Raw genomic sequence first — 57,096 nt, 5'->3', positions numbered from 1 at the left:
CAGCCGAGATACATCAACGGCAGCACAAGGATGGCGAGCATCGCCATCTTGACCTCGCGCGCCTCGATCTTCTTGCCGACATATTCCGGCGTGCGGCCGACCATCAGCCCGGCGACGAAGATCGCCAGCACGACGAACAGCAGCATGCCGTAGAGGCCGGCGCCGACGCCGCCGACGATGATCTCGCCGAGCTGCATGTTGATCAGCGGGATCATGCCGCCAAGCGCGGTGAATGAGTCATGCATGGCGTTGACCGCGCCGCAGGAGGCCGCCGTGGTGACCACGGCGAACAGTGAGGATGCAACGATGCCGAAACGGACTTCCTTGCCTTCCATGTTGCCGCCGGTGAGCCCGAGCGCGTTTAGCGTGGATGTGCCGTTGGCCTCGGCCCAATAGGTGATGGCGACGCCCGCGAGAAACAGCACGCCCATGACGCCGAGGATCGCCCAGCCCTGGCGCTGGTCGCCGACCATGCGGCCGAACACGTTGGTCATGGCGGCGCCGATCACGAAGATCGAAAGCATCTGCACGAAGTTCGACAGCGCGGTGGGATTCTCGAACGGATGCGCGGCGTTGGCGTTGAAGAAGCCGCCGCCATTGGTGCCCAGCATCTTGATCGCGACCTGCGAGGCGACCGGGCCGACCGCAATGGTCTGCTTGGCGCCCTCCAGCGTGGTGGCGTCGACATAGGCGCCCAGCGTCTGCGGCATGCCCTGCCAGACCAGGAACAGCGTGTAGACCATGCAGATCGGCAGCAGCACATAAAGCGTGCAGCGCGTCACGTCGACCCAGAAATTGCCGATGGTCCGCATCGATGAACGCGAAAAACCGCGGATCAGCGCCACCGCCAGCGCGATGCCGGTCGCCGCCGACAGAAAGTTCTGGTGCGTCAGGCCCAGCATCTGCACCAGATAGGACAGCGTGCTTTCGCCGCCGTAGTTCTGCCAGTTGGTGTTGGTGATGAAGGAGATCGCGGTGTTGAACGACAGATCCGGCGCGACCGCGGACTGATCCTGCGGATTGAACGGCAACAGCGCCTGCAGCCGCATCAGGCCATAGATGACGAGGAAGCCGCCGACATGGAACAGCAGCATCGCGACCGTATAGGTCAGCCAATGCTGCTCGCGCTTCGCATCCACGCCGCCGATCCGGTAAAGCCCGGCTTCGACCGGCCGCAGCACGGGCGACAGAAACGTGGACTCGCCGTTGAAGACGCGGGTCATGTACCAGCCGAGCGGTTTGACCAGCGCGACCACGATGGCGCAGTACAGGAAAATTTGAATCCAGCCGATGACGGTCATGGTCAAAACCCTTCAGAATCTCTTTGCGGGCAGCAGCATGTGAATGAGCGCGATCAGCAGCGCCGAGGTAACGACGAACGCCAGGACGACTTGGACCAGCGTGATCATGGCGTCCTCAGAAGCGTTCGGGCCGCAGCAGCGCGTAGGTCAGGTAGAACAAGAGACCCAGCGATACGAGCCCAGCGAGCGAATAATCGAACATCATGGCCTTACCCTCACAACCGTTCGCAGGCGTAGGCGTAGCCGATGCCCGCCAGAAAGAAGCCTACGCCTAGCGCCAGCACGATAATGTCCAGCATGGGATGTTCCTGTGCGACATGAGCCGCGGGCCGAACGGACGGCCTCGCTTTGATTGGTGGTGAAGTGCCACCGCGCGCATAGGTTTTCGAGATGGGGGCAATGGCGACGTTATAGGAATTCCATAAGTGCCCGTGGTCCCGGGCCACACCAGTCACCTTCCGCCAAATGGGTGACGGTGGCTATGGGTCCCGGCTCAAGGCCGGGACGACGTGGGGAGAGAGCGTGCCCACATCACCCACTTATGAAATCCCTATTTCTCCGCCCTTCGCCGCATCTCGTTTTCAAATGGCGTTTTGACCACCTTGGACCCACGGCTGCGGTTTCAGCCGCCCCACAAGTGAGATCACGCCATGTTTATTCTCGCAGAATCCCAAACCTCCGCTGAACTCGGTGACCGGCTGCGCAACGCCTATGCCGTAACCGCTGAATTCCTGTCCGACATCGTCAGCCAGACCTGCCGGCGCTTTCCGTCCGTGGGCCAGAGCGGCAAGACCGCCCGCATCGAGCGTCTGATTCAATCCGGCGCCTGGACCGATGCCGCGCTGGCACTGATCGATCTGGAATTGCCGCAATGGCAGCTCCGCCGCATCGCCTATGACGAAGGCGAATGGCATTGCGCGCTGTCGCGCGAACGCGAACTGCCGGACTGGCTCGATCAATCCGTCGAGGGCCGTCACGCCGATCTGGCGCTGGCTATCCTGAGTGCGTTCGTCGAGGCGCAGCGCCTCAGCGCGCGGGCAGACCGGACCAGCGTCCCGATGGTGCCGCAAAAGACAGACGTATTTTACCAGCCGGTCCTGACCGAGAACTTCGCCTAAAGCCGCGAGCAAGCCTTGGCGCAGCTCCCGAACATTGAAGCGCCCGACGCGCGATCCTATGCGGCTCCTATGCGATCGGCATCTCGCCACTCTCGAATTCATATCCGGCCGGGAAGATATTGGCGGCATGAGCCATGCGGTCTCGAATCGCGCGGCTCACCACTGGAAGGAATACCAACGTGAAGCTCGTCGAACCTCCATCGTGTAGCTCTGCCTCTGCAATCGTCTTCATCGGCAGGAACCGGCGCGGCCAATGGGTCGCCCAGGAACAGAACGGTCTTTATGGCGGCCTGTTCGTCAGCCGCGCGCAAGCCGTCAAATATGCGCTGTTCGAGAACGGCCATCATCCCGAAAGCATCGTCGAACTGGCGCGCGAGATCGAACTCGGCATGGGCGAGGCGCCCACGATCTCCAGCACTGTTCGGCGCGTCGCATAGCCGGTCGGTCAAATGTCCGTCCTCATGACGTCACTTTCAACTCCCGCCACCTGGCTGGCGGGCTACATACCGGACATTCCCACCCCGTTCGACGAACACGACGCCGTGGATCTGGCAGCCCTTGCGATGCTGTGCGAGCGTCAGATTGAGGCCGGCGTCACCGCCATCCTGGTCAGCGAAACCACTGGCGAAGCCCCGACGCTGACACCTGCGGAACAGGAAGGCATCGTTCGCACCGCCGTCAGAGCGGCGCGGGGCCGCGTCCGTGTCGTAGCCGGCGCCGGATCCAATTCGACCAGTCACGCGATCGAGCTGGCGCAGCGCGCTGAAGCGGCCGGCGCCGATGCGGTGCTTTCGGTGGTGCCTTACTACAACAAGCCGATGCAGGCCGGCATCCAGGCCCATTTCAGGGCGATCGCGATCTCCACCGCGCTGCCGATCATCCTGCACGACGTTCCATCGCGGACCATGCGCGAACTGTCCGACGACACGCTGTTGCGGCTCGCCAATTCAAAACACTTCATCGGGTTGAGGGATGCGACCGGCGACATCGCCCGGCTATGCCGCTTGCGGCAGCTTCTGCCCGCAGGCTTTCGACTGTTGTCCGGCGACGACACGACGGCGCTGCCGTTCATCGCCAACGGCGGGGACGGCTGTATTTCCGTTGTAACGTCGCGCCGGAATTGTGCCAGGCGGTATTCTCCAATTGCCGGCTGGCACGGCCTCAGACCGCGCGATACCTGTACAACCGCCTGTTACCACTGACCGCCTGCCTTGCCAATGAAAGCCCGGCGGCGCTGAAATACGCACTTTTCCTGCTCGGCTTCATGTCCCCGGCCGCTCGCCTGCCCATCGTCGAACTCACCAACGACGCGAAAGCGGAAGTCGCGAGCGCGATCGCAGCAATCGGCGATGAGGATATCGCCTGCCCGATCGAGCACTGGCACGGGCCTCGGCTTCACGAGGATGCCGTGACGGCGTCCCAGGCACGGCGCGGATGACGTCCGAGTTTCATGGCACGGATTGGTTTGCCGCCACGCTGCGCGCCTGGCAACTGGCGATGCTGCGCTATGCCGTGACGCTTGACAACGCCGACCGGCTGGCCGTGCTCCGGATCGCCCGTGAAATCGACGGGCTCCATCCGCGGCAGGACGGCAGCTCCGAGTTCGAATTTTTTCGCCGCACCAGCGCAGAGCTTTGCGCGGCGATCCTGCAACCGAATGAGCGCGCGCCCGCGGTACTGCAACAGTATCTGGTGCGGCTTGACGATGATCGTCTCAAACGGGCCTTTGCAGCGGCGATCGATGCCAGTCCGCAGCTGGTCGTCTCTCCGATCAGCCGGGCCGCTCGACAGCGCAACGAGCTGTGGAGGGGGCTTTCCTCCCGCAGCAATCATTGAGCGCGGGAGTCATCAAGCCTGCAGTGAATGGCTATATCTAAGCCTCGCGTTCAACCGGGCGACGCGCGCCCAGGACTGCCCTTTAGAGGGATTGCTCTTTAGGGAGACTGCGCTTCAAAGGCCGTGCTTCTCCCGCCATTTCGGTCCGGGGCCGCGCACATAGTGGTCCTCCGGTCGATATCTTGCGACCGGGCCGTCCCAGGACGGACCCAGCAACGTAACCACCACGCCGATGACGTGGCGCAGTTGAGAAACAAGAACCGATGCCCGGAAGGGAAGCTGCCGCATGTAGTCCTCCACGCGAACGATTAACATGGAAGCGACAAAGCCGATGCTTTCAGCCCTTGTTGGACCGATCGTAGCCATAACCCCGGAGCTCGATCTCGCGCTCGATACGGCGCATCTTCGAATCGGCGATCGCCTCGATCATGCTTTTCAGGAAACCGTTGACGCGTCCCAACGCGCCGCGCGTGCGTACGCTCTTGTTCTGGATGCGGCCAAACCGGTAATCGCTGGTGGCCAAGTGAGCCATCTCGTATCTCCACGGTCGGCTCGCTGTGCGAGCGTCAGACGCTGAAGATGCGCAGGCCGGCATAGGAAATCGAGGCAGACGTCAGCCCCTTCGCATAGCCGCGGCATAAGCGGCGGCCGGGATCGCGGCGGGCACCTTCCCTTCTCCAGAATTTGCTGCTTTCCGCCTGGAAAAGGCGCACCTAACGATCGCGGTCCAAGAGGCCGAGCATACATTTGACCACAAATTCCCCGGTGCTAGCCTTGCCGAGAACACGGCGTCGGCGCAGGTTTCAGCCGCGATCATTGAGGAATGGAAGCCATGAACGTAGCGCCGCAAGCGGACATGCCGAGCGATCCGGTTGCTTCCGAAGGTGTGGTCGCGGCGGGGGCCTATGTCGACGGCCGGCGGGTCGCCAATATCGCCATCGAGGAAGCTTCGAGTTGGCGCAGCAAGCCCGGCCATGTGGTCTGGATCGGGCTGCACGAACCGGACATGACGCTCCTGACGAGCGTGCAGCAGCAGTTCCAGCTGCATGATCTTGCCATTGAAGATGCGAACAACGCCCATCAGCGGCCGAAGATCGAGCAATATGGCGACGGCCTGTTCATTGTGGCACGCACCGCGCAGCTCGTCGGCGACAGCATCGCATTCGGCGAAACCCATCTGTTCGTCGGCGAAGGATATCTCGTCTCCGTTCGCCACGGCGCCTCGACATCCTATGCGCCGGTGCGCGCGCGCTGCGAAAGCTGCCCGCGGGCGCTGGCCCGCGGCGAGGATTATATCCTCTACGCCATTCTCGATTTTATCGTCGATAACTACTCGCCGGTGCTCGAGACCATCCAGGAGGAGGTCGAAGCGATGGAGGAGCAGGTGCTCGCGAGCGCGATGACACGGGCGCAGATCGAGCGGCTGTATCTGTTGCGGCGCGATCTGTTGCGCCTGCGGAACGCGGTGGGACCCCTGGTGGAGGTCTGCCGCCGGCTCGAACATGACAATCTGCCGATGATCCGCCCCACCATGCAGCCGCTGTTCCGCGACGTCACGGACCACGTCCGCACCGTCCAGGAGCAGATCGACTCGCTTCGCGAGGTTCTCGCTTTTGCCTTCGAGGCGAGCCTTTTGGTGGGCCAGGCCCAGGAGACCGCGGTCTCCAAGAAACTCGCCTCATGGCTTGCCATCATCGCGGTCCCGACCGCGATCGCCGGCATCTACGGCATGAACTTCAAGCACATGCCGGAACTGGAGTGGGAGTATGGTTACTTCGCCATTATCGGCACGATCCTGACCGTTTGCGCGGGTCTGTTCTGGCGCTTCCGGCGTGCCGGATGGCTATAAGCTGACCGGCCTACCCCGTTTTCGCAACGCAAACGAGTACCAACTTTGCCCAAGACGCTATAGAATGCCGTCGAGCCAGTGATTTGGCCGATGGATGAGCATCATGATTGCGACATCGATGAGTCGAATAATCGTACCGTCCATGGTTGCGGCATGTAGCGTGGCGGCCATATTCGCCGTCTATTACGTCCGCCACGAGCCGCGGGTCGATACCAGGGCCGCAACCGCCGCGCCGACGATCTCGAAGCCGGCATTGGACGCCCCAAAGCAGGGTGCGCTCGCAGCGGCGCAAGCGGCGGCAAACGCCGTGACGGCCACGCTGGGCGGACCACCTCCACCGCCGGACAGCGTGCCGTCATTCGACATCGCCCGCATCGAGCCGACGGGCGAAGCTGTCATCGCCGGCCGCGCCATGCCGGGCGCAGCGGTGGAACTGCTGCGCAACGGCGAGATACATGATCGCGTGGTGGCGGATCAATCGGGACAATTCGTCATGGTTCCGCCCCGGCTTCCCTCAGGGACGTATGACCTGACGCTGCGGGCCAAGGAGCCGGACGGCAAGCAGACCTCGTCCAAACAGAGCGTGACGGTGGCGCTTGAGCCGAAATCAACCGACCGGCCGGTCGTAGCGTTGATGGCGCCGGACAAACCCACTGTCGTGCTGTCGCAGCCGGCTGCGCCTAAGCCGATGGCCGGTGCGGTGGTTGCGGAGACGGTTGAGATCGAGCCGGGCGGCAAGCTCCATGTCAGCGGCCGCGCCCGCCCCGGCGCCGCGGTGAAGCTTTATCTCAACGACAGCTTTATTGCGTCGGCAACCGCTGCCGCAGACGGACGTTTTGCGGTCACGATCAAGGAGGGGGTCGCCTCCGGCAGCTACCGCGTGAGGCTGGACGAGTTGGAGCAGAATTCCGGCGCGGTGCGCGCCCGCGCCGAGGTGCCGTTCAACGTTCCCGACACGATGGTCACGGCCTCCGTGCCGGCCACCGCGGCCAAACGGCTGGACGTTGCCTCTGCACAGCAGCCGGAGCTGGCTGGCGCCATGGCCGCCGTTCTGCCAGACAAGGGTTCGCCGCCAGACAAGGGCTCGCCCTCCACCGTGGTCGTGCCGAAGATCGCCACCACCACCGTCTCGCGCGGCGACAGCCTCTGGCGTATCAGCCAACTCTCCTATGGAGCGGGCACGCGCTACGCCGTCATTTACAAGGCGAATCGGGAACAGATCCGCAATCCCAACCTGATTTATCCCGGCCAGGTTTTTGTCGTTCCGATGCCTGAAGCGCGGCCATAGCGTCTGCGCGAGAGATTGCGCGGCTTTTTAGCTCGCGCTCGATTATGTGCGGCGGTTCTGCTGGACGCGCATGACGACCGTCACGTCTCGGGTGAACGACTAGCTCGCTTCACTCCGCCGCGGTCCACAGCCTGGCCTTGGCCCGCACGGCGCGTCGCAGACCTTTCGGCTTTTAATCATTTGTGCCCAGGCGCCTTCGCCTTGGCACGCTTCCCTGCGGGGCTTTGAGGCGGTACAACCCGCCTGTATTCTCGTGTGTAGCGGCTAAATGAAGTGTAGCGGTGCAGACCAGTGACAATACTTGATCGAATTCTCGACGCGGCCGCGGATAATCTCAGGATAGCGAAAATCCTGGTCCAGCTGGGCCTCGACCCCAACAACATCACCTACGACGCGCTGTTCAATCGCCTGCTGGAGATTTTTCTCCACAATATCACGCTGGCCAACATGTTCGCCCTGGTCGGCGCCATCTTCTTTGTCGCCACCTTGCTGACGCAGACCATGGTGCCGCTGCGCGTCGCGAACATGATCGGTTGCGCATTCTTCGCCCTGTTCGGCGCGCTCACGGCATCCGTCACGACCTTCCTGTTGTATCTCCTGATGGTCCCCATCAATGCGTATCGCCTCCGACAGATGCTCGTTCTGGTGAAGAAGGCCCGCAGCGCAACGAAGGGCGATACGTCGCTGGAATGGCTCAAGCCGTTCATGACCGAGCGCAAATATCGCAAGGGCGATATTCTGTTCAAAAAAGACGATGCCGCCCATGAGATGCTGCTGACCGTCACCGGAAAATTCCTGGTCAAGGAAATCAGCGTCGAACTTCCGCCGGGGCGTTTGATGGGCGAATTTGGTTTCCTCACGCCCGATAACCGGCGCACGGCGACGATCGAATGCATCGAGGATGGTCATGTGCTGACCATCACTTATGACAAGCTGCTCGAGATCTACTTTCAGAACCCGCAGTTCGGCTATTACTTCCTGGTCCTGACCAGCCAGCGCCTGCTGGAGAACATTGCGCGACTCGAAGGGATTGTCGCGCAACACAAGTCCTTGCAGCAGGCTGCGGCTGCGAACGGCCCCAACTAGAGCAGCGGCATACGCGCGCCGGGTGCTGGCTAGAGCGAGATGCAGTTGGGTTGAATTGGTCGGGCGGCAGACTCGCTGCACCTCTCCCGCTTGCGGGGTCGAGACGAGCGAAGCTCGCTCTTAGGTCGACGCGCTCAGAGAGCGCGGCGGGTGGGGCTCTCTCCACAATATGACTCGCGGATAGACCCCCACCCATAGCCGATGCTGCTCATCGGCGTTCTTCAACAAGGACGGCGGCCACAGGCCGCCTACGCCTCCCCCAAGCGGGAGAGGGAGTACACCGTCTTCGTGGTAACCAGCGCGGCGTCACCTCTTCAGGCTTAGGCCTACTCCGCCGCGGTCCGCAGCTCGGCCCTTTCGGCGCGCACCGCGCAGAACTTGAACTCGGGGATCTTGCCGAACGGATCGAGCGCCGGGTTGGTCAAGAGGTTCGCCGCCGCCTCGGCGTAGCAGAACGGCATGAACACCATGTTCTCAGGCACGTCGCGGTCCGATCGCACCTTGACCTCGACTGCACCGCGGCGGGTTTCCAGTCTGATGAAATCGCCGGGCCATACGCTGAGGCGCCGCATATCCTTCGGCGACATGAACGCGACCGCCTCCGGCTCGATCTGGTCGAGCACGCTGGAGCGTCGGGTCATCGAGCCGGTGTGCCAATGTTCGAGCACGCGGCCGGTCGACAGCACCATCGGATACTCGTCGTCGGGCACCTCGTCGGGCGCGATCACGTGCGCCGGCACGATCTTGCCGCGACCGCTCTCGGTCGGGAAGCCGGTGGTGAAGATGATCTCGTTGCCGGGCTTGTTCGGGTCATCCGCCGGATAGGTGACGGCGCCTTCACGGACCAGCCGCTCCCAGCTGATGTTCTTGAGCGAGGGCATCAGCTGCGCCATCTCGGTGTAGACGTCGCCGGGGCCCGAATAATTCCACGGCAGCCCCATACGCTTGCCGATCTCCTGGATGATCCAGAGATCCTGTCGCGCCTCGCCCGGCGGCTTGATCACCTGGCGCGCAAGCTGCACGCGGCGGTCGGTGTTGGTGAAGGAGCCGTCCTTTTCGGCAAAGGCCGAGGCCGGCAGGATGACGTCGGCGTGGAATGCGGTCTCGGTGACGAAGAGGTCCTGCACCACGAGATGATCGAGCATGGCGAGCGCTCCGCGCGCATGCTGAAGATCGGGATCGGACATCGCGGGGTTTTCGCCCTCGATATACATGCCGTTGATCTCACCGGCGTGGATCGCGTTCATGATCTCGACCACGGTCAGGCCGCGTACCGGATCGAGCTCCTGGCTCCACAACTTCTCGAAATTTCCGCGCATGTCGTCGCGGGAAACCGGCTGGTAGTCCGGCAGGAACATCGGGATCAGGCCGGCGTCGGACGCGCCCTGCACGTTGTTCTGGCCACGCAGCGGATGCAGGCCGGTGCCGGGACGGCCGACCTGTCCGGTGATCAGCGCCAGCGCGATCAGACAACGCGCATTGTCGGTGCCGTGGACATGCTGGCTGATGCCCATGCCCCAGAAGATGATCGACGATTTGGCGCGCGCATAGGTCCGCGCCACCTCGCGCAGGGTTTCTGCCGGGACGCCGCAGATCGGCTCCATCTTCTCCGGCGTGAACTCCTTGATCTTTTCCTCCAGATCCTGAAAGCCCTCGGTGTAGCCCGCGATGTACTGATCGTCGGTCAGGCCTTCGGTGATGATCGTGTTGATCATCGCATTCAGCATCGCGACGTCGGAACCGGGCTTGAACTGCAGATGCTTGGTGGCGTGGCGTGACAAAGACTGCCGACGCGGATCCAGGACGAACAGCTTTGCGCCCTTCTTCGCCGCGTTCTTGATGTAGGTTGCAGCGACCGGGTGGTTGACGGTCGGATTTGCGCCGATCACGATGATGACTTCGGCATCCATCGCCGCCGCGAACGGGGCCGACACCGCGCCGGAGCTCAAGCCTTCGAACAGCGCCGCCACCGACGAGGCGTGGCACAGCCGCGTGCAGTGATCAACATTGTTGGAGCCGAAGCCGGTGCGCACCAGCTTCTGGAACAGATAGGCCTCTTCGTTGGAGCCTTTGGCGGAGCCGAAACCGGCCAGCGCCTTGACGCCCTTCTCATCACGGATCTTCACGAGGCCGTTGGCGGCGATATCGAGCGCCTCTTCCCACGACGCTTCGCGGAAATGCGTGAACGGATTGGCCGGATCGACCTGGTCGTTGGCATCCTTCTTCGCATTCGGCAGCCGCACCAGCGGCTTGGTCAGTCGATGCGGGTGATGGATGTAGTCAAATCCAAAGCGGCCCTTGACGCAGAGCCGGTTGTGGTTGGCCGGGCCGTCGCGGCCCTCGGCGTAAATGATTTTCTCGTCCTTGACCTGGTAGGTGACCTGGCATCCGACGCCGCAGAACGGACACAGCGAGTCGACTTCCTTGTCCGCATAGGTCACGCGGGTCTGGTTCTCGTCCAGCATCACCGACGGCATCAAGGCACCGGTCGGGCAGGCCTGCACGCATTCGCCGCAGGCCACGCAGGTCGATTCCCCCATGGGATCGTCGAAGTCGAACACGATTTTCGATCCATGGCTGCGGTAGGCCATGCCGATGACGTCGTTGACCTGCACTTCGCGGCAGGCGCGTACGCACAGGCCGCACTGGATGCAGGCATCGAGATTGACGCTCATCGCGGGATGGCTGACGTCGCTTTCCCAGCGCTCGGCGGCCGGGAAGCGGCTCTCGGTGACCTCGACCTTTTCGGCCCAGTGCCAGAATTTTGAGTCAGGATCGTGCGAGGTCTCGCGCGCCGGCTGGTCGGCGACCAGCAGCTCCATCACCATCTTCTGCGCCGCGACAGCGCGCGCGCTTTCGGATTTCACCTTCATGCCGACGGTGGGGGTACGCTTGCAGGACGCCGCCAGCACGCGCTCACCCTCGATCTCCACCATGCAGGCGCGGCAATTGCCGTCGGGCCGATAGTCCGGCGCGGGCGAATAGCACAAATGCGGGATTTCCTGGCCCTGGCGTTTTGCCACCTGCCAGATGGTTTCGCCTGCGTTGGCCTCAACCTGCTTGCCGTCGAGTTCGAACTTGATCCTGGTCATTCCGCGGCTTCTTTCGGCACGAATTCTTCCGGAAAATACTTAATCACTGACGTCAGGGGATTCGAGGCTGCCTGCCCGAGCCCGCAGATCGAGGCATCGCGCATCGCCTGGCTCAACTGGTCGAGCAATTCGCGGTTCCAGACCGGGCGCTCCATCAGGATCGCCGCCTTCTGGGTGCCGACCCGGCACGGCGTGCACTGGCCGCAGCTCTCATCCTCGAAGAAGCGCATCAGGTTCAGCGCCGCCCCCCGCACGCTGTCGTGTTCGGACAGGATCACGACCGCGGCCGAGCCGATGAAGCAGCCGTATTTTTCCAGCGTTCCGAAATCGAGCGGGATGTTGTCCATCGACGCCGGCAGGATGCCGCCGGACGCGCCGCCCGGCAGATAGGCATGGAACGTATGTCCGTCGGCCATGCCGCCGCAGAACTCGTCGATCAGTTCGCGCACGGTGACACCCGCAGGCGCCAGCTTCATGCCGGGATTCTTGACGCGGCCCGATACCGAATAGCTGCGCAGGCCGTGACGGTCGTTGCGGCCGTGGCCCTTCCACCAGTCGGCGCCCTTTTCGACGATGTCGCGCACCCACCACAGCGTCTCGATGTTGTTGATCAGCGTCGGCAGGCCGAACAGGCCGACCTGGAACGGATATGGCGGCTTGTGGCGGGGCAGACCGCGCTTGCCTTCGATGCTTTCGAGCAGCGAGGATTCCTCGCCGCAGATATAGGCGCCGGCGCCGCGGCGCATATGCAGCACCGGTCCGCCCGCCGGCAGTTTTGCGATCTCGCGCTCCAGAATTTCGCGCGAGGCCGGATATTCGTCGCGCAGGTAGATGTAGACGTCGGTCGCCTCGACCACGTGGGCGCCGATCAGCATGCCCTCGAGGAAGCGATGCGGGTCGGTCTCGAGGTAAAAGCGATCCTTAAACGTGCCGGGCTCACCCTCGTCGCCATTGATCGCCATCAGCCGCGGGCCGGGCTCGCCGAGCACCGCACGCCATTTCCGCCCGGTCGGGAAGCCGGCGCCGCCGAGGCCGCGCAGCGAGGCGTCGTCGAGCGATTTGAGCAGGTCTTCCTTGGAAAGCGCACCGGAGCGCAAGCGATTGAGCAGCGCGTAACCGCCGCCGGCGACATAGGCGTCGTAACCAACATACTCAGGCAAATGCGCATGCGTCTCGCCGCCCTTCGCGGCAGCCAGCACGCTTGCAGTGGTTGCATGGTCGACAAAGTGATGGCCGACTTCGGCTGCTGGCGCGGTATCGCAGCGGCCGACGCAGGGCGCGCGCACCACGCGAATGCCGGGGCCGGCTTTGTCCTGCAATTCATGCAACAGTTTTTCCGCGCCCAGCATCGCGCAGGTCAGCGAATCACAGACGCGAATGGTCAGCGGCGCAATATCCGGCTCGCCTTCCTTCACGATGTCGAAATGTGCGTAAAAGGTTGCGGTCTCGAACACTTCGGCAAACGACAGCTTCATCTCGTCGGCGAGTGCGGCGAGATGGCCTGCGGAAATCTGGTGATACGTGTCCTGGATCAGATGCAGATGTTCGATCAAGAGATCGCGCTGCCGCGACCGGTCGCCGAGCAGCTGTTCAATCTCGTACGCGGCGGTCGGATCGACCTGGCGGCCCTTCGGCGTCGCCTTGGCCCGCTTCCGCCCGGCGCCGGGGTGCTCGAACGAGCGCACTTTCTGCACGTCTTGAACCATGGAAAACGTCTCGTTCCTGCCTGTATGTTTCCGCGATCATAAATCGTGGCATGCCAGATGCCAAGAGAATTGTCGCGTTTTGATAAGCATTTAAGGCGACACGCCCGGCGCGGTCATGCCGCTCGCCGCCCGGACGAGGCTTCGCGTCGGAAGCCATTTTTTCGATCAGCGAATGAGAACTGGAATCGATCCAAAGATCAATAAAGCCGTCTCATGTTGCGATAGCGAAAGCGTATCGATCTGGCTTTGCGATCGGTCGATACGAATTCAAAATGGATCCGTCTCTCAGTTTCCGCCGTTCGCCTTCTCGATCAGGAACACGATTCGGGCTTCCGCGCGTTCCGTAATCTCGACCTTGTCGCCGGTTTCGCGGATCAGATTCGGAATATCGATCACCGACAGCGGATCGGTGCAGTGGACTTCAAGCCGCTCGCCGGGCTTGACCGATTTGAGCGCCTTGCGCGTCTTCAGCGCCGGCAGCGGACATTTGAGTCCGGTGAGATCGAGCCTTGTCGTGGTCATCAAGGGAACATGGCGAAGCGGATGCGCATCGTCAATGAGCCTTCAGATCAAGCTTGCATAGGACAGAAAGCCGACGGACTGGCCAGGCTCGACAAGCGTGATCTCTTCGCCGAGTTCGACAAGCCCGTCGGTGTCGACCAGCGAGGACAACAGCCCCGCACCCTCGCGCGGAAACTTCACCGCTTCGAGCACGCCATCGCCGGCCTTGCGCAGGGTGACGCGGACATATTCGCGGCGCGCGATTTTCTTCTTGTAGGCGAAGGCGGCGCGAACCGGCATCGGCACCAGCTTCTGTTGCCGCGCGCCCGACAGGGCAAGAATGGTCGGCCGCACCACGTGGGCGAAGGTGACAAAACTCGCCACCGGGTTGCCCGGCAGGCCGATGAACGGTGTGCCGCCGATGATCCCCATCGCCACGGGACGTCCCGGCTTGATCGCCATTCGCCACAGCACGAGCGAGCCCACGCTTTCGACACTGGCCTTGACGTGATCCTCTTCGCCGGTCGATACACCGCCGGTGGTGAGGATCAGATCATGGGCGCCGGCGACTTTCTTTAGTGCGGCAGCGAGCGCGGTGGGCTCGTCCCTGATAATGCCGAGGTCGCTGACCTCGCAGCCGAGCCGCGCCAGCATCGCCATCAGCATGAAACGGTTTGAATCGAACAGCTGCGCCGCCCCGCGTGGCTCGCCCGGCGAGACCAGCTCATTGCCGGTGGAGAACACCGCAACGCGGATGCGCCTGACGACGCCAAGTTCGGTCAGGCCGAACGCCGCTGCCAGCGCGACATCCTGCGGCCGCAGCCTTTGTCCGGCCGTCAATGCCGCGTGGCCCAACGGGATATCCTCGCCCGCCGGACGCACATTGGCGCCGGGCTTCAGCCCCGCCGGAAGCATGACCTTGCCATCGTCGAGGCGGACGTCTTCCTGCATGAAAACGGTATCGGCGCCGCCAGGCATCGGCGCACCCGTGAAGATGCGCACCGCCTCGCCCGGCCTGATCGGCGCGCCTGCGGAAGCGCCGGCCTGAACGCGGCCGCCCACCGCAAACGCCTGCTCGTTTTCTTTGGGCAGGTCGCGGCTCGACACCGCGTAGCCATCGACGGCGGAATTGGTGAAGGGCGGCAGCGGCAGCGGCGCCGAAACGTCCTGAGCGAGCACGCGTCCATCGGCATTGGCGAGCGCGACGGTCTCGACCTCCTGCACGGCCGTGACGCGCGCTGCGATGATGCCGACGGCCTCATCGACCGACATCATCGGACCGCCGAAGGCAAAGCAATCGTCGGACAATTGCGCCATCGCGAATTAGCTCTCCGCTTCGCTCTTTGCCAGCACCTCTTCGACCGGTATCGCCGAGCGCAGCATCATCGCGGCAATCGCCTCGATATCGTCGAGATGGGCGGTGGGAAGCCGGGTTTCAACCGGTGTATCGGTGGCGATGCCGACCACGCCGGGATCGTCGGGAAACAAAAATGGCTTGCCGTTGGCGGCGCGGAAAACCTCGATCTTGCGGTGCGGCTCGCGCTTGAAACCCTCGATGACGACGAGATCGACCCGCGACATCCGGGCCAGCAGTTCCGGCAGGCGCGGCTCTTCGGCGCCGCGCAATTCATGCATCAGGGCCCATCGCCGCGCGGAGGACACCAGCACCTCGGTGGCGCCGGCCTCGCGATGCCGCCAGGAATCCTTGCCCGGGATATCGACGTCGAAGGCGTGATGGGCGTGCTTGATCACGGAAACCCGCAGGCCGTCTTTCAGCAAATGCGGGATCACCCGCGCCAGCAAGGTGGTCTTGCCGGCGCCGCTCCATCCCGCGAGGCCAATCACTTTCATCGCATTCTCCGCACCCTAGCCGGAACCGGGCTGGGTTTTCTCCAGAGGTGCTTTATATCGGCTGCGAGCCAATGTCATGCTAACCTGCGGAAATGATGAAGATCGACAAAGCCCCCGTCCCCCTGATCGTGCCCAATCCTGATGATCCCAGGCTGACCGAGCGCGTCACCGGGACCGATCAGACCGGCGCCACTGTGGAAATCAGGGTGCCGGTGGAGCGGCCGCTGACGCTGTATCTGAACGCGCAGGAGATCGTCACCATGATGACGATCGGCGACTACCCGGAATATCTCGCGCTCGGCTACCTCCTGAACCAGAACATGCTGAAATACGACGACGTCGTCACCGATGTCGAATATGACGACGACCTGCAGGTGGTGGTCGTGCGCACCGAGCACCACACCAATTTCGAGGCCAAACTGAAGAAGCGGACGCAGACCTCGGGCTGCGCGCAGGGCACCGCATTCGGCGATCTCTTGGAAGCTGTGGAAAGCGTCGCACTGCCGAAGGCGGAGCTGCGCACCTCCTGGCTCTACGAGATGACGCATGCGATCAACACCATGCCTTCACTGTATCTCGAGGCCGGCGCGATCCATGGCTGCGTGCTGTGCAAGCAAGGCACGCCGATCTGCTACACCGAGGATGTCGGCCGCCACAACGCCGTCGACAAGATCGCGGGCTGGATCTATCGCCACGGCGTCGATCCCGGCGACAAGATTCTCTACACCACGGGCCGGCTGACCTCCGAGATGGTGATCAAGACGGTGCGGATGGGGATTCCCATCCTGGTATCGCGCTCGGGTTTTACCGCATGGGGCGTCGAACTGGCGCGGCAGGTCGGCCTGACGCTGGTCGGGCGCACGCGCGGTAAGCGCTTCATCGCGCTATCAGGCCAGGAACGCATCGTGTTCGACCAGAACCTCGCCTTTGTCGAAGAGGAATCGGCGCGGCACAAGCGCAAGGGCGAAGACCGTGACGAGTGAAGCGACGGCAAGAGCCGCGCTGATAGTACCGGGCGTGCTGCTCGCCGGCGGTCTGGCGCGGCGGATGGGCGGCGGCGACAAGCCGATGCGCACCATCGGTGGCCGCACCATACTCGACCGCGTGATCGCGCGGTTGCAGCCGCAATGCGATGGCCTCATTCTCAATGCCAATGGCGATCCCGCACGCTTTGCCGCGTTCGGGCTGCCGGTGATCGCGGACGGCGTCGCCGATTTTCCCGGGCCCCTGGCCGGCATTCTGGCGGCGCTGGATTGGGCCGCGGCCAACCGGCCGGAGGTCAAGTGGGTGCTGAGTGCCGCGGCGGACTGCCCGTTCCTGCCGCGGGACCTGGTTTCGCGTCTCGTCGGGGCAATGTGCGATGAGAACGCAGAGCTTGCGGTCGCCGCTTCCGACGGCCAGTCGCATCCGGTGATCGGATTGTGGAGCGTGGCGTTGCGCGAACAACTCCGTCACGCGCTTGTGGTCGAGGACGTCAGGAAGATCGACCGCTGGACCGCGCGCTACCGCCTTGCCACCGTGGCCTGGCCGGTCGAGCCGATCGACCCGTTCTTCAATGCCAACACCATGGATGACATTGCGGAAGCGGAACGGCTGGCGGCGCTGGATGGCGGCTAGGTGGATCCCCCTGTATGCTTTGAACCGGATCGCCGTTCACGGCGACCACTGAACGCCGAGGGTGCTCAGCGGGCGTTGAGATGTCGTCATGATCGAGGTTTTTGGGGCTGTTCTGGTCTTCATCCTGCGGGCGGTTTATTTCGTCCTGGAGATCGTGGCGTTTTTCTCAAATCTGAAGCAGTTGGCCCGATGGGCAACCGGCAGCGCCACACTTGTGGACGTGCCTGCGGAACCGAAGATTCTGTCCCCCGCGGCTCGGCGCGCGCTCGAGGAGGCCGAACAGCGCCGAGCTCATGCCGCCAGTGGCTCGGTCCAGGCATCGTAGCCATAGACCCAATCGGTATCGGTCTTTCCGCTGAGCCAGGTATTGGTTCGCGAGGTCTGCTGGACCCGCGCGGTTCGCGCCTTGCGGGTTGCCTCGAACCTTCGAAACGCATTCGGCACGCCATCGCGCTCGACGCCGTCGAGACAGCGTGACAGCACCGCGGCGTCCTCGAACGCCATGGCCGCGCCTTGCGCCATATAGGGCGTCATCGGATGGCAGGCATCGCCGAGCAGCGTCACGTTGCCCTCGCCCCAGCGCTCCAGGGCATTGCGATCGACGATCGCCCATTTGTGCACGTCCGGGCACGCGGCCAGCACCTGTTCGACCTGGCGGTCGAAGCCCGAAAAAGCCTTGCGCAATTCCCTGACGTCGCCCTTGGCCGACCACGACTCGATCCGAAACTCCGGCTCCGGCTGGCTGGTGACGAGATAGATTTCGCTGCGGTCAGGCTTGACGTAGTAGATGACGATGTGCCGGTCCTCGCCCCACCATTTGGTGCAATCGTCAATTTTTTGGCCGCCGAGAAGCGATGCAGGATAGGTGGTGCGGTAAGCGATGCGCCCGGTAAAGTGCACCGGCGAAGTGTCGAACAGGATGTCTCGGACGACGGAGTGAATGCCATCGGCGCCGATGACGGCGTCCGCGATCGCGGTCTCACCATTCGCGAAGGAGAGTCGGACGCCGTCGCTGATCTCGTCGAGTCCGACCAGTTTGTGGTTTAACTTGACGCATTCATCGGGAACGTCGCTCGCCAGCGCCGCATGCAAATCGCCGCGATGCGCCAGCAGATAGGGCGCGCCGAATTTCTGTTCGGCGCTCTCGCCAAAAATCATGTCGAACTTGACTTCGCCGGTCTTCCAGTCGCGGTTGTTCCAGGAGCGCGGATAGAACGACTGGCTGCGCAATCGTTGCTCGAGCCCCAGCCCGCGCAGCACCTTCATGGCGTTGCAGCCGATGTGGATGCCGGCGCCCAATCGCGCAAATTGCGAGGCCTGCTCATAGACGGTGACGTCGATGCCGACCCGCCGCAGCGCCGCCGCCGACGCGAGCCCGCCCATGCCAGCGCCGATGATTGCAATCGAAAGACGCCGCGTCATGGTCTCCCCGCCATTTCAGGCCGGTCGAAACCCGGCTCTTTCCAGCGCCGCGCGGCCTTCTTCCGACGCCAGCGCGTCGAGAAAAGCCTGTACCGCCGCCCGCTGCTTGCGCGCCGTCAAGAGCGCGAAATCATAATGCTCTTCGGCGAAGGGAATGAAACCCAGGTCGGATGCATGGGCCACCGGCGCGATGGTCATGCCCCAGTCGGCGCGATGCTGCGCCACGGCGGCGGCGACTGCGTTGTGCGAGCGCGGCTGATTCCAGTAACCGTCGGGCTTGGCGCCCGCCAGCAGCCGGTCGATCAGGATACGCGTGCCGGCGCCCTGGTTGCGGTTGACCATGATGCAGGCGGGGTCGGCGAGCGCCGCACGCACCGCGGCCTCGGCGCCCAGGCTCTCGAAGCGCGCATCGCCCTTGCGGAACACGATGCCCTGCATCCGCCGCCAGCCCGGCACCAGTTCAAGTCCGTCGGTGAGATAAGGCGTGTTGTAGGTTTCGGTCTTGTCGTCGAACAGATGGATCGGCGCAAAATCGCATTCGCCGCGCTTGGCCGCCGCCAATCCGCCGAGGCTGCCGACCGCGATCGATCGCACCGAGAGACCTGCATGCGCCAGCGGCGCGGTGACGAGATCGAGCCCGGTGCAGTGGCTGCCGACGATCACGAGATCAGGCACCCGCACATGCGGCGTGAACAGCGTCACTTCGGCATCAGTGCCTGCCGGCATCTGATCGGCCAGCGCATCGATGCGCAAAAAACCATCGGCCTGCGCGAATGAGGTGATCGCGCCCGAGCCCTTGCCGGTGGGATAGGCGATCAGACCGTCCGTTCCCTTGACCAGCGAGACCATGACGAATTCGGTGCGGCCGAGTTCGGAGGCGATCCGCACCGGAATTCTGGCGCTGACCTTGGCGTCCAAACGCGGCGGCAGGCCCGCCATGCGCCGCAACACCGGCACGATCATGTCGTGGAAGGTGAACATCGCCGAGGTCGGAAATCCCGGCAGGATCACCACCGGCTTGCCGTCGCAAACCGCGAGGCAGAGCGGCTTGCCCGGTTTCAGCGCGACGCCATGCGCAATAATGCCGGGCTTGCCGAGCCGCGCGATGATGCGGTGGGTCACATCGCCAGCACCCTTCGAGGTGCCGCCCGAGAGCACCAGCATGTCGCTGATTTGCAGCGCACTGCGCATCGCAGATTCAAGCTGCGCCTCGTCGTCGGGAATGGCGCCCAGGAACATCGCCTCGCCGCCGTTCTCCGACATCGCGGCGGTGACGATCGCGCCATTGGTGTCGTAGATCGCGGCCGGACGCAGCGGCGAACCCGGCTGCACCAGTTCGTCGCCGGTCGAGATAATGGCGACGCGCAGCCGGCGCGCGACGGCAACTTGCGCGATGCCGCAGGCTGCCAGCATCCCGATCTCGCGCGAGCCAATCATGGTGCCGGCGCGCAGCAGCACCTCGCCGCGCGCGATGTCGGAGCCGGCATAGGACACGAACTGACCGGGCGAAGCGGCGCGGCGAATTTCGATCGCGCGGGTTCCCGCCGGCTGCGTGTGCTCGACCATGACGATGGCATCGGCACCGCGTGGCACCGGACCGCCGGTCGCAATCGACGTGGCGGTTCCCGATAGCACCGGCCGCGTCGGCGCGGTGCCGCAGGCGATCACCTCGTCATTCAGCATCATCCGCACCGGCGTTGCTTCGCCGGCTGAAGCGAGATCGGCGGAACGAACCGCAAAACCATCGACGTTGGAACGATCAAACGGCGGCACGTCAATCGGCGCCACGATATCTTCGGCCAACGCGCAGCCGAGTACATCCGCAAGCGCCCACCGCTCGCTGGGCACCGCGCGCGGAAACAGCGCGGCTTCAAACCGCGCCAGCGCTTCCTCACGCGACAGTATGATCAAGAATTGGTCCTGATCGACGGGTTCACGGTCTTTCGGCGAGGGTGTACGGGTCATGCCGGCATTCCATATCATTCCCGCAGCATATAGCCATCGACGCCGCTGCCTGCAGCAAATCCTTCCGCGCCGCCCGGCACGGTTAACCAGGCCTCGGCGCGCGCGATCGCATCGAGCGACAGTTCCCCGACCGCCAGCGTCACCCAGGCTCCCGCTTTTCGCTCCAGCAGCACGACTTCCGCAATGCCGACCCCGGAGGCGATCTTGCGCGCCAGCGGCAGATTGAGCGTCTTGCGCGGCCGCCGCCCCGACAGCCGGTCGAGCGCTGGCAACGCCAGCGTCCACCACGCCGCGAACGCCTGATCAGGCGCGCCCGGCAGCACGACCACGGGCGTGTTGCCGATGCGGCCGACCGCCGAGGTGCGGCCGGGCTGCACGGCGATGCCATGGGCGAGAACCTCGCCACACCCGGCCAATGCCGTCACCGTCACGTCGGTGCGGCCGACGCCGCTACCGCCGACAATCAGCAGCAGATCGCATGCGCCGACTTCGATCACTGCGGCAATCGATGCGGCGTCGCGGCCAACAGCGGTAACGGACACCACATCGGCGCCGGCGGTGCGCGCGCTCTCCGAGATCAGGTCCGACGTCACCGAGCCGCCGGGAATATTGACGATCCGCAGGCGCGGCCGGCGCACCTTCAGCCGCTCTATTCCCGCCGCCCGCGCGATCATGAGGTCACGTGCCAGCACGCGCCGCCCCGCCTCGACCACACTGCTGCCAGCGGCAATGTCACCACCGGCCCGGCGCACGCCCTGCCCCGGGATCGCTTCCGCCAGCACCTGCGGCATCGGGCCGGATAGCTCGACAGCATCGGCATCGAGCACGCAATCGCAGCCATCAGGCATGGCGTCACCGGCTTCGACCCAGACCGGCAACGCCGTCAATGGCAGCGGCGAATAGGACGACGCCCCGACAAGATCACGGGCCGGCAACGCAAAGCCGTCGCTGGCGGCGATGTCGTGCGGCGGCAACGCACCCGATGGCGGCATGTCGGCGGCAATACAACGCAGCGCTTCCGCGAGCGGCAGTTCCGCAGGCGTTACCGGCTCGACGCCGTGCAACAGGGCGGCAAGCGCCACATCGAGCGGCGTAAGCGAAGTCGGAAGGCGCTGTTGCGAAATCATGGCCCGCTATGCCCTGAATCGGGCCGGAAATAAACAGAACCGGATACCGCCGGCGGTCGGCCCCCTCCTTCCGGCCAAGTTGACGACGGTCCAAATTAGTTGCAATCGGGACCAATTGGCTTTAGTTGCAAGTGGGACCAATTGGCGGAAAGCAACCGCCTGAAGACACACACGGCCAACGTGCTGATACACAGGGAGAAGAGGGATGCTCGTCAAAAACCTATCCATGCTTGGCGCGCTTGCGGCCGCGATGCTGGCGTCGCCTGCGGCGCTCGCGCAACTTTCAGATGACATCGTCAAGATCGGCGTTCTCACCGATATGAACGGCCCGGCGGCGACGCCAACCGGTCAGGGCTCGGTCACGGCCGCGCAGATGGCGATCGACGATTTCGGCGGCAAGGTGCTGGGCAAGCCGATCAGCCTGATCGTCGGCGACCATCAGCTGAAACCAGATATCGGCGGCGGCATGGCGCGGCGCTGGTACGATGTCGACCAGGTCGACCTGATCGTCGACGTTCCGGTGTCGGCGGTCGGCCTTGCGGTACAGAACGTCGCCAACGAGAAGAAGAAGCTGTTCATCACGCACTCGACCCTGGCCGCGGATTTCCACGGCAAATTCTGCTCACCTTACGCCATCCAGTGGGTGATCGACACCCGCTCGCTCGCGGCCGGCACCGCGCAGGCGGTGGTGAAGCGCGGCGGCAACAGCTGGTTCTTCATCACCGATGATTATGCGTTCGGCCACGCGCTCGAACGCGACGCCTCCGCCGTGGTCACCGCCAATGGCGGCAAGGTGCTGGGTTCGGTGCGACCGCCGCTTGCGACCCCCGACCTGTCGTCCTTCGTGCTGCAGGCGCAGGCTTCCAAGGCCAAGATCATCGGCATCGCCGCCGGCCCGCCCAACAACATGAACGAGATCAAGACCGCCTCGGAGTTCGGCGTCTTGAAGGGCGGCCAGCAGATGGCGGCATTGCTGGCGCTGATCACCGACATTCATTCGCTCGGATTGCCGGCGGCGCAGGGCCTCTTGCTGACGACCTCGTTCTACTGGGACATGGACGACAAGACCCGCGAATGGTCGAAGCGCTATTTTGCCAAGATGAACCGGATGCCGACGATGTGGCAGGCCGGCGTCTATTCCTCGGTGATGTATTATCTCAACGCCATCAAGGAGGCGGGTACCGACGAGCCGCTGAAAGTGGCGGCGAAGATGCGCGAAAAACCGATCGAGGACTTCTTCTCCCGCAACGGCAAGCTGCGCGAGGACAATCTGATGGTGCATGACCTCTGGCTGGTCGAGGTCAAGAAGCCGGAAGAATCGAAATATCCGTGGGACTATTACAAAATCCTGGCCAAGATCCCCGGCGACGAGGCGTTCGGGCCGATTGATCCGGCATGTGCGATGGCGAAGAAGTAGATTCTCACCATCGTTGCGACACTACACTCCACCGTCGTCCCGGCGAAGGCCGGGACCCATAATCCCGGTCATCTGTTGTTGGAAAAAGCCGTCGACCATTTGTGCTTAACAATAACTGCCGCGGCGTATGGGTCCCGGCTCAAGGCCGGGACGACGTGTTGAGAGAGCAGCGCCCTACTTTACCACGCCAACTTCGCGGAAATATTTCAGCACGCCCGGATGGATCAGCTGCAGATTGGGCGCAGCGGCGGCCGTGTTCACGGCCGTTGTCTCGCAGGCCTGCGGCAGTTTCTTGCACAACGACCCCTCCGCGCCGTGCAGCGTTTTCGCCAGCCGATACGCGACATCATCCGGCAGGCTTTCGCGCGCGAGGACAAAACTCCATGAGCCGATCGAATCGATCGCCGCCGGCTGGTTCGGGTAGCTGTTGGCGGGCACTGTCAGCGGCTTGAGAAAGGTATGCTTGGCGCGGACCCTGGCGATCTCGCCGGCGTCGGGCGCGATGAAGCGGGCGCCGCCGGGGCTTTCCGCCATGCTCTTGAACCCGGGCCAGCCGATGCCCGCGCCCCACAGCGCCGCGGCACGGCCGTCCTGCACCATGGCCGGACCGTCGCCGGCGCGGTCGAGATAGATCGACTTGAAATCCTCGTCCTGCTTCAGCCCGATGCCGTCGAGCATGTATCGCGACAGGATCGGCAGACCCGAGCCCCTGGCGCCGAACGCCACGGGCTGGCCGACGAGATCGCGAATGGTCTTGTAGGGGCTGTCGGCGCGCACCACGAACATGCCCGGGCTGGAATACATCGCGGTCAGGATCTTCAGCTTGGTCGGCGCCCGCCCGATGCCCATGAAGGCCTCGTAGGAAGGCTCCCCGGCCACCAGCGCGATATCGAGTCCGTCCGTCTCGAGCAGCGGAATGTTCTCGCTGCTGCCCTTGGTGTTGCGCGGCTCGATCGACAGCGTCGGATCGGCGGCGTTCATGACTTCCGCGAACGCACTGCCATAGACCGGGAAGCCGCCGCCCGGTGTCGCAGTGCCAAGGCTGATGGTTGTTTTTGGTATGGCCTTGCTTCCATCTTGCGCCGCCGCGCCGCCTGCCAGCAGGAGAACGCCGGCGCAGACGATATGAGCGAGTTTCATGTTTGGCCTCAAGCGTTGCTCCCCGGGGACGTCTAATCAACGCGCAGCGGGGGTTGCAGGCAAGTGTTGACTTTTATGAAGTTCGGCAAGTCACGGGCGAGACCGGGAATTGGCGCAATGTGGTGGAATTGCCTGCGTTTGAGTAGATTAACCCCGGCATTGCGGGATTGCGATCACCACTGTAAACGATGCCCGCACCGTTGCCGGCCGCCTCAAAACGGCCGCTCGCGGCGGGGCCTGTAGCTCAATGGTTAGAGCCGGCCGCTCATAACGGTCTGGTTGCAGGTTCGAGTCCTGCCGGGCCCACCAGCCTTCGCTCGCGAAGCGAGTGAAGGCTGCCGCGCCGAAGCCCACTTGGGCGAAGGCGGGCGCGGCCGCGAGCTACGGCTCGGCAGGCCACAGGCCCTTCGGGCGACGCGTGGCGCAGCCACGCGGGGCCGAGGGGTGAAGCGTGGTGTCCGGCGTAGCTTGAGCGCAGTGAAAGCGAAGACGGACTGGAAGCTTGAACACGCCGAGATTGCGCCCAACCTAGGGCCTTCTAGCCTCAAGCCACAGCGCCCTCGATCGGTGAGAATGGCATGCTGAGACTTCTGGCCACCGGCTCGCAGGTCAGCCGGCCCCGGTAGACGTTCAGGCCGGCGCGCAAATGCGGGTTCTCGAGCACGGCCGCAAACCCCTTGTTGGCGAGCGCCAGACCAAAAGGCAGCGTGGCATTGTTCAGCGCCTGGCTGGAGGTCAGCGGCACAGCACCCGGCATGTTCGCGACGCAGTAGTGGATGACGCCCTCCACCTCAAAGGTTGGATCGGCGTGGGTGGTCGGGTGCGATGTCTCGAAGCAGCCGCCCTGGTCGATCGCGACATCCACGATCACGGCCCCCTTGCGCATCGAACCCAACATATTCCGCGTCACCAGTTTCGGCGCGCTCGCTCCCGGGACGAGCACCGCACCGATGACGACATCGGCGGCGAACACCTCTTCCTCGATGCTGTCGATGGTCGAGAATTTCGTGCGAACGCGCCCCTCGAACAGTTCGTCGAGCTCGCGAAGGCGGCCGATCGAACGGTCGAGAATGGTGACCTCGGCGCCGAGGCCGACCGCCATGCGGGCCGCGTGCGTCCCGACGACTCCGCCTCCAATCACCACGATGCGTGCCGGCTGGACGCCCGGCACGCCCCCGATCAACAGGCCCCGGCCTCCCGCATGCCGTCGCAACGCCGCGCCGGCCGCTTCGATCGCAAGCCTGCCCGCCACTTCGCTCATCGGCGCCAGCAGCGGCAGGCCGCCATGGGCATCCGTCACGGTCTCATAGGCGATTGCGGTGCATCCGGACGCGATGAGGCCCTTGGCCTGGTCGGGATCGGGCGCCAAATGCAGGTATGTGAAGAGAATCTGGTCTTGCCGCAGTTGCGACCATTCCGATGCTTGCGGCTCCTTGACCTTGACGATCATCTGGCTGGACGCAAACACCTCGCGGGCGGAGTCCAGCACAGTAGCACCGGCCTTGCGATAAGCGTCATCCGTCGCGCCGATGCCGGCGCCGGCATTGGTCTCGACAACGACGCTGTGCCCCGCCGCCACATATTCGCGAACGGCCCCCGGCGTCAGACCGACACGGTATTCGTGCGTCTTGATCTCCCTGGGTACACCGATCTTCATGGCAACCTCCGCTGTATGGCACGCCTCCTTTTCTAGGCGGGAACAGCGGTTTATTTCCCGGCGAAACTTGCGCACCTACCGGCAAATAGTGCAGAAATTCAACGAGATTTGGCACTATGGCGCAGGATTTCAAACATATGGACCAGGACAAGATCGACATGACGATTCTCGCCGAACTCAGCGCCAACGCGCGGGTCAGTCAGACCGAACTGGCGGACCGGGTGGGACTTTCGAGCACCGCGATCGCGCGGCGGCAACGCGCTCTGGAAGACGAAGGATATATCAGAGGCTATCAGGCCATCCTCGATCCGAGCCGGTTTGGCCTCAACACGACCGTGCTGGTCCGAATCGCGCTCAACAGCCAAAGCGACGAGGCGCTGAAATCGTTCGAAGCCGCCGTCGTCAACTGCCCGTCGGTGATCCGCACGTTTCTGATGTCGGGAAACGACGACTATCTCCTGATCGTGCTGGCGCGCGATATCGAAGATTTCGAGAGGATTCACCGGACCGAACTGTCGCGCCTGCCGCACGTCTCGCGCATCCAGTCGAATTTCGCCCTTCGCGAGATCATCGATCGCGCGGTTCCCCTGGCGATCTTCGGAAAACCCGGGCGTCCGGCACGAAAGCAGATCAGAAAACGGGCCGGCTAACGCAGGTAGACCCATGCCCGGCGGCCGGCCACCGGCAACGACCCGCCGCCGTTGCGTAAAACCGCTCGCTCGAGGATTGCCGTCTCGTCAGGCCCGGCGCCGTCGAGAAAGACTTTCACCGCGGTGCGGGCCCGCAAATCGATCTCGGAAAGCGTTGGTATCGCGCCGAGCTGAAGCACAGCTTCCAGGTGAATGTTGCCATAGAGCATGCCGAGGAACTGGCGGGCTCCGGCTTCGCAATCCGCAAGATCGATCTCTCCGGCCTGCTTTGCTCTTGCAAGAATATTTGTCAGGACCTCGATCGCCCGCTTAGGGCCATGCTGCGCATAGACCCGCGTCGCATTCGGGTAGCGGTCCGCTTCGAGGATGGCGGTGTAACAAACCTCCAGCAAGGCCGGCGTCATCATCGTTTCGAGAAGATTGCGCCCGATGATGACGAGCAATTCCCTGAGCGGCAGCGAAAGCTGGTCGGCACTGACACTCAGTGCGTTGGACGAGTACTGGCTGACGACCTTGGCGAACTGGTCGACCAGAAGCTGCTCCACGTTCTCGCGCCGCGTTGTTTTCTCGCGGAGCAGTTCCTTGTAGAGACCGTGAGGCGTCCATGTCCAGCTCGGCCGCCCAAGCACGAACGCCGTGATAACAGCGCAATTCGACCAGCCGCGCATCTGGCTCGCTCTACCAGGAACCTGCTCGCGGACGCGAAGGATATCGCCCGTCCCACCCCAGCGAAGAAATTTGACGGCATCGGCCGGCGGCAGGATCGTCACCATCATACGGGTCCACCACGGCTCCACGAGCAGCCAGCTCCCGGTGTTCGTCGGCCGCATGGCAAAGACGTGCTTGTGCTTGTGATGGACGAACCGATGCCACCATTGCCGTTTCAGGCCGGGGACGAAGCAAATGATCCAGTCGACGGGCTCGACCGTCACCAGCGATCCATGCTCGTCGGCGCAGTTGGCCAGATCCGACGGGACATCGTCGACGACCTTCAGGGGTAATGGCCTGTCGCTGCTCCGCGCCAGCAAGGACCGTCCCGCGCTGGCAGTATCAAATGGCGCGTTCATATCTGACGCTCCTCGCGCTTGCACATCCATGCAGGAACCTTTCTACGCCGGCCTTGACGCGGTCGGCGGTTGTCCCGTTCTGGCTGGTCACGGGATTGAGCATCAATGCCTGGTAGAGCGGCTCCCTTAGCAGTCCCATCAATTGCTCCGCGCATACCTGCGCGTCCGATATCGACAGGATTCCTCTTTCATTGGCCTCCGACAGAAACTCCCGCAGCCTCCTTGTGACGATCTCCGACCCTGCCTCGTACAGCCGCTTCTTGAGAGACGGGTTGCGTGCAGCTTCGGCCATCATCATCCGGACGAACCCGACCAGGGTGGTCGAATATTCTCGCGAGGCAACGAGTCCGAAGGCGACAAGGGTATCTCGAACATCGTCAAGGGTATTTGGGCGTACCCTCCTCATCAATGGCTGCGATATGAACAGGGCTTCGTGCTCGGCAACCGCGACGACGAGATCGTCGATACTTTCGAATGCCGACCAGATATCTTTTTGCGAATATCCGCTACGATGAAAAATATTGTCGAGGCCGCCGGGCGCGTCGCCGGGATGAGCGAGGGCCTCGCTGATCGCCGACACGATGTCGGAGCGAGAGTCCTGTCTCGATTCGGTGTCGTCCGCTCGAGCGGACGTGGAACGTCTCATGTTACGGCTCCTCGCTTCGGGATGACTGCGCGGCGTGCGCTTTGGCGTAGCGGTGGAATCCGATCTTGATGGAGACCAGCACGGGCGCGGCGATGACGAAAAGCACCGCGACGGCATTGAACGCGGTGTCGAAGGCGATCACGGTCGACTGACCCATGACGGCCCTGCCCAGCAGGCTCGTCGCCGCCCGGCTGGCGCCCACGGCGTCCATTCCTTGCGCCGCGAGCGTGGTTGTCATCGCCGTCAGCCGCTCGCTCACCGCAGGAACGCCCGCGGTGACGCTGGCGCCGAGCGCCGCAACATTGCCGGCGACGTTATGGTCGATCAGTGTCTGCAGTCCGGCTACCCCCATCAGACCGCCCAGCTGGCGACCCGCATTGAAGAGACCTATGCCGGATGCACGTTTGTGGTCATTGAGATGTCTGAAAGCGATCAGCGTGATGGATAAAAACAGGAAGCCGAGGCCGAGGCCCCGCAACAGGATGGCTGCCATCATGTCGTGCGCGCCGCTTTCGCTGGTCGAGCCTGACAGCATCCACATCGCAATCATGATCATCAGGATCCCAATGGGCACTGTCGCGACCGGAGGAACGCGACGAACCTGGAAGAGGAAAGCGGCTATGAGGAGCGTGCCGATGAAAAATGCGCCGCTCGGCAACAAGAGCAGGCCGGCGTCGGTAGGCCTGAACGCGAGAACGGAAACGGCAAAGGACGGGATCAGGAACGCGCTCCCGAACAGCGCGGCGCCGGCGACAAAGCTGACAATGAAGGCGAAGGAAAAATCCTCCGTTCGGAACAAGGTGAAATCGAGCAGGCCCCGCCCTTTGGCGATCACCTGGTGGCCGAGAAACAGCAGCAGGGCGGCGGCGCCCAGCACCGTCAGCCACAGGATGCGAGGTTCCTCGAACCAGCGCCATCGGTTGCCCTGATTGAGAACATAGGTGAAGCAGAGAAATGCGACTGACATCAGCGAGAAGCCGATCCAATCAAACGGACGGCGCACGGCCGCAGCGGGCTTCGGGGCGTCCGCGATCAACAGTAGGCCGGCCGCTGCCAGGGCCACCGGAACGACGCAGACGAAAATCCATGTCCAGGACTGGCTGTCGAGCAACCATCCCTGGAGCGCCGGGGCGATGGTCCCGGGAGCGACGACCGATCCCATCGCAAACAGGGCTTGAAGGATCGGTTGGTGGGCGCGCGGATAGGCGAGAAAAATGATCGCCTGGCCGCCGATAAGCAAGATGCCTCCGGAGAAGCCCTGTATCATGCGCAGTGCGACCAACAGGTCCAGCCGGGCCGTGATGACGGCAATGCCGCATGCCGCGCCTATCACCAGCGTTGAGCCGATGATCAGTTTGTGCGGATCGACACGGCTCATCAGCCAGGGGGCGGTCATGAACCCGATCAGTTTCAGAGCGGTGTATCCGATGTCCAGCCAGGCGGCCTCGTCGGGAGTTGCATAGGTGTCGCCGATGATATAGCCGCGCCCGAGCGACAGCACGGTACCTGCGATCGCCTCCGTCAGCGTCGCAAGCACGACACCCACGACAAGAAGCGATCCGGTCGCAGATCTGTCGCGGCTCGGCGTATCGGCGACTACAGCGGTCATGATCCGCTCCTCCGGTCGACCTCGACGCGTGCGGACAGCCCAGGCACGAGGCGGCCGGGCAACGGGTTGCTGGCAAACCGGATCTTCACCGGCACGCGTTGCACGACGCGAATGAAGTTGCCTGTCGCATTGTCTGCGGGAAGCAGGCTGAAGGCGGACCCGCTGCCCGGCGCAAAGCTGTCCACCAGGCCTTCGATCGTCTCATTCGGATAGCCGTCGACCCTGATGCGGACGCGCTGGCCGGGCCGGATATGTTCGATCTGGGTTTCCTTGAAGTTCGCCACGACCCAGACGTCCTTGACCGGAACGATGTCGAGCAGGGAGGCGCCCGGCGCGACCAGCCGGCCGATGCGGACCTGGCGGTTGCCGATCACGCCGTCGACCGGCGCATGCACCACCGTGTTGTCGAGATCGATCTGGGCGAGATCGCGTGCGGCCTGTGCCTGCGCCACGGCAGCAACGGCCGCTTCGCGCTGGGTGGCAAGAACGGCAATGCGCTGCTGCTGGGCCTCCACCATCGCCGACGCCGCCGACACGCCCGCCTCGGCCCTCGACAGCGCCGCATCGCTTTCATCGACCGCGGCCTGGCTGACGGCGTTGGTGCGGATCAGTTCGCGGCGGCGGTCGGAGGCCTTGGTCGCCAGATTCTTCTCGGCCACGGTCGAGCGTCGCTGCGCTTCGGCCTGCCGAACCAGCGCGTGCTGAAGCTGGATGTCGGCATCGACATTGGTGAGGCGGGCCTGCGCAGCTTCGACGTTCGCCACGGCTTGCGCCAGTTTTGCGCGATAGTCCCGGTCGTCGATCCGGAACAGGACGTCACCCGCCCGAACGGTCTGGTTATCCTCGACCTCGAGGATCGTGACGTAGCCCGCAACCTTCGGGGCGAGCGAGGTCACGTCACCGCGGATATACGCGTTGTCGGTCGACGTCTCGCCGATCGAACGCGCCCTCCATCCCGTAGCGACGATCACCACTGCGCCGAGGCACAGCAGCAAGCCAATCGTCTTCTTCTTGTTACGCTGCATGACGGCCTCCGGTAATGAGTGTTACCAATTGACGTCTATGGTAATGGGCGTTACCAGTCAAGGGATGGATCGAGATAGATGAATGGCTGTGGCTAAGAAAGGGCGCCCGAACGGTCGCCGGGAGACCCTGCTTCGCGCTGCGGCTGAGGTGTTTTTTGAACAGGGCTACGCGGCGACGAGCATCGACGCGATCATCGAACGCGCCGGTGGTTCGAAACGCAACATCTACAGCGAGTTCGGCAACAAGCAGGGCTTGTTCTCCGCCATCGTCCGGGAAAACGCAGACAGGGTGCTTTCGACGTTGGTCATCGAGCAAACCGAAGGCCACGATCTCAGGGCGACGCTGACGGCGTTTGGTCAGCATCTGATGGGCGTTTACATGTCGCCCACCCTGATCGGCATCTACCGGATTGCCGTCACCGAGGCCAACCGCTTTCCCGATCTTGTGAAGTCGTTTTACGAACAAGGCCCCGGCCGGGCTACGTCCCGGCTCGCGGAGGTCCTTGAAGCCGCCAACAAGCGCGGGGACATCCGGACGGATGATTGCTCGCGCACGGCCGGGCACTTTGTCGGCATGATCCGCGACAACCTTCATCTGCAGGTCGTTCTCGGGCTGCGCGCGGCGCCGTCGGACAAGGAAGTGCAGGCGGCGGTCCGTTCGGCCGTAGAGGTGTTTTTGAACGGTGTTCGGACTGGCCGGAAAAAGTAGACAGCCTGTTGTCGACTTCGGCATCGAGCGGTTTGCTGAACGGCCGGGCCGGGTGCTGATAGCGATCATCATTTTCTCCGTCATGTGAGGAAATGCTCATCGTCCTGCCTACCGTGCAGTCCAGCCGCCATCGACGGAGATCGCCGTGCCTGTGATCTGCTCGGCCGCAACCGAGCACAGGAACGCGACGGTGCCGCCAAGCTGCTCCGGCGAGGCGAAATCCAGCGACGGCTGCTTCTCGGACAACAGCTCTTCGGCGGCTTGCTTCTGGCTGATGCCGCGCTGGGCTGCGATGTCGCTGATCTGCTTTTCCACCAACGGCGTTCGTACCCAGCCGGGACAGACCGCATTGCAGGTGACGCCGGTCCCGGCGGTCTCCAGGCCGACCACCTTGGTCAGGCCGACCATCCCGTGCTTGGCCGCGACGTAGGCGGCCTTGTGCGTCGAAGCGACGAGGCCGTGCGCGGAAGCGATGTTGACGATCCGTCCCCAGCGCTGCTTTTTCATCTGCGGCACCGCCGCCGCAATGCCGTGGAATGCCGCCGACAGGTTGATCGCGAGGATTGCATCCCACTTGGCCGCCGGAAACTCATCCACCGGCGCGGTGAACTGGATGCCGGCATTGTTCACGAGGATGTCGAGGCGCCCGAATTTCGCGATCGTCGCGGCAATCAACCCGCGCACGGCGTCGCCCTTCGACATATCGGCGCCGTCGTAGACGACGCGCACGCCGTGCTCGCGTTCGATCGCGCTGCGGATCGCCTCGATCTCGCTGGCCTCGCCAAAGCCGTTCAACACCAGATCGGCGCCGGCCTTCGCCAGCTCCCTGGCGATGCCAAGGCCGATGCCGCTGGTCGATCCGGTGACGATCGCTACCTTGCCCTTCAACATGAGATTTCCTTTCAGGTGCTTTGAGAAATGAAACCCAGCCGGGGCTCAGTCGCGGCGATGCACGTCGTGCGTGACGATGCCGAGTTCCGGTGCCGGCGGGTCGAGGCGGTGCGGGTCGGCCAGCGTGCGGCGGATGTCTTCGAGCCCGCTCTGCCAATGCGTACGCATCGCGCTCAACCCGAACTCGTAGTCCCTCGAATGGCCTTCGTAGATCTTGGACTGGTAGATCAGGTGAACGATGTTGTAGGAGCGATGGCGCGCCATATCGGCGATGGCGCGGATTTCCGGCTTCGCCTTTGCGCTGGCCGGCAGCTCTTCCATGGTCCGCTGCAACGCCTGACGCATCTTCTGCATCCGCATCACCTGGTCGGTGACGGCGCGTGTGCGGCTCGAATACTGGATGTCCTTCTGCCGGCTCGACACCTCCATCAGATCCTGGGGAACGCGGCCCCTGGCCGACCAGAGGTCGACCTGGAATGTCAGCGTGTCAGATGGCTCGCCGGACAGCACGCGCGATAGCGGCGTATTCGAAACCACACCGCCGTCCCAATAGTGCTCGCCTTCGATTTCGACGGCGGGGAATCCCGGCGGCAGCGCGCCGGAAGCCATGAAATGCTTCGGTCCCAGCCGGCGTTCGGCGGTGTCGAAATAGGTCAGATTGCCGGTGCGGACGTTGGCCGCGCCGACGCTGACGCGCACTTCGCCCGAGTTCAGCCGGTCAAAATCGACGAGCCGTTCCAGCGTCTGTTGCAATGGCGCGGTGTCGTAGAAGCTGGTCGCGGCATCGCCCGTGAACGGCGACCACAGCGGCGACGGGAAGCGCGGCTTGAAGAAGCCGGGCTGACCCTGGACCAGGGCCCGCGTTGCCGCCAACCTGTTGCGCACCGAGTTGATATCGAAGGCAAAGGGCAAGGCGTTGGCCAACCCCTCGCCTGCGGGCCACTCGATCGAGAAGGCACAGATCGTCTCCCAGAACTCGCGCAACCGCTGCACGCGCTCGGCTTCGGGCGAGCCGGCGATGATGGCGGCGTTGAGCGCGCCGATCGAGATGCCGGCCAGCCAGTTCGGCCGGATGCCGGCCTCGTGCAGGCCCTCATAGACGCCGGCCTGATAGGCTCCAAGCGCGCCGCCGCCTTGCAGCACCAGAGCGACGACATCGTACGGCAGCGGCCTTTCTTGCTGCGGCACCGGACTGGATCGTTCACGCATCACGTTCAACATTGCCAAAACTCCCTGCATTGTGGCTGACCCGATCAGCCGGCATTCGCTTCGATCAGGATTTCGGACCCGGTCCCGCGTAGACGTAGCGTCGCGCCAGGCGCCAGATAGTCGTGGACCACGGTGCCAAGCCCGAGCGTGAGGTCGGCAACAACGTGCTTGGCGGACAGCACCTCAAGCACCGGCAGTTCGGCGACGGGAGCGAGCGCATGCGAGCACAGGTCGAGCGCCGCCGGCCCGGTCCACGCACCCTTCACGGTGATGTCCTCGAGGTGGAAGCGCACCAGCTCGCAGATACGTGCCGTGCCGTCGACATGCGGGATGATCTTGAGCAGGAAGTTGGGTGCGGCGAGTTTTCTGGCCTCGACCGATGTGTCGAGCGCGCGGTGCTTGTAGCCCATGGTGCCGGGCGATGCGGACCGAGCCGTAGTTCAGCGTGCCGACCAGCGTGTCGATCTCGACTGCCAGTTTCGGCTGCGCCAGCTTCTTGGGAAAGCCCCACAGCTCGCGCCCGCCTGCAATCGGCGGGTGATCATTGAGGAACATCTGATGCACGAAGCTGCCGGCCTCGCCCCGGCAGGACACCGGGATGACCTGGCCGCTTTCGGTGTAATCGCCGAAGCCGGTCGAGTCAGGCATGCGGATGAACTCGTAATTCACCACCGGCTCGGTCAGTTCGAGCGGTTCCGGCACGACCCGGCGCAGCGCCTCGGGATCGGTCCGGTACTGGATGATGAAGTACTCGCGGTTGATGAACCGGTAGGGGCCGGGTGGAAAGGCCGAGTTCGTCAGCGGCATGGCGAACGCGGTCGCGCGCACGGTCTCGTGTTTCATCGAGGTCGAACTCCAAGAGGATTTTGGGTGAGCGGGCCGCGCTGCTGCGTGGGAAACGCGGCCCGTATCGGATCAAGCGCTTGCGATGCGCCCTCGTTCAGACCGTGCGGTCAGTAGTCCCAGAACACCGGCACCCAACGAAAGGCGTCGCCTTCGACTGCGACATGGCCGACGGACGGGAACGGCAGGTGAGTTGCCACCAACAGGCCGCGGGTCTCAGCCAGTTCGCGCAAAAGACTGATACGAACGCGGGCCGACTCCTCGGGGTCGTGTTCGAAGCCGTTGTACCATTCGGGGTGCTCGAACCCGACCGCGAACACGAGGTCTCCGGCGAACGTCAGCCGGTCGCCGCCGGACACCACGCGGACCACGCTGTGCCCGGGGGTGTGGCCGCCGGTGCGAGTGACGATCACTCCCGGCGCCACCTCGTACTCCTCCTCGAAGGTGCGCAGCTGGCTGCGGTACTCTTTCACGAACCGCTTGGCGGTCGATCGAAGCGCGTCCGGGAATCCCGGCGGCATGGAGACGTGGGAGAAGTCGGGCGCCTCCCAGAACTTGACCTCGGCGGCCGCCACGTGGATCCGCAGGTCCGGACGCAGCCGCTCCTTGACCCCGTCGACGAGCAGCCCGCCAATGTGGTCCATGTGCATGTGCGTCAGCACCACGTCGGTCACGGACGCAAGATCGATGCTGGCCGCTTCCAGTCGCTTGATCAGCTGCCCGGCCCGCGGCAAGTGCAAGTCAGGATCTAACCCAAGCCCGGCGTCGACGAGGATGGTCCGGTCGCCGCTGCTCACCACGACCACGTTGAGCGCCCAATCGTAAGCGTCCGGCGGCAGGAACATGTCCTTCAGCCAGGTCGCCCGGACAGCCGGATCGATGTTGTGCGCCAGCATGGCGGTTGGCAGCGGCAGCACGCCGTCGCTGACCACCAGCACCTCAATGTCGCCGACCTGCACCGCGTAGCGCGACGGAACCAATTCGTTGGGGCCCGGTGCAGCGGGGTGCGAGGTGTTGGCGAGGCTCGTGTCTAAATTCATGTTTGTCTCCCGTTTCAAGGTGAAGGTTACTGGCTGGTCTTGGTTGAGCAGGCCGCGCAGCCAGCGCGGAACGCGGCCCGTTTCGCGTGAAGGGTCTAGAAGAAGCCACTCACATCAGTCACACGCTCCGGATCGGCCGAGGCCAGCGCGGCAGCACGCTCGGCCTTCGGCGGATAGATCCAGACGGTGTTGATCTCCTGCTTGGTCTTCTTGCCGACGTCGCCGACCATCCCGACCTTGCGCTCCCAACCGACCGTGAACAGCGCGCCGGCCTCTCCGAGGTCGAGACAGGTGACGTATCCCTCCTGGTGATAGGGCTTGGTCGGAACGCCGAGCAATTCAGCGGCGGCATTGTTGCCGGCAAAGGCGCCCATCCGCGTGGCGTGCTGGCACGACATCAGCGCGTAATTGCCGACATCGTCGCTGGCTGCTCTGGCGGCATCGCCGGTGGCGAACACGCCGGGCACCGACGGCACGCGCAAATCCCGATCGACAAGCAGCCGGCCAAAATTGTCGCGCTCGGCCGGGATCTGCTGGGTCAACGGGGCGGCACGAATGCCGGCCGCCCAGATCAAGGTCTCGGTTTCGATGTGTTCGCCGTTGGAAAGCGTGACGCCGGATTTGTCCAGCGACGCGACACCGGCGCCGAGCCGGGTCTCCACGCCGACCTTGCGCAGGGCATCTTCAATGACGGGGCGCGGACCCGCGCCCATATCCGGAGCGATCGCGCTGTTCCGATCAACGATGATGACGCGCGTCTTGGTATCCTTGCCGAAGATCGCACGAAGCCGAGTGGGCATCTCCGTCGCCGCCTCGATGCCGGTGAACCCGCCGCCGGCAACGACGACCGTGCTGCGCCCGTTCATTGCCGGCCGATCCGGCAGGCTGTGCAGGTGCCGGTCGAGGGCAATCGCATCGTCGAGTTGGTCGACGCTGAAGCCGTGTTCGGCAAGGCCGGGAATATTCGGGCGGAACAGCCGGCTGCCGGTGGCCACGACCAGCCGATCGTAGGAGAGACTCTTCTTCGCGCCCTTGGCGGCGACGATGTTCACCGTCCGGGCCTTGGTGTCGATGGTCTCCGCGCTGCCTTGCACGTAGACCACATCGACCGCCTTGAGCACATCCAGCAGCGGCGCGGTCAGCGTTTCGGGTTTCGGTTCGTAAAGCCGAGGGCGAACCACCAGCGTCGGCTCTGGCGCAACCAGCGCGATCTCGAGCTGTTCGGGGGAAACGCCCTGGATGTCGCGCAGGCGGGCGGCGGAAAGTGCAGCGTACATGCCGGCGAAGCCGGCGCCTATGATAACCAATCGCATGTGATCTACTCCTGTGGTTGATCTTCCCAGATTTCCACGCGTTACCGCCGCTGCAGCTCATTGGCGGCAGCAATCGACGACGACGCGAAGACGTGAAACGAAGATGACGGGCCCCTATGGAGGGGAGCAGTCCAGCATGAGCGGCATGGGCCGCTCACATACCGCGCGGCAGCTTTTGGAACTGCGTGTCGAGCCGCGTTGAAAGACGATCGATTGAACGGGATTCGGCCAGCTCTTGAAGATTTCGGCGCCGTCGTTGATCACGATGGAGCTCATCGGATTTTTACCTTGGGTCGCTTGCGCCGGATTTTCCACTTCCTCGCCCCTCGGTGAGGTGAAGCGCACCGTCAACGAAAGGCCGTACATGAGGGCGCTCGCGACCACTCTTCGTCGTGACGTGATCGCATTTGGGCCGACGAAATTCTTCCAGGCCATTGTCTATCTCCCTCGTTTTCGGCGTAACCATCGCATGGTCTTTGTTTAGCGGACCAAACCGCTGACTGCCCCAGAGCGATTGACGTACCTGTAGAGAGATTGCTGCTAACGCGTGCGCCTCCGCCAATCGCTCGGGGTCTCGCCGGTCAGCTTCCTAAATGCCGCGGCGAAGGCGTTTTGGGAGGCGTAGCCAAGCGTCGCTGCGATCGAGACGACCGACGTGTCGGTGTCGCGCAGCATGTTCATGGCCTGCTCGAGCCGGTGCTGGCGCAGCCATGCGTGAGGGGAAAGCCCGGTGCTTTCCTTGAAGGCACGGCAAAAGTGGAAGCGCGACAGCCCGGCATCCGAAGCCAGCGCTGCAAGAGATACGTCCGCATCGCTGTCCGAGCGCAGGCGTTCGATGGCGCGGCGCAGTACCGTGGGCGCGAGGCCGCCTATGGTCGGCTGGACCGCGATTGGCGAGCCAATGTGCGCAGCCAGGAGGTGCGTGGCCAGGACGTCTGTCAGCTGATGCCTGAACAGGGTATCCAGTGCGGCACTGCCTCCAATCATATCCGCCGCGCTCAAGAGCAATCGGGACGCGGTGAGATCGGGATGTCCCGTCCGTTCCAGGAGATCGCCGGGAGCGGCGATATCGGCTTCGCCGGCGACGCGTTGGAGCGTCGTGGGCGGAAGATAAAGCTGAACGACATTGACCGGGCCGGGAATATCCCATCGGGCGCTTGAGCCGGCGGGAATGATCGTCACAACCCCGGAACGCGCCGTTCCGATCGCCACTGATCTTCCCGACCGTCGCTCCAGCTGTTGCAGGCCGGTCGGGTAAGTCATGATGACGTGATCAGCCATGGCTCGACGACGTCATGCAGCGCATTGTGCTTCCAATGCGCGATCGCTCCACTGGACGGATCGGAAGCCTGGCGCAGCGGAGCGGTCTTGAGCACGCGCGCCATCTCCACACCGGCAGGACGCCGGTCGGCATTCGGCAAATCGCGTTGGTGTGCCGTGGAAGCGCCTGGTTGATTTTTCTGCGAAGAATCGCGCAAAATTGGCTTGCAGCTCATGACTTGTCCTCGCCATTGAGGGCGGTCGGTTATTCGCAGAGCGTTCGCTGCTATCGCGTACGCCGTCTCCACTCGCCCGGTGTTTCGTTCGTCAGCTTCCGGAATGCGGCGGCGAACGCGGTCTGGGAGGAATAACCGAGCGCGGCTGCGATAGAGACGACGGAATCGTCAGTGTCGCGCAGCATGTTCATGGCCTGCTCGAGCCGGTGCTGGCGCAGCCAGGCATGGGGTGAAAGCCCGGTGCTTTCCTTGAAGGAACGGCAGAAGTGGAAGCGCGACAGCCCGGCATCGGACGCCAGCGCCGCGAGCGAGACGTCCGCATCGCTATCCGAGCGCAGGCGCTCGATGGCGCGGCGCAGCACTGAGGGCGACAGCCCACCCAGGGTCGGTTGGAACGTGGTTGGCGAGCCTGTGTGCGCAGCCAACAGGCGCGTGCCCAGCAGGTCTGTCAGCTGATGCCTGAACAGCGTATCCAGGGGCCCATTGCCCTCCATGGCATCGGCCGCGGTCAGGAGCAATCGGGATGTAATGGGATCGGGATGCGCCGTTCGCTCCAAGAGATCGATTGGTGCGGCCGTGTCGGCTTCGCGGGCAACGCGCTCCAGCATTGTGTGCGGAAGATAGAGCTGAACGACATCAACGGGTTTCGGAATATCCCATCGCGAGCTCGATCCTTCCGGAATGATGATCACGACCCCGGGACGAAACGTTCCAATCGCAACCGATTTTCCGGTCCGCCGCTCCATGCGCTGCATCATGCCGTTGTAGGCCATGATGACGTGATGGGTCATGGGCTCGACGACGTCGTGCAAGGGCTCATGTTTCCAGTGGGCGATCCCGGCACCGGAGGAATCCAGAGCCATGTGAAAGGGCGTGGTCCCGAGCACACGCGCCATCTCCGCATCGGCAGGACGCCCATCGGCATTCGGCAGGTCACTCCGGCGCGCTTCAGACGCGCCCGGCAGATCCTCCGAAGGTTCGCGCAAGTTCGGCTTGCTCATGGTCTCGTGCTCACTTTAACCATTGTCTCTTGGAGACCTACAGGATGATGGCAAACGCCGCATGACGGTATCATGCGGCGCGTCTGATCCCGCTGGCCCGGCGAATAGATCAACCTGTACCTTGGGATAGGGTTGGCGGGGACGTGTGTTAAGCCACAGACAATCGTGTCATGCGACCGCGGTGCTCGGCAATGCTGAGGTTGGGAGGCGCAGTTCGTGGTCGGTGCCGGCATCCGAATCGATCGGAAGTGTGAATTGAAACGCCGCACCTGTTGGGACGTTTGCTGCCGCCCATAATCGTCCTCCGTGATCCTCGACGATCGAACGGCAGATGGAAAGTCCCATCCCCAGGCCGCTCGACTTCGTCGTATAAAATGCCTCGAAAGCTCGATCGATCGCCCCCTCTGACAGCCCCGGGCCAGAGTCACGCACCGCAACGAGAATGGAGTCAGCTTCAGCCTGGGTGCTGATCAGTAACTCACGAGGCTCGTCGCTCATTTGGCTCATCGCCTCGACTGCATTGACGATCAAGTTCAGCATCACCTGTTGGATCTGGACCCGACTGCCCTGAATGAGAGGTAAACCCTCCGCAAATTGAGTCCGCAGCTGAACGCTGCTTTTCGACACTTCACCGCGCGTCAATCCGATAACTTCCGAGATAGTTTCATTGATCTCCAGGCTATCCTTTCGCGTCGGCTCCTTCCTGACCAACGCATGCGTCCGGTCGACAACTTCAGTGACACGCATGCCGTTCAGCACGGCTCGGTCTATCGCCTTCTTCGCCCTCTCGACATCCGGCTGCTCGCGAGCGAGGAAGCGCTGAGCGGTTTGGGTATTCAGGAGCGCGGCCGTGATCGGCTGCTTGACCTCATGCGTAATGGACGCCGTAAGCTGCCCCAAAGTTGCCAGCCGGTTGGCGTGGGCCAATTCCGTCTGCATGTTGCGGAAGCGCCGCTCGCTCTCACGCGCTTCCGCTTCTGCCCGTCTACGCTCGGTCAGATCGAGCACAAACGCGACACCCTGGCTGTCTGTCCCTTCAAGGGTCGCGATGCCGATCAACACTGGAATACGGCTGCCATCCTTCCGGATATACTCCTTTTCAAAGGGCTGCACGGCTCCCTTGTTTTTTACCTCGGACATCATCAATGCATCGCGATCACGCCATTCGGCGGGCGTCATGTCCGCCCAGCTCACGCGGCCGGACAGGAGATCGTGCTGATCATACCCAACGATGCGCAAATACTCGCTATTGGCATCAAGAATCCGCCCCTCGTCATTCCAGATGACGATGCCGATAATGTTGGCATCGACGAGGCGGCGAATTTTCGCTTCACGCTGTTCAATCTCCCGCTGCGTGGTTGCAATGGATCTCAAGTCCGCCTGCAGCACGTCGCGCCACTGCAACAGCAGTCTGAGATAGAGATCGCTGTATCCGTTGCTTTTCCTGTCGAGAACACAAATCGTTCCAAATATCTCGCCATCGGGCCAACTGATCGGCACGCCGAGGTATGAAATCATGCCAAGTTTGATGTCAGGGTTTGATTTCCACGCCTCGTCCTGCAGAGCGTCCGGGACGATCAATGGTCGGCGGGTGTTCATGACAGTCTCGCAATAAAGCCCTGTATTGAGACACGCGAGTTCGTCCGGTTCGTAAGGATTTTCTTTGGACTCGCTGGAAACCAGGACTTTGATATTTGGCGGCTCTACCCTCATGATCAGGGCGGAGGGGACATTTACGATATCGGCCAGAAGGTCTGCGATCTCCTGCCATTTTCGCATGATGTCCGCGGGTACTTGCATGTTGTGGAGCCTGTCCACCTCGACACGCATGTCCGTTGCGCGCAAATCCTCCGAACGCGATGCCACGCTCTCAGATGCGAGATCAGACAACGCCGTTCCCGGCGGGGATGTGAAGGATTGTTCGCGGCCGCCCGGGGCGGCGTTGTGGACAGGACTAGCCATCGGAAGGCCCCTGCCCAACGCCGTCAGGGCCAGAGCCGACGTTCCGCAGGGCGGACTGCAGGTAACGAAAGAGGACGTCGCTGCTTACCGGCTTGGTCAGGTATGCATAGGCCCCACCTCTCATGGCGCGAGATCGGGTCGCCGGATTGGTGTCAGCCGTGACAATGATGACCGGCATCGCGGAACGGAGACTGCGCAAATACCGCAGCAGGTCAAGCCCGCTATGGCCCGGCATGCTCACGTCGGTAATCAGGCAATCGAACCTGTCAGGGACATATTCCGCCATGAAGGCCTCCGCTCGATCGAAAGTGCGACACGATAGATCCAGCACCATAAGGAGGTCGGAAAGGGCCTCCCGAATAGCTTCGTCGTCATCCACGATTGCAACCAGGGGCGCTTTGGACAAGCCGATAACCTTCGCTAGCGTGGCCGACTGACCACACTCTCGTCTCGCCCATTGCTGGCCGGGTCGTAACCATCCTTTGGTCTAGGGTGATTTTCCCTCGCGGATCTCCGCAGGCAGCTGTTCCCAGATGCGAATGAGCTGCCCGACGGACGTGGCCTGCATCTTCTTCGTCACGTTGCCACGGTGGAGCTTGACGGTGATCTCGCTGATGCCGAGATCGAACGCGATCTGTTTGTTGAGGCGGCCCCTTGCCACTTCGCGCATGACCTCGCGTTCGCGCGGCGTCAACTTCGCGTAACGATCGACGTGCAGCTTGATCTGCCGGGCGGCGGTCCGTAGCGAAATGTCCTTCTCGATTCCGGCCGTGACGGCGTCGAGCAGCGTCTGGTCCCGGACGGGCTTTGTAAGGAAGTCAATGGCTCCCGCCTTCATCGCCTGCACGGTCATTGCGATGTCGCCATGGCCGGTGAGGAAAATGATCGGTCGCGTGTGACCGTTCAAGCCGAGATGATGCTGAAGATCGAGGCCACTTGCGCCGGGCATGCGAACATCGAGGATCAGGCAGCCCGGCCGCTCCGGAAGATCGGCCTGCAACAGTTCCTGTGTCGATCCGAAGCAACATGCGTCGATTCCCACCGACAGCAGAAGTTCTCGAATTGCGAACCGGACGTCCTCGTCATCGTCCACGATCAGGACGAGTGGGCGATCCGTCTTGTCGGCAGCCATGCTCATGGGTAATCGGGGTAAGGTTGGTAGGGCGGATGAGCGGGCCAGTGCGGTGGTGGCAAGCATTGCTTAGTCTCCTAATCGCTACTGCCCCATTGCCTGTCGCGGTCGTTCAACTTGAGTCGATCGTTCGGGGCGTGTTGTAAGCCCCGTACAAGTACGGCGTCTTTCCTAAAGCCGCCGTCCTTTGCCGGAACCTGCTCCAAGCGCGCAATCGTGATACTAGGGGCTGAGACGCCGCGAACGCGTGACCAGGTGATCAAGCAGGAAAATCATTGAATTTGCTTCGAAAATCGTCTTCCCGCGATTGAGCCGGTTGATGTCACAACGGCTTCGCGTTTTACGAGCAAGCCTAGACGGTCGCTCGGCGATATCAGATAATCCGCCGCGACCTCGCGACGATGATGACCTGCCTGGTCCAATTCCGCGCATGAGACCGAACCAGATGATACAGACGGGCGCCTTCGGGCAAAAGCTCGGGCAAATCCTGCATTTGAAGGATGCGCCGCCGTCGCTGATGACGCGGTCACTGCGCGGTGTGCAGCTCGCATTCACTGAAACCCGCAATGACAACCCCGTGCCGGGTCTTTCCGGTTCGTTCGCGCTTGAGGATGCTTTTCTCGTCAGCCTGAAACTTCACGATTTCCCGGACTGCGAACTCTGGGAGAATGGCAAGTGCGTGATGAAGGCGGATGTCCCGGCGGGGACGACATATCTGTACGATCTCAAGCGCGATCCCCGCTATGTGATCGACAAGCCATTCCACTCCCTGTTTTTCTATCTGCCGCGCTCCGCGCTCGACGGCCTCACCGAACAGTCCCGCACGCCTCGCGTCGGTGAGCTCGCCTGCGATCTTGGTGTCGCCCATGATGACGCGGTCGTCCGTCACATCGGCGCGTCGCTGCAGGAAGGCTTGCGACGGCCGGGCGAGACCAATCAGCTTTTCGTGGATCACATGATGCTCGCCCTCACCGCACACGTCGCGCAGGCGTATGGCGGACTGCGTCCCGACGCCAAACCGACCCGCGGCGGTCTGGCGCCGTGGCAAATGAGGCGCGCCTGTGAAAGGATCGAGTCCGATCTTGGCGGGAAAATTTCATTGCAACAAATCGCGGCCGAGTTTGATCTGTCAGTCAGCCATTTTTCACGGGCTTTTCGCAGCTCCACCGGCCTGCCGCCGCACCAATGGCTGCTTCGCCAGCGGGTGAAGGCGGCCAAGCAGCTGATGACCGTCCCCGACCTGTCGCTGTCCGAGATTGCGATATCTGCCGGTTTTGCCAATCAGAGCCACTTTACGCGGGTGTTTTCGGCCGCGGTCGGCGTCAGCCCGGGAGCGTGGCGCCGCGAAGCGCAAAATACCCCGGAAAGCGAGAATTGATCCGGGTCAATGCAATGCCGGGCGTAGCGGATCAGCGGCGCTTCCCCAGTGAGATGACGTAGGCGGCGCGGCGCGCCGCAAAGATCTCGTCGGGCGGATGAGCGATGCCTTCCGCGAGAGTTGCCGGATTGAAGATGGAGGCGTCGCACGCCTCGTCCGCTTCAACCCCGGTGATGACGATCGTGCCCAGCCGCACCGTTTCGCGGGCATCCTCGTCCGGCCATCGGCTGGTCACGTCCATGACGGGATCGCCGGGGCGGTCGAGCAGCGCCATCACGTTGAGCCGGACATCGCCTTTGGCGATCCGGTTCTTGAGGTCGTCGTAAAGGAAATCGGCCGACTTCGGCCTCGCCTGATCCCCGGTCGGCGTGACGTCTGCGCCGACTGGCGCGACCTTGAACTTGATGAACCGCGTCTCGCCGTTCGAACTCGTCGCGGGAAAGGCGTGCACGCCCCAATAAGTTGTGCCGGCAAGACTACCGGGCAGCGGAAGCGCGGCGATGTAGTTGGCCTGATGCAGCGTTTCGGGGTTGGCGGCGGAGAATGCCTTGACCTTCTTCATGTTCGGCTTGCCGCCTGGTCCGGGCATGCGCACCTTGAGGTAGGCCAGCATCTGGTCGGGCGTCCTCGCAAAGTGCACCGGAGCGCTTTGCAGGAGCATGTCCGAGCGATGATCTTCGCCGCCGAGCCGGAAGCTGAAGCCGCGCAGCACGCGGTCATCGCCGCCGCCCACCGAGAAGCGCGCCAGCACGCGCGATGGCTTTGTGAAGCTTTGGGATCTCGTTATTTCCGACGCCCGGTCCGACGGAATATAGGTGCCGCGAACGCATCGGCCCTCGGCAAAGCTCGCGCGTGCCTTTGGCGGATGACCGGTTAGCGCGTTCAGGGCGTCGACGATGGACGCGGGTGTGGCCGCGCCGGCTGGGAACTGGACCACGGCGGGACCTTGGTTTTGAGCACTCGGAGCGCATTCTAGGCGCTATGCAAATCGGGCGTCTTTCCCAAAGCGACCATGTATTGTCCGATCCTGCGCCCCATCCCCACTGCACGGGCCAATTCACCCTAGACCAGGGGACTAGAAGCACGCACCCCTCGTAGGGTAGCGCAAACGGCTCCATGCGACGCACCCTCAGCGCCATCGCGTCAAGGAAATGGAGAGGACGATGCCCGTAATCGAGCGGCGGCAAGCAGCGGAGAAGCCTGTTTCATTGCCGGATCGGTGTCGAGATAAAGTCCTTTCACGCGGCTCCCTGCCGACTTCTCCGGCCGCGATCCTGCCCGACTTCATCGGCAAGAACCGTAAGTGCTTGGCCGGGCAGTCTGATGCGATCAACGATGGCAGGCTGGCCTATGCCACCAGCCATGCGACGGAGGCGGAGGACAGCATCTCCGACGAGAGGCTTCTCAAGAGCGTCGCGGAAGGCGACAAGACCGCGATGCACATCATGTTCGCCCGTCACCGCGCCAGAGTGCTTCACTTCATCCAGCGGACGGTCCGTAATCCGGGCATTGCCGAGGATCTCGTCAGCCAGGTATTCCTCGATGTCTGGCGCTCCGCAAACAGGTTCGAATATCGCGCGCGGGTTTCCACATGGCTGCTCTCGATTGCCCGTTTCAAGGCGATCAACTCGCTGCGAGAGCGCATTCATGAGAGCATCGATCAGGATGATGTGCAAGGAATCGCAGATACCGGTGACACGCCGGAAATCGCGCTTGATCGAAAGGAAACCAACGGCATTTTGCGCGCGTGCATCGCCAGACTATCGCCAGCCCATCGCGAAATCATCGACATGGTCTATGCGCGCGAGAATTCGCCCGCTGAAGTGAGCGAAATGCTCGATATTCCTCTTGCCACCGTGAAGAGCCGAATGTTTTACGCGCGCAAGCAACTTGCGAGCATGCTCGTGAACGCCGGTTTCGAGGTCCCAGCAAGGCGGGGAAAGCAAAGTCATCTCGCGGCTTGCATCTAGAGTCCAGGCACAGCTATCGGCAATCGCCCGGCCGGCCCCCTGCGACACGTTAAGGGAGGCAGGTTCGAGCGGCAAACATGACGCGGCGACGCAGCAATTGCGGCCGGGAACGCTGCTATCGCGAGCAACCGCTCGGCAAAGCCGTTGACATTCCAGCGCATTGTCAAAATACTCGGCCATAATAAAGAAAAATCGATGGGAGGACACGATGCCCACTTCACGCAGAACACTGCTGAAGACTTCTGCGGCTGCGGCCGCCGCATTCAGCTTCGATTGGACACGTGCCCAGGCGCAAGCCGAAACGGTGCGCATCGGCCTGATCTACGACTTGACCGGCCCGTTTGCAGCCGGCGGATCGGTCGCCTCCTCGATCGGCGCGCAGATCGCCATCGATCTCGTCAATGAAAAGGGCGGCATCGGCGGCAAGTACAAGGTCGCCGCGGTCGCCGCCGATTCCCAGAGCAAGCCAGAAATCGCGATCAATGAGGCGGTGCGCCTGATCGACCAGGAGAAGATCGACATCATCAACGGCGTCTATGCGAGTTCGCATGCGGTGCCGCTCGCGGCCAAGGTCGAGCAGCAGAAAAAGATCCTCTGGATCACGACCGCGGTCTCGACCGCCGTGTTCAAGGACAAGAACCTGCAATATGTCTTCCGCGCCCAGATACATTCCGATCAGTATGGCCAGGCCTTCGCCGGCTTCATCGCCGAGCATGCGAAAGCAAAGCTTGGAATGGAGCCCAAGGACGTCAAGGTCGCGCTGATCCACGAGGACGGCCCCTATGGCGTCGGTGTCGCGGCCGCCGACGAGGCCTATTCCAAGGAAGCCGGCCTGCAGGTCGTGCTCCGCGAGGGTTATTCGGCGTCCGCCCCCGACCTCTCGGTGCTGGTGACCAAGCTCAAGCGTGCGAGGCCCGATGTGATCTCTCACGCGGGATACAACCCTGATATCACGCTGTTCCTGCGCCAGGCGCGCGAGAACGGCCTCAAGTTCAAGATGCTGTTCGGCGCCGGCGCGGGCTACAGCCAGCTCGACAAGCTGCGCGCCACCTTCGCCGCGGACATCGACAATTTCTGCAATATCGATCCGGTGCCTGCGCAATTGCTCGATCCGACCAAACTGGCGCCCGGCATCGGCGATCTCACCAAGACAATGATCACACGCTACAAAGAGAAGACCAACGCGACCGACGTGCCACCGCACTGCTCGATGGGCTTCAACCAGACCTGGATCCTGCTCAACAGCGTGCTGCCCGCCGCCAAGGACAAATACGGCGGCTTCAATCCCGATGCCATTCGCAAGGCCGCGCTCGACGTCGACATCCCGCCGGGCGGCACGATCCAGGGCTACGGCGTCAAATTCTTTCCGCCGGGCACGCCGCTCGCCGGTCAGAACGAGCGTTCGACCCCGGTCGTGATGCAGAATGCCGGGGAGCACATCTCGGTGGTTTGGCCGACCAATATCAGGACGCAGGACCCGGTGTTCCCGCTGCCGAAATCGTCGGTCTACGCGTCGTAGCGCTTTCACCCCGTCCCCTTGTGGGAGAGGGTGGACGCGATGCGCAGCATCGCGGACGGGTGAGGGTCTCTCTCCGCGCGTGAGCCTCTCGCAACAGAATTTGCGGATCGAACCCCTCATCCGGCGCTTCGCGCCACCTTCTCCCACAAGGGGAGAAGGGAAGAAGCTCGTCGCTACAACGTCACTCTCCGGCCCTCTTCGGCGGCCCAATAGCCGGCGTAGTTGACCTTGATCGTCTCAAACGCCAGCGCGAGATCTGAGAGTGGCTGCCTCCCGGTCGCGACGCATTCCATGAAGTCCTGGATTTCCTGCAGGTAGCCGCGCGTCCATTCTTCCTCGAGGCACACATACTGCCAGCCGGTCTTGCGATCGACCTTTTCGGTGATGTAGACGCTGGCGAGTTTTTCCTCTGATGTCTGGTAGCTCATCATGTGCGTGTTCGGCGTGATGTTGGCGAACAGCGCGCCGCCGCTGGTGTAGGTTTCGATCAGGTTGCGCACGCCGCCGGCGATCATGTCGCCGGAAAAGATCGTCGCCTTGGTTCCGTCGGAGAAAGTCGCGGTGAGCGTGCCCCAATCCTCGACGTCGACCGGATTGGATTTGATGACGCCGCGTTCGTCCGGCCGCAGGCAGGCCGCGACGTTGCCGACGTCGCAGGTCACGCTGGCGACGCTGATCGTCTCACCCCGCGCTTTCGCCTCGACCTGCTTGAGATAAAGCACCGCCGAAAGCGGGTGGCATCCCATCCGGATCAGCGAACCGCCGCCGGTCATCGCCCATTGCGCGGCATGTGCCGCATGCGAGCCGCTGTGGCTCTCCTCGCCTTTCATGAACAGGATCTTGTCTTTGGTGGCACGGAGGATCTCCACGGTCTTGGTCACCGCGGGCGCGTAGATCCAGTCTTCCGCATACATGAAAAGTTTGCCGGTCTTCTCGATCGCCGCACGGGTGATTTCCATCTCTTCCAGCACGCGCCGATACATCAGCGCCTTGGACACGTGCTTACCGATCGGCGCCTTGTCATCTTCTCGCCCGAAATAGCCCGCGAACGGCTTCTCGCAGATCACGTGTTTGCCGGCCTGCATCGCCTCGACGATCATCGAGGCGTGCAAATTCGGCGGCGTGCAGATGTCGATGACATCGAGCTCGCCATCGGCGATCAAATCGCGAAAACTGCGATACGCCGCCGGAATCTGGTGCCGGCGGGCGAACTCAAGGACATGATCGCCCCGCGCCGCGACGGCCCGAACCTCGACATCCAGGCCGTAGACGCGCTTGTACGCATACATATGCAGCTCGGACACAAAACCGCAGCCGGCCAGACCGACCCTGATCTTTGCCATGATACCTCCAGGAGTCATGTCTAGCCGGCAGTAATTCGGCTAGCTACCCTTCTTTGGCTCTTCGAAAGGGCACACCATCGTAAATTTAAGGGTCGGCTCAGCGTTGAGTGTGGTCCATTCTATTTTGACGTCGTGGAGCGTCGGATCCAGATCAGCAGCCTTTTTCACCATCACATCGATGATGATTTGAATCGGTGGCTCCGAATTAAAGCACTTTCGAATCGCGGCATCGGCTAAGTCGCACTTTGTCGCGGGAACCGCGGCATCGCTCGGCGAAAGCGGCAGCTTGTTGGGTTGCTTCGAGAGACTGTCTCGGGCCGCCTGCATCGATTCCTGCCAAAGCTCGTGGGTTTTTCCGGGCCATTTATCTTTTGGCGTCAGGATAGGCTGATAGTCACCCCACTTCATGGTGGCCAGATTAAACCCTGCATGCTCTTTCAGTTTCTTGACGCTGTCCGGCATAGCCTTGGTCGTATAGTTGACGTTCATGGCATAGATAAATTTCGGGTCCTGATAAAACCCGGCAAAAAAACTCTTCTCAGCCATTGTCACCTCCACTTTGTTTCACTGCCTCAAGAGGCCGTTTCACACCAGACGTAAATTGACGATGCTATCAAAGTTGACGCGCAGCTTTCAGTGCCGAACGGACTCGCCGTTCACCTTGGCCAGTAACGCCTCCGCCTTCGCGACGAGAGGCTTATGCTCAAGCCGCTCGGCAATGGCTATACAGTTCAGCAAGCATTGGCTTATTTGTTCCGGATCGGCCTCCGGCCGCATCGCGAACATCCTCCCTTCCGATAACCACGTTTCCGCTTCAAGACCTTCATACCCTTGCTGGCGAGCTCCAGCGCGAACGGATCTGACGTTTTCCAGCGCATCCGCAGACGCGTTCTGTGCAAGCGCCAGATAGTTGGGCGCCCGCAACATGACCGATGAATGACCGACCGCGTGTGCCTGGTCCCGTGCTTCCGTCAAAACGGTTTTGGCCTCGTCGATCAGGCCGAGCTCCAGGTTTGCCATTCCGCAAAGGCAAGCAAGAATTGGGATGTAGAGTTTTGTTTCGTGCTCCTTGGCCAGCTTCAACGCCTTCTCAAGCTCGGCTCTTGCGCCCGCGAAATCACCGCGGTTGAGCAGGATCGAACCCGAGCAATAACCAACCGACACGCGATCGATGGGTCGCCCGGTGCGATCGGCAATCGCGCGCGCATGACCTTGAACGACCTCTGCCTGGTCCCAGTCCCCCAACATACTCAGCACGACAGCCCACATCATGTAGCAAAGGATCGCCAAACCTTGCGGGGTGTTGCCGAGCGGAGCCCTGGGATCCGGCCCCGTCAGTTGCTGGCATGCTCGTGCGAACATTTTCTCCGCTTCACGGCACCGGCCCGCGACAAAATAAGCCTGGCCCAGGCCGAACTCCGCGTAGCTCAGCCATCCGCGATCGCCGAGTTGCTCGGCCCTCCCGACGGCCTCCTCCCCGGCCTCGATCGCTTCGACGGGCGCGCCATAAAAATTGAGCGCTGCTGCGCGCACCGCCATGGTCGCAACCTTGCGCGCGTGGTCCCCGATCGCCGCTGCGCGCGCATCGGCCTCCTTCGCCAGGCTCAGCCATTTGTCGACAACGCCAAAGGAAGAAAACGCCACGCGCGACTCGATCCGCAGATCGATGGCAAGGGTCTCGCGCTCGGCCGATAGCGGCGCCTTGTCGAGTGCGTCGATCGCAATCCCGAAATACTGCGCGCCCTCGGCCAGCGCCGAGCGATCAATGCATTTCCTGGCAATGTTGCGGGCGAACAGGGCGCTCTTTCGCCAGTCCTTTGCGCCTGTTGCGTGGTAGAGAAGAACGTCGGACTGGTCGTCCGGACGACCCGACGCTCCAGCCTCGATACTGGCAAGAATTCGCCGATGCAGTTTTTCGCGCGCCGCTTCCAGCATGGATTCATACGCTTCCTGGCGGATAAGTTCGTGCGGAAATTCGTAGACGTGGCTTGGCAACAAACTGACTTCGATCAGAAGTTCGGCGCGATCGAGCGCGGCCAGTTGAGACTGCAGCTGCTCGTCGGGCAGACCAGTTACCTCCTGCAAAATGCGGGCGGTTGCCTGTGTTCCGACCGCAGCCGCTGTTCGAAGCAGGATCTTTTCATCCCAGCTCAAACGATCAATGCGCGCGGCGATCATGCCTTGAATGGTCGCGGGCATGCCCAATCTATCCGGAGAGATGTCAACGCTGACGCTATCGTGGTGCCCGCCGAGAACGACCTGATCCGAAAGGCCGCGACACACCTCTTCGATAAAGAGCGGTACGTTGCCGGTATGCCGGAGGATCCGGTCCTTCAGGTCCGTCACCGACGGGGAATGCCCAAGGATATCGTCCAGCATCTCGCGACCAGCGTCGTCGTCCAGCGGACGCAACCACAGACTGACCGAGCTTCGTCGGCTGCGCAGCTCCGGCGTTCCGGTGGGCCTGCTGGTGGTCACGATCAGCAATGGATGACGGGCGGTCAGTGATTCCAGGGATTCAATTGGCGCCGCACTCGCACTGTCGATCCAGTGCAAATCCTCGATCAGAAGCAGAACCCGCGAATCCTGGGTTATGCGCTCAATGACGGCACGGCTTGCCTCTGCAATTGCCCGACCACGTTGCCTCGGCTCAAGCTTGCTCCAGTCCGGATCCGAAACCGGGAGATCCAGCACGGCATCAATCGCCGCGTGCCAGATCGGCGGCAGACCGGCGAGTGGATCCTCGCCCGGGATCGGCTTGCCGACCCGCAAATGGGGCGACAGGGCCGATTGCAGAACGTTCTTCAGCACGGCAAAGGGCGAGGCTTGCAAGGGCGGGCTGCATTCGGCCTCGATCACGCGCCATCCGGCCGCCCGCAACTCCTCCACAAACTCGTACACCAGACGCGATTTTCCGATGCCCGGATCACCAAGCACGGAAACCATTTTCCCGTCTTTCGCGATTCCGTCGGCCACCGCTCTAAGAGACCTCATCTCAGAGTCTCTTCCGACGAACCGCCCGATGCTTCGAGCCTTGCGAACCTGCCACGTTGAAAGCTGGTGAACCGCGACCACCCTGTACATCGGAATTGGGTTTGCGAAGCCCTTCAGAAGCCTTGGCTCCATCGTCTCGAAGTCGATGAACCCTTCGGATAGCAGCCGGCACGCTTCCGAGGCCACAATCTGTCCCGGTGGGGCGACAGCCTGCAGTCGTTCCGCCAGGTGCTGTGCTGATCCGCCGAATTCGTAGACGTGGGAGACGTCACTCGAAACGACATAGGCCAGCACGTAGGCGGAGTGCAGCCCCACGCGCACCTGGATGCTCGGGTCGCCAAGTTCTGCAACACGCCGGATCAGTTCGATCGCGGCGTGGCAGGCAAGGCGACTATGGTTATCGTCAGCGCTTGGGGCGCCAAACGCGGCCACCAATCCGTCCCCGAGCTCCTTGCTGACCGTGCCGCGAAATTGTCGAACCGCGGCCCGCATCGCTGACAGTGCGGGTTCGAGACGGGAGACGGCATGTTCGGGATCGAGGTCCGCAACAATAGCCGTCGAGCCGACGATATCCGCGCGCAGGATCGTTACGAATTTGAGTTCGGCCTTGGGTTCGCTAGAGGCCTGGACATCTTCGGCAACTCCACCGCCGCCGTTGATGGTTACGCGTAGCGAGTCTCCGCAATAAGCGCAGAAACTGCTTTCCGGCCGATTGGATTTACCGCAGCTGTCGCATCGCTTTTGCAGCGCCCGAGCCCCGCAGGCCGCGCAGAACTTGTCCCGCTCATCCATTGCCGATCGGCACGCATCACAAAACATAATCGCGTCCTGACGGGATCAGTCGATTATTCAAGTAATTTCTTGTGTTTAGCCTTTTGCTGCCATTCGGAATGGTGACCCATTCCGCCCGCCTCTGCAAGGTTGTTATCCCCGATGAACCACCGGATTAAGACGGCCTTTTGTCTGCCCCGCGTCTGGATGCACCGATCGTCACTTTGCGGGGTCAAGCCTTAACCATGTCGGCTCATCGGAGCAGACCGGATGCTGGCAGCCCCGAAATCTCGGGGTACCCGGCGTCAAGCAGTCATACCGCCCGACGGAAAAAGCCTGACCTTTCATCCTCGCGGATGAGATGGACCGCCTGCTTCAACACCTGAACAGCAGTTGCGCGGCGATGTAGCAATGGACGTTGAGGCGCGACTTTGTTGGCTGCAATCCGACGCTGACAATGGCCTTCGACACCAAGGCAGATGCAAACAATCAGTGAGGAGAAGGCCTGCTCCCCCTAGAGGCCCGCATCGCGGACCACCGCGCTCCAATTGCGCGTCTCGTCGTCGATGAATTTGCCGAACTCCGCGGCCGTGCTGCTGTCCGTCGGCGATCCCCGGCTGCCGTCCGCGGCGGGAATGGGCGATCTCCCATGTCTGCGCCGGCGGCCGGCCAGCGCGGGCCAACGGTCGCGGCAGCGTCACTTCGGATAATCCCCCGAACGTAGGGTGCCAAAGGTTGCATCCGCGTTCCATTGTGGCTTGTGGCCGGGCGGGCTTTAGTTCTAACCTCGCAGCAAAAGCGCCATAGAGCGCGGACTGGGCGACAAGAACCAAACAAAGCGAGATCTTGGGAGGATCAATGAAACGCAGGACGCTTCTCGGCGGAACGATCGGCGCGGCCGTGCTTGGCCTAACTTTTGGGCTCACCTCAGCCGCACTCGCTCAGCAACCCCCGATCAAGATCGGCATGTCGATGGCGCAGACCGGCGGTCTCGCCGGCGGCGGCAAGGCCTCGCAGCTCGGCATCGAGATCTGGCGTGACGACGTCAACGCCAGGGGTGGCCTGCTCGGCCGCAAGGTCGAACTCGTCGTTTATGACGACAAGTCGAGCGCTTCGGAAACGCCGGCGATCTATTCCAAGCTTCTGGACGTCGACAAGGTCGATATCCTGTTCGCGCCCTACGCGACCGTGCCCACCGCGCCGCTAATGCCGCTGGTCAAACAGCGCGGCATGTTGCTGATGGGCAACTTCTCGTTCCAGGTGAACAGCAAGGTTGGCCACGACATGTGGTTCAACAATGCGCCATGGGGACCGGCCGACAGCTGGGCGGCGTCCTTCCTCGAACTCGGCCAGAAGGCCGGGGGCAAGACCATCGCGCTGCTCGCGGCCGACCAGGAATTCGCACAAAACCTGGCGCTGACCGCACGCGACGTCGCCAAGAAGATGAACATGCAGATCGTGTTCGACCAGGCCTATCCGCCGAACACGGTGGAATTCTCCTCGATCCTGCGTGCGCTCAAGGCTGCCAAGCCCGACATCGTCTATGTCGCATCCTATCCGCCGGATTCGGCCGGGATCCTGCGCGCCGTGAACGAAATCGGAATCGGCAACAACGTCAAGATCTTCGGCGGTGGCATGGTCGGACTGCAGTTCGGCGCGGTCATGGAAAACCTCGGCTCCCTGCTCAATGGCGTCGTCAACTACAACACCTGGCTGCCCGAACCGAGCATGCAGAACGAGGGGACCAAGGCGTTCTTCGAGACCTATACCAAGCGCGCCATCGAAGCCAAGGTCGATCCGCTCGGCTACTATCTGGCGCCGTTCGGCTACGCCAGCGGCCAGATGATCGAGCAGGCGATCAAGGCAGTGGGATCGCTCGACCAGAAGGCGCTCGCAAAGTATCTGCGCGAGAACGAGCACAAGACCATCGTCGGTCCGATCGCTTTCGCCGCGGACGGCGAGCGCAAGGAATCCGCAACGCTGCAAGCGCAGTTCCGTGGCGTCGTGGACAAGAATATGGATCAGTTCCGCAAGCCCGGCACCCAGGTGATCCTGTTCCCGGCGAAAATGAAATCCGGCGATCTCATCAGCCCGTTCGAGGCTGCCCGGAAATAACCATCGCGGCTGATCTCCGGACCATGGTGCGCTGACAGCGCCCCGGGTAATTTGAGTGGGACAGGCAGGGCGTGCGCGAACCGGGGAAGCGGCGGCTCAGGAGCGGGTCAAGGGGGACCTTACGTGTTTTCATTTGAACTGCTGCTCGATGCAGTAGTGCTCGGGGTGCTGCTCGGCTGCTTCTACGCGGCGGTCAGCCTTGGGCTGTCAGTCGCGTTCGGCCTGCTCGACGTTCCCCACGTCGCGCACCCGGCCTTTCTTGTGCTCGCGTCCTACGCCGTCTATGTGCTCAATGAGTTTTATGGAATCGACCCGCTGCTGGCGGGACTGCTGATCACACCGTTCCTGTTCGTATTCGGTCTCGCCGCCTACCGCCTGTATTACGAGACATTCGAAAAACGCGGCAGCGACGCCGGCGTGCGCGGCATCGCGTTCTTCTTCGGCATCGCCTTCATCATCGAAGTCCTGATCATCCTGCAATTCGGCGTCGACCAGCGCTCGGTCACCGCGACCTATATCGGCAAGGCCTGGCGGATCGGCGATATGCGGATTCCCTACCGGCTGGTGGTCGCGTTCGCCGTCGCCACTTTGCTGACCACTCTGCTGGCGCTCTATCTGTCCAAGACCTTCATGGGACGCGCGATCCGCGCGGTCGCCCAGGACCAGGAGGCGCTGCGGCTGATGGGCGCCAACCCGATCCGGATCAAGCAATGGGCGTTCGGCATCGCCACCGCCGTGCTCGGCATTGCCGGCGCCCTGCTCATCATCGTAGCCCCCGTCGATCCGACGCTCGACCGCGCCTATATCGGGCGGACCTTCTGCGTCGTCGTCATGGCCGGGCTCGGCAGCATGACCGGCACGCTCGTTGCGGCCATCATCCTTGGCGTCGCCGAATCGATCGTGCTGACCCTGTTCGGCGCCTCCTGGGCGCCGGCCATTTCCTTCGCGATGCTGCTCGGTGTTCTCGCCGTGCGGCCGCAAGGCCTGTTCGGCAGGCGATCATGAAGCGCAACGGCATCTTTTTCTGGGTTGGCGCGGCGGTCTTTCTGATCGCCATTGCGCTGATGACAAAGCTCATCACCAACGAATACCCCTTCTTCGCCGGCTATGTGATCCTGCAATTCATCGTGCTCGCGGTGGCCTGGAGCATCCTCGGCGGCCATGCCGGCTATGTGAATTTCGGCACCAGCGCGTTCTTCGGCATGGGCGTCTACACCGCCGTGTTCCTGTTCAAGGTGGCCGGTGCGCCGCTCCTCGTGCAGATTGCGGCCGCTGCTGCCGTCGGCGCGCTGATGGGCTTTGCACTTGGCCTGCTGACCCTGCGCATGCAGGGCATCTTCTTCTCGATTGCGACGATCGCGCTGACCATCGTCATCGAGACCTCGATCACCAACTGGCGCTATGTCGGCGGCGCGGCCGGCATTCAATTACAGCGCCCGCCGGTGACCTGGCCGTTCTCGGGCTATGTCCAGATGCTGTTCTTTGTCCAGGCGGTGCTCGTGGTGCTGGCGGTTGTGGTCTCGCGCTACATCCAGAATTCGTGGATCGGCCGCGGCCTGCAGGCGCTGCGGGACGACGAACTCGCTGCAGAATGTACGGGTGTGCCGACCCTGCGGCTGAAAGTGCTGGCCTGCGTCGTCTCCGGCGCGCTGATGTGCGCGGCTGGCGCACCCGCCGCGATGTATCTGCAATACGCCGACCCCTCCTCCGCGTTCAATCTCAACTATTCGGTCTCGACGCTGGCGATGTCGTTGATCGGCGGCACCGCGCATTGGGCCGGCCCGATCGTCGGCGCCATCCTGCTGGGCACCACGCAGCAGTTGCTGACCGTGACCATCTCGTCGGAAGTGAACGTGCTGGTGCTCGGCGTCATGCTGGTGCTGTTCGTGGTGGCCGCCCCCGAAGGGCTGATCGGCCTGCTGCGCCGGATTCGCCGCCACCGCAGGGAGGGCAAGCAATGACGCCCCCCGACACCAGCGCACCCCTGCTGCAGATATCGGGGCTTACAAAGCGCTTCGGCGGCTTCACCGCGCTCGACAATGTCAGCGTCGATATCCGCCCCGGCGAGCGGTTCGGCCTGATCGGCCCGAACGGCTCGGGCAAGACCACGCTGATCAACTGCATCTCCGGGGCGTTCCGCACCGAGGCCCGCACGGTGGTGTTCCGCGGCGAGGACATCACGCAATTGCCGGCGCATGTCCGCACCCGCCGCGGCATCGCCCGCAGCTTCCAGATCCCGCGGCCGTTCAAAAGCATGACGGTGGTCGAGAACCTGATGGTGGCGCTTGATTTCGCGGTGGCCACGGATCCGCTGGTGTCGGCGGCGCACCGGCACGACACCGCGATGTCGATCCTTGCCGGCATGGGTCTCGCGTCCAAGGCCGATGCATCTGCCACCACGCTGAGCCAGGTCGAGCTGCGCAAGATGGAGCTTGCCCGC

At 62.9% G+C, this 57,096-nt stretch carries 50 protein-coding genes, 1 tRNA gene and 3 pseudogenes (2 of these 54 only partly in view); 21 read left to right on the top strand and 33 right to left on the bottom strand.

The genetic code is table 11. The annotated features are described in order from the left end of the window. Nucleotides 1-1,301: the 5' portion of a potassium-transporting ATPase subunit KdpA gene (gene kdpA / locus JQ574_RS20935; RefSeq protein ID WP_212210242.1), read on the bottom strand. The gene continues 403 nt to the left of window position 1, outside the view; the window shows 1,301 of its 1,704 coding nt (coding positions 1-1,301); it begins with the start codon at nt 1,299-1,301; its stop codon lies beyond the left edge, outside the window. 115 nt (nt 1,302-1,416) lie between these two features. After that, complete coding sequence (locus JQ574_RS20930) at nt 1,417-1,506, bottom strand: K(+)-transporting ATPase subunit F (RefSeq protein WP_212210241.1); 90 nt, start codon at nt 1,504-1,506, stop codon at nt 1,417-1,419. Between the two features lie 445 nt (nt 1,507-1,951). Here JQ574_RS20930 and JQ574_RS20925 point away from each other — a divergent pair, with 445 nt between their 5' ends. The 4 genes and pseudogenes from JQ574_RS20925 (at nt 1,952) to JQ574_RS20910 (ending at nt 4,255) form a co-directional block, all read left to right on the top strand. Beyond that, nucleotides 1,952-2,419 carry a hypothetical protein gene (locus JQ574_RS20925; RefSeq protein WP_212210240.1) on the top strand — a complete coding sequence of 156 codons (468 nt, stop codon included), beginning with the start codon at nt 1,952-1,954 and terminating at the stop codon, nt 2,417-2,419. A 179-nt stretch (nt 2,420-2,598) separates the two neighbouring features. Then, nucleotides 2,599-2,856: a hypothetical protein gene (locus tag JQ574_RS20920; RefSeq protein ID WP_212383813.1), complete on the top strand. Its 258-nt coding sequence runs from the start codon at nt 2,599-2,601 to the stop codon at nt 2,854-2,856. Between the two features lie 24 nt (nt 2,857-2,880). Continuing rightward, a pseudogene (dapA, locus tag JQ574_RS20915) lies at nt 2,881-3,857 on the top strand (4-hydroxy-tetrahydrodipicolinate synthase). Further along, entirely contained in the window at nt 3,854-4,255 is a 402-nt protein-coding gene (locus tag JQ574_RS20910; protein WP_212210238.1) for a hypothetical protein, read from the top strand. Before dapA ends, JQ574_RS20910 begins: the two are co-directional and overlap by 4 nt. A 114-nt stretch (nt 4,256-4,369) precedes the next feature. Here JQ574_RS20910 and JQ574_RS20905 read toward each other — a convergent pair whose 3' ends face one another. After that, nucleotides 4,370-4,543 (bottom strand): hypothetical protein, encoded by a 174-nt coding sequence (locus tag JQ574_RS20905; protein ID WP_212210237.1) that lies wholly within the window; start codon nt 4,541-4,543, stop codon nt 4,370-4,372. Between the two features lie 49 nt (nt 4,544-4,592). After that, the gene (locus JQ574_RS20900) at nt 4,593-4,787 is read right to left on the bottom strand and encodes a hypothetical protein (protein ID WP_212210236.1); all 195 of its coding nucleotides are present in this window, start codon (nt 4,785-4,787) and stop codon (nt 4,593-4,595) included. 300 nt (nt 4,788-5,087) lie between these two features. On the opposite strand from JQ574_RS20900, the gene JQ574_RS20895 reads away from it, so the two are divergent. The 3 genes from JQ574_RS20895 (at nt 5,088) to JQ574_RS20885 (ending at nt 8,478) form a co-directional block, all read left to right on the top strand. Then, entirely contained in the window at nt 5,088-6,104 is a 1,017-nt protein-coding gene (locus JQ574_RS20895; RefSeq protein ID WP_249119493.1) for a magnesium and cobalt transport protein CorA, read from the top strand. 160 nt (nt 6,105-6,264) lie between these two features. Beyond that, on the top strand, nt 6,265-7,392 hold the full coding sequence (locus tag JQ574_RS20890) for an Ig-like domain-containing protein (RefSeq protein WP_312014622.1): 1,128 nt from the start codon (nt 6,265-6,267) through the stop codon (nt 7,390-7,392). Between the two features lie 291 nt (nt 7,393-7,683). Further along, entirely contained in the window at nt 7,684-8,478 is a 795-nt protein-coding gene (locus JQ574_RS20885; protein WP_212210234.1) for a Crp/Fnr family transcriptional regulator, read from the top strand. A 326-nt stretch (nt 8,479-8,804) separates the two neighbouring features. On the opposite strand, the gene fdhF is transcribed toward JQ574_RS20885, so the two are convergent. From fdhF to mobB, 5 genes are all read right to left on the bottom strand, one after another. Beyond that, a complete protein-coding gene (gene fdhF, locus JQ574_RS20880) occupies nt 8,805-11,570 on the bottom strand; it encodes a formate dehydrogenase subunit alpha (RefSeq protein ID WP_212210233.1) in 2,766 nt (921 codons plus the stop codon). Then, complete coding sequence (locus JQ574_RS20875; protein WP_212210232.1) at nt 11,567-13,276, bottom strand: NADH-ubiquinone oxidoreductase-F iron-sulfur binding region domain-containing protein; 1,710 nt, start codon at nt 13,274-13,276, stop codon at nt 11,567-11,569. Before JQ574_RS20875 ends, fdhF begins: the two co-directional genes overlap by 4 nt. Nucleotides 13,277-13,561: 285 nt before the next feature. Beyond that, nucleotides 13,562-13,798 (bottom strand): sulfurtransferase TusA family protein, encoded by a 237-nt coding sequence (locus JQ574_RS20870; protein ID WP_212210231.1) that lies wholly within the window; start codon nt 13,796-13,798, stop codon nt 13,562-13,564. Between the two features lie 42 nt (nt 13,799-13,840). Beyond that, nucleotides 13,841-15,094, bottom strand: a complete 1,254-nt coding sequence (gene glp, locus JQ574_RS20865) for a gephyrin-like molybdotransferase Glp (protein ID WP_212210230.1) — start codon at nt 15,092-15,094, stop codon at nt 13,841-13,843. A gap of 6 nt (nt 15,095-15,100) precedes the next feature. Then, nucleotides 15,101-15,628: a molybdopterin-guanine dinucleotide biosynthesis protein B gene (gene mobB, locus JQ574_RS20860; protein WP_212210229.1), complete on the bottom strand. Its 528-nt coding sequence runs from the start codon at nt 15,626-15,628 to the stop codon at nt 15,101-15,103. Between the two features lie 92 nt (nt 15,629-15,720). On the opposite strand from mobB, the gene JQ574_RS20855 reads away from it, so the two are divergent. The 3 genes from JQ574_RS20855 (at nt 15,721) to JQ574_RS20845 (ending at nt 17,570) form a co-directional block, all read left to right on the top strand. Then, complete coding sequence (locus JQ574_RS20855) at nt 15,721-16,611, top strand: formate dehydrogenase accessory sulfurtransferase FdhD (protein WP_212210228.1); 891 nt, start codon at nt 15,721-15,723, stop codon at nt 16,609-16,611. Next, nucleotides 16,601-17,245, top strand: a complete 645-nt coding sequence (mobA, locus tag JQ574_RS20850) for a molybdenum cofactor guanylyltransferase MobA (RefSeq protein ID WP_312014623.1) — start codon at nt 16,601-16,603, stop codon at nt 17,243-17,245. The genes JQ574_RS20855 and mobA overlap by 11 nt, the downstream gene beginning before the upstream one ends. Before the next feature lie 88 nt (nt 17,246-17,333). Next, complete coding sequence (locus JQ574_RS20845) at nt 17,334-17,570, top strand: hypothetical protein (RefSeq protein ID WP_212210226.1); 237 nt, start codon at nt 17,334-17,336, stop codon at nt 17,568-17,570. On the opposite strand, the gene JQ574_RS20840 is transcribed toward JQ574_RS20845, so the two are convergent. From JQ574_RS20840 to JQ574_RS20830, 3 genes are read right to left on the bottom strand one after another with little or no spacing between them, the layout of a single operon-like run. Next, nucleotides 17,537-18,667: an FAD-dependent monooxygenase gene (locus tag JQ574_RS20840; RefSeq protein ID WP_212210225.1), complete on the bottom strand. Its 1,131-nt coding sequence runs from the start codon at nt 18,665-18,667 to the stop codon at nt 17,537-17,539. The genes JQ574_RS20845 and JQ574_RS20840 overlap by 34 nt on opposite strands. A 15-nt stretch (nt 18,668-18,682) precedes the next feature. Then, nucleotides 18,683-20,632, bottom strand: a complete 1,950-nt coding sequence (locus tag JQ574_RS20835; RefSeq protein WP_212210224.1) for a molybdopterin biosynthesis protein — start codon at nt 20,630-20,632, stop codon at nt 18,683-18,685. A gap of 14 nt (nt 20,633-20,646) precedes the next feature. Next, on the bottom strand, nt 20,647-21,759 hold the full coding sequence (locus tag JQ574_RS20830; protein ID WP_212210223.1) for a molybdopterin-binding protein: 1,113 nt from the start codon (nt 21,757-21,759) through the stop codon (nt 20,647-20,649). 205 nt (nt 21,760-21,964) lie between these two features. Here JQ574_RS20830 and JQ574_RS20825 point away from each other — a divergent pair, with 205 nt between their 5' ends. After that, nucleotides 21,965-23,176 carry an ABC transporter substrate-binding protein gene (locus tag JQ574_RS20825; protein WP_212210222.1) on the top strand — a complete coding sequence of 404 codons (1,212 nt, stop codon included), beginning with the start codon at nt 21,965-21,967 and terminating at the stop codon, nt 23,174-23,176. A 174-nt stretch (nt 23,177-23,350) separates the two neighbouring features. On the opposite strand, the gene JQ574_RS20820 is transcribed toward JQ574_RS20825, so the two are convergent. Then, nucleotides 23,351-24,316 (bottom strand): TAXI family TRAP transporter solute-binding subunit, encoded by a 966-nt coding sequence (locus tag JQ574_RS20820; RefSeq protein WP_212210221.1) that lies wholly within the window; start codon nt 24,314-24,316, stop codon nt 23,351-23,353. Nucleotides 24,317-24,549: 233 nt separating this feature from the next. On the opposite strand from JQ574_RS20820, the gene JQ574_RS20815 reads away from it, so the two are divergent. Then, a tRNA-Ile gene (locus JQ574_RS20815) sits at nt 24,550-24,625 on the top strand. A 235-nt stretch (nt 24,626-24,860) separates the two neighbouring features. On the opposite strand, the gene ald is transcribed toward JQ574_RS20815, so the two are convergent. After that, entirely contained in the window at nt 24,861-25,973 is a 1,113-nt protein-coding gene (ald, locus tag JQ574_RS20810; protein WP_212210220.1) for an alanine dehydrogenase, read from the bottom strand. 116 nt (nt 25,974-26,089) lie between these two features. Between ald and JQ574_RS20805 the strand changes: the two genes are divergently transcribed. Next, entirely contained in the window at nt 26,090-26,623 is a 534-nt protein-coding gene (locus tag JQ574_RS20805) for an Lrp/AsnC family transcriptional regulator (RefSeq protein WP_409411228.1), read from the top strand. Here the strand turns inward: JQ574_RS20805 and JQ574_RS20800 are convergent. The 4 genes from JQ574_RS20800 to JQ574_RS20785 are packed head-to-tail and all read right to left on the bottom strand — an operon-like array spanning nt 26,620 to nt 30,970. After that, nucleotides 26,620-27,720, bottom strand: a complete 1,101-nt coding sequence (locus tag JQ574_RS20800; RefSeq protein WP_212383811.1) for a TetR/AcrR family transcriptional regulator C-terminal domain-containing protein — start codon at nt 27,718-27,720, stop codon at nt 26,620-26,622. The genes JQ574_RS20805 and JQ574_RS20800 overlap by 4 nt on opposite strands. Continuing rightward, nucleotides 27,674-28,336 carry a TetR/AcrR family transcriptional regulator C-terminal domain-containing protein gene (locus JQ574_RS20795; RefSeq protein ID WP_212210217.1) on the bottom strand — a complete coding sequence of 221 codons (663 nt, stop codon included), beginning with the start codon at nt 28,334-28,336 and terminating at the stop codon, nt 27,674-27,676. Before JQ574_RS20795 ends, JQ574_RS20800 begins: the two co-directional genes overlap by 47 nt. A gap of 1 nt (nt 28,337) precedes the next feature. Next, nucleotides 28,338-29,945, bottom strand: a complete 1,608-nt coding sequence (locus tag JQ574_RS20790) for an MFS transporter (RefSeq protein WP_212210216.1) — start codon at nt 29,943-29,945, stop codon at nt 28,338-28,340. Further along, nucleotides 29,942-30,970 carry an HlyD family secretion protein gene (locus JQ574_RS20785; protein ID WP_212210215.1) on the bottom strand — a complete coding sequence of 343 codons (1,029 nt, stop codon included), beginning with the start codon at nt 30,968-30,970 and terminating at the stop codon, nt 29,942-29,944. The genes JQ574_RS20790 and JQ574_RS20785 overlap by 4 nt, the downstream gene beginning before the upstream one ends. Nucleotides 30,971-31,052: 82 nt before the next feature. On the opposite strand from JQ574_RS20785, the gene JQ574_RS20780 reads away from it, so the two are divergent. Further along, nucleotides 31,053-31,679, top strand: coding sequence for a TetR/AcrR family transcriptional regulator (locus JQ574_RS20780; protein ID WP_212210214.1), 627 nt, complete (start codon nt 31,053-31,055; stop codon nt 31,677-31,679). 108 nt (nt 31,680-31,787) lie between these two features. On the opposite strand, the gene JQ574_RS20775 is transcribed toward JQ574_RS20780, so the two are convergent. From JQ574_RS20775 to JQ574_RS20725, 11 genes and pseudogenes are all read right to left on the bottom strand, one after another. Beyond that, on the bottom strand, nt 31,788-32,570 hold the full coding sequence (locus tag JQ574_RS20775) for a 3-hydroxybutyrate dehydrogenase (RefSeq protein WP_212210213.1): 783 nt from the start codon (nt 32,568-32,570) through the stop codon (nt 31,788-31,790). Nucleotides 32,571-32,615: 45 nt separating this feature from the next. After that, nucleotides 32,616-33,791: a patatin-like phospholipase family protein gene (locus JQ574_RS20770; protein ID WP_212383809.1), complete on the bottom strand. Its 1,176-nt coding sequence runs from the start codon at nt 33,789-33,791 to the stop codon at nt 32,616-32,618. A gap of 32 nt (nt 33,792-33,823) precedes the next feature. After that, nucleotides 33,824-34,622: pseudogene (locus JQ574_RS20765) on the bottom strand (acetoacetate decarboxylase). A 110-nt stretch (nt 34,623-34,732) separates the two neighbouring features. Then, complete coding sequence (locus tag JQ574_RS20760; protein WP_212210211.1) at nt 34,733-35,662, bottom strand: MBL fold metallo-hydrolase; 930 nt, start codon at nt 35,660-35,662, stop codon at nt 34,733-34,735. A gap of 95 nt (nt 35,663-35,757) precedes the next feature. Beyond that, nucleotides 35,758-36,975 carry an NAD(P)/FAD-dependent oxidoreductase gene (locus JQ574_RS20755; RefSeq protein ID WP_212210210.1) on the bottom strand — a complete coding sequence of 406 codons (1,218 nt, stop codon included), beginning with the start codon at nt 36,973-36,975 and terminating at the stop codon, nt 35,758-35,760. A gap of 114 nt (nt 36,976-37,089) precedes the next feature. Next, nucleotides 37,090-37,410 (bottom strand): hypothetical protein, encoded by a 321-nt coding sequence (locus tag JQ574_RS20750; protein WP_212210209.1) that lies wholly within the window; start codon nt 37,408-37,410, stop codon nt 37,090-37,092. 105 nt (nt 37,411-37,515) lie between these two features. Further along, a pseudogene (locus tag JQ574_RS20745) lies at nt 37,516-38,471 on the bottom strand (helix-turn-helix transcriptional regulator). Nucleotides 38,472-38,521: 50 nt separating this feature from the next. Continuing rightward, complete coding sequence (locus JQ574_RS20740; protein ID WP_212210207.1) at nt 38,522-39,472, bottom strand: AraC family transcriptional regulator; 951 nt, start codon at nt 39,470-39,472, stop codon at nt 38,522-38,524. Between the two features lie 168 nt (nt 39,473-39,640). After that, a complete protein-coding gene (locus JQ574_RS20735) occupies nt 39,641-41,434 on the bottom strand; it encodes an ATP-binding protein (RefSeq protein WP_249119492.1) in 1,794 nt (597 codons plus the stop codon). Next, nucleotides 41,427-41,813, bottom strand: a complete 387-nt coding sequence (locus tag JQ574_RS20730; protein ID WP_212210206.1) for a response regulator transcription factor — start codon at nt 41,811-41,813, stop codon at nt 41,427-41,429. The genes JQ574_RS20735 and JQ574_RS20730 overlap by 8 nt, the downstream gene beginning before the upstream one ends. A gap of 108 nt (nt 41,814-41,921) precedes the next feature. After that, nucleotides 41,922-42,632, bottom strand: coding sequence for a response regulator transcription factor (locus JQ574_RS20725; protein WP_409363419.1), 711 nt, complete (start codon nt 42,630-42,632; stop codon nt 41,922-41,924). A gap of 379 nt (nt 42,633-43,011) precedes the next feature. Between JQ574_RS20725 and JQ574_RS20720 the strand changes: the two genes are divergently transcribed. Continuing rightward, a complete protein-coding gene (locus tag JQ574_RS20720; RefSeq protein ID WP_212210205.1) occupies nt 43,012-43,944 on the top strand; it encodes an AraC family transcriptional regulator in 933 nt (310 codons plus the stop codon). Nucleotides 43,945-43,975: 31 nt separating this feature from the next. On the opposite strand, the gene JQ574_RS20715 is transcribed toward JQ574_RS20720, so the two are convergent. After that, nucleotides 43,976-44,881: a catalase gene (locus JQ574_RS20715; protein WP_212210204.1), complete on the bottom strand. Its 906-nt coding sequence runs from the start codon at nt 44,879-44,881 to the stop codon at nt 43,976-43,978. A gap of 391 nt (nt 44,882-45,272) precedes the next feature. Here JQ574_RS20715 and JQ574_RS20710 point away from each other — a divergent pair, with 391 nt between their 5' ends. Continuing rightward, entirely contained in the window at nt 45,273-45,914 is a 642-nt protein-coding gene (locus JQ574_RS20710; RefSeq protein WP_409363420.1) for a sigma-70 family RNA polymerase sigma factor, read from the top strand. A gap of 208 nt (nt 45,915-46,122) precedes the next feature. Continuing rightward, the gene (locus JQ574_RS20705; RefSeq protein ID WP_212210202.1) at nt 46,123-47,433 is read left to right on the top strand and encodes an ABC transporter substrate-binding protein; all 1,311 of its coding nucleotides are present in this window, start codon (nt 46,123-46,125) and stop codon (nt 47,431-47,433) included. A 173-nt stretch (nt 47,434-47,606) separates the two neighbouring features. Here JQ574_RS20705 and JQ574_RS20700 read toward each other — a convergent pair whose 3' ends face one another. From JQ574_RS20700 to JQ574_RS20690, 3 genes are all read right to left on the bottom strand, one after another. Then, nucleotides 47,607-48,776, bottom strand: coding sequence for a Gfo/Idh/MocA family protein (locus JQ574_RS20700; RefSeq protein WP_212210201.1), 1,170 nt, complete (start codon nt 48,774-48,776; stop codon nt 47,607-47,609). Nucleotides 48,777-48,815: 39 nt separating this feature from the next. Then, the gene (locus JQ574_RS20695) at nt 48,816-49,322 is read right to left on the bottom strand and encodes a hypothetical protein (protein ID WP_212210200.1); all 507 of its coding nucleotides are present in this window, start codon (nt 49,320-49,322) and stop codon (nt 48,816-48,818) included. An 87-nt stretch (nt 49,323-49,409) separates the two neighbouring features. Beyond that, nucleotides 49,410-52,589, bottom strand: a complete 3,180-nt coding sequence (locus JQ574_RS20690; protein WP_283813756.1) for an AAA family ATPase — start codon at nt 52,587-52,589, stop codon at nt 49,410-49,412. Nucleotides 52,590-53,399: 810 nt separating this feature from the next. Here JQ574_RS20690 and JQ574_RS20685 point away from each other — a divergent pair. The 4 genes from JQ574_RS20685 to JQ574_RS20670 all read left to right on the top strand — a co-directional run. Next, nucleotides 53,400-54,656 (top strand): amino acid ABC transporter substrate-binding protein, encoded by a 1,257-nt coding sequence (locus JQ574_RS20685; RefSeq protein ID WP_212210198.1) that lies wholly within the window; start codon nt 53,400-53,402, stop codon nt 54,654-54,656. Between the two features lie 123 nt (nt 54,657-54,779). After that, nucleotides 54,780-55,661, top strand: a complete 882-nt coding sequence (locus JQ574_RS20680; RefSeq protein WP_212033112.1) for a branched-chain amino acid ABC transporter permease — start codon at nt 54,780-54,782, stop codon at nt 55,659-55,661. Next, on the top strand, nt 55,658-56,617 hold the full coding sequence (locus JQ574_RS20675) for a branched-chain amino acid ABC transporter permease (protein WP_212210197.1): 960 nt from the start codon (nt 55,658-55,660) through the stop codon (nt 56,615-56,617). Before JQ574_RS20680 ends, JQ574_RS20675 begins: the two co-directional genes overlap by 4 nt. After that, nucleotides 56,614-57,096 carry the 5' portion of an ABC transporter ATP-binding protein gene (locus JQ574_RS20670; protein ID WP_212383807.1) on the top strand. The gene runs 264 nt beyond the window's last position, so the window shows 483 of its 747 coding nt (coding positions 1-483); it begins with the start codon at nt 56,614-56,616; its stop codon lies off the right edge, out of view. The genes JQ574_RS20675 and JQ574_RS20670 overlap by 4 nt, the downstream gene beginning before the upstream one ends.

Origin of the sequence: Bradyrhizobium sp. AUGA SZCCT0158, assembly GCF_018130065.1 — a bacterium.
Lineage (GTDB): Bacteria > Pseudomonadota > Alphaproteobacteria > Rhizobiales > Xanthobacteraceae > Bradyrhizobium.
Note: the sequence above shows the minus strand (reverse complement) of the source record. Positions and strands in the feature narration are given on the sequence as shown.

Bases quoted from the DNA above. Each gene is read 5' to 3' on its own strand.
- JQ574_RS20930 (WP_212210241.1), bottom strand. From the start codon at position 1,506: ATGATGTTCGATTATTCGCTCGCTGGGCTCGTATCGCTGGGTCTCTTG.
- JQ574_RS20925 (WP_212210240.1), top strand. From the start codon at position 1,952: ATGTTTATTCTCGCAGAATCCCAAACCTCCGCTGAACTCGGTGACCGG.
- JQ574_RS20910 (WP_212210238.1), top strand. From the start codon at position 3,854: ATGACGTCCGAGTTTCATGGCACGGATTGGTTTGCCGCCACGCTGCGC.
- JQ574_RS20905 (WP_212210237.1), bottom strand. From the start codon at position 4,543: ATGCGGCAGCTTCCCTTCCGGGCATCGGTTCTTGTTTCTCAACTGCGC.
- JQ574_RS20900 (WP_212210236.1), bottom strand. From the start codon at position 4,787: ATGGCTCACTTGGCCACCAGCGATTACCGGTTTGGCCGCATCCAGAAC.
- JQ574_RS20895 (WP_249119493.1), top strand. From the start codon at position 5,088: ATGAACGTAGCGCCGCAAGCGGACATGCCGAGCGATCCGGTTGCTTCC.
- fdhF (WP_212210233.1), bottom strand. From the start codon at position 11,570: ATGACCAGGATCAAGTTCGAACTCGACGGCAAGCAGGTTGAGGCCAAC.
- JQ574_RS20875 (WP_212210232.1), bottom strand. From the start codon at position 13,276: ATGGTTCAAGACGTGCAGAAAGTGCGCTCGTTCGAGCACCCCGGCGCC.
- JQ574_RS20870 (WP_212210231.1), bottom strand. From the start codon at position 13,798: ATGACCACGACAAGGCTCGATCTCACCGGACTCAAATGTCCGCTGCCG.
- glp (WP_212210230.1), bottom strand. From the start codon at position 15,094: ATGGCGCAATTGTCCGACGATTGCTTTGCCTTCGGCGGTCCGATGATG.
- mobB (WP_212210229.1), bottom strand. From the start codon at position 15,628: ATGAAAGTGATTGGCCTCGCGGGATGGAGCGGCGCCGGCAAGACCACC.
- JQ574_RS20855 (WP_212210228.1), top strand. From the start codon at position 15,721: ATGATGAAGATCGACAAAGCCCCCGTCCCCCTGATCGTGCCCAATCCT.
- JQ574_RS20845 (WP_212210226.1), top strand. From the start codon at position 17,334: ATGATCGAGGTTTTTGGGGCTGTTCTGGTCTTCATCCTGCGGGCGGTT.
- JQ574_RS20840 (WP_212210225.1), bottom strand. From the start codon at position 18,667: ATGACGCGGCGTCTTTCGATTGCAATCATCGGCGCTGGCATGGGCGGG.
- JQ574_RS20835 (WP_212210224.1), bottom strand. From the start codon at position 20,632: ATGACCCGTACACCCTCGCCGAAAGACCGTGAACCCGTCGATCAGGAC.
- JQ574_RS20830 (WP_212210223.1), bottom strand. From the start codon at position 21,759: ATGATTTCGCAACAGCGCCTTCCGACTTCGCTTACGCCGCTCGATGTG.
- JQ574_RS20825 (WP_212210222.1), top strand. From the start codon at position 21,965: ATGCTCGTCAAAAACCTATCCATGCTTGGCGCGCTTGCGGCCGCGATG.
- JQ574_RS20820 (WP_212210221.1), bottom strand. From the start codon at position 24,316: ATGAAACTCGCTCATATCGTCTGCGCCGGCGTTCTCCTGCTGGCAGGC.
- ald (WP_212210220.1), bottom strand. From the start codon at position 25,973: ATGAAGATCGGTGTACCCAGGGAGATCAAGACGCACGAATACCGTGTC.
- JQ574_RS20805 (WP_409411228.1), top strand. From the start codon at position 26,090: ATGGCGCAGGATTTCAAACATATGGACCAGGACAAGATCGACATGACG.
- JQ574_RS20800 (WP_212383811.1), bottom strand. From the start codon at position 27,720: ATGGATGTGCAAGCGCGAGGAGCGTCAGATATGAACGCGCCATTTGAT.
- JQ574_RS20795 (WP_212210217.1), bottom strand. From the start codon at position 28,336: ATGAGACGTTCCACGTCCGCTCGAGCGGACGACACCGAATCGAGACAG.
- JQ574_RS20790 (WP_212210216.1), bottom strand. From the start codon at position 29,945: ATGACCGCTGTAGTCGCCGATACGCCGAGCCGCGACAGATCTGCGACC.
- JQ574_RS20785 (WP_212210215.1), bottom strand. From the start codon at position 30,970: ATGCAGCGTAACAAGAAGAAGACGATTGGCTTGCTGCTGTGCCTCGGC.
- JQ574_RS20780 (WP_212210214.1), top strand. From the start codon at position 31,053: ATGGCTGTGGCTAAGAAAGGGCGCCCGAACGGTCGCCGGGAGACCCTG.
- JQ574_RS20775 (WP_212210213.1), bottom strand. From the start codon at position 32,570: ATGTTGAAGGGCAAGGTAGCGATCGTCACCGGATCGACCAGCGGCATC.
- JQ574_RS20770 (WP_212383809.1), bottom strand. From the start codon at position 33,791: ATGTTGAACGTGATGCGTGAACGATCCAGTCCGGTGCCGCAGCAAGAA.
- JQ574_RS20760 (WP_212210211.1), bottom strand. From the start codon at position 35,662: ATGAATTTAGACACGAGCCTCGCCAACACCTCGCACCCCGCTGCACCG.
- JQ574_RS20755 (WP_212210210.1), bottom strand. From the start codon at position 36,975: ATGCGATTGGTTATCATAGGCGCCGGCTTCGCCGGCATGTACGCTGCA.
- JQ574_RS20750 (WP_212210209.1), bottom strand. From the start codon at position 37,410: ATGGCCTGGAAGAATTTCGTCGGCCCAAATGCGATCACGTCACGACGA.
- JQ574_RS20740 (WP_212210207.1), bottom strand. From the start codon at position 39,472: ATGAGCAAGCCGAACTTGCGCGAACCTTCGGAGGATCTGCCGGGCGCG.
- JQ574_RS20735 (WP_249119492.1), bottom strand. From the start codon at position 41,434: ATGGCTAGTCCTGTCCACAACGCCGCCCCGGGCGGCCGCGAACAATCC.
- JQ574_RS20725 (WP_409363419.1), bottom strand. From the start codon at position 42,632: ATGCTTGCCACCACCGCACTGGCCCGCTCATCCGCCCTACCAACCTTA.
- JQ574_RS20720 (WP_212210205.1), top strand. From the start codon at position 43,012: ATGATACAGACGGGCGCCTTCGGGCAAAAGCTCGGGCAAATCCTGCAT.
- JQ574_RS20705 (WP_212210202.1), top strand. From the start codon at position 46,123: ATGCCCACTTCACGCAGAACACTGCTGAAGACTTCTGCGGCTGCGGCC.
- JQ574_RS20700 (WP_212210201.1), bottom strand. From the start codon at position 48,776: ATGGCAAAGATCAGGGTCGGTCTGGCCGGCTGCGGTTTTGTGTCCGAG.
- JQ574_RS20695 (WP_212210200.1), bottom strand. From the start codon at position 49,322: ATGGCTGAGAAGAGTTTTTTTGCCGGGTTTTATCAGGACCCGAAATTT.
- JQ574_RS20690 (WP_283813756.1), bottom strand. From the start codon at position 52,589: ATGTTTTGTGATGCGTGCCGATCGGCAATGGATGAGCGGGACAAGTTC.
- JQ574_RS20685 (WP_212210198.1), top strand. From the start codon at position 53,400: ATGAAACGCAGGACGCTTCTCGGCGGAACGATCGGCGCGGCCGTGCTT.
- JQ574_RS20675 (WP_212210197.1), top strand. From the start codon at position 55,658: ATGAAGCGCAACGGCATCTTTTTCTGGGTTGGCGCGGCGGTCTTTCTG.